The 46,134-nt window shown below is 41.3% G+C and carries 40 protein-coding genes and 1 pseudogene; 25 read left to right on the top strand and 16 right to left on the bottom strand.

Annotated elements, in window-relative coordinates:
• Nucleotides 1-53 precede the first annotated feature (53 nt).
• Nucleotides 54-581: pseudogene (locus tag AAFM34_RS09575) on the bottom strand (LysR family transcriptional regulator); the annotation flags it as partial.
• A 115-nt stretch (nucleotides 582-696) separates the two neighbouring features.
• Here AAFM34_RS09575 and AAFM34_RS09570 point away from each other — a divergent pair.
• Nucleotides 697-1,911 (top strand): MFS transporter, encoded by a 1,215-nt coding sequence (locus tag AAFM34_RS09570; protein WP_341662233.1) that lies wholly within the window; start codon nucleotides 697-699, stop codon nucleotides 1,909-1,911.
• Nucleotides 1,912-1,956: 45 nt separating this feature from the next.
• Nucleotides 1,957-2,514 carry a DUF1415 domain-containing protein gene (locus AAFM34_RS09565; protein WP_341662231.1) on the top strand — a complete coding sequence of 186 codons (558 nt, stop codon included), beginning with the start codon at nucleotides 1,957-1,959 and terminating at the stop codon, nucleotides 2,512-2,514.
• Nucleotides 2,515-2,566: 52 nt separating this feature from the next.
• Here AAFM34_RS09565 and AAFM34_RS09560 read toward each other — a convergent pair whose 3' ends face one another.
• The gene (locus AAFM34_RS09560; RefSeq protein ID WP_371833267.1) at nucleotides 2,567-3,616 is read right to left on the bottom strand and encodes a diguanylate cyclase; all 1,050 of its coding nucleotides are present in this window, start codon (nucleotides 3,614-3,616) and stop codon (nucleotides 2,567-2,569) included.
• A gap of 166 nt (nucleotides 3,617-3,782) precedes the next feature.
• Here AAFM34_RS09560 and AAFM34_RS09555 point away from each other — a divergent pair, with 166 nt between their 5' ends.
• On the top strand, nucleotides 3,783-4,358 hold the full coding sequence (locus tag AAFM34_RS09555) for a nucleoside triphosphate pyrophosphohydrolase family protein (RefSeq protein ID WP_341662227.1): 576 nt from the start codon (nucleotides 3,783-3,785) through the stop codon (nucleotides 4,356-4,358).
• 60 nt (nucleotides 4,359-4,418) lie between these two features.
• Here AAFM34_RS09555 and btuD read toward each other — a convergent pair whose 3' ends face one another.
• From btuD to AAFM34_RS09540, 3 genes are all read right to left on the bottom strand, one after another.
• Nucleotides 4,419-5,174 carry a vitamin B12 ABC transporter ATP-binding protein BtuD gene (gene btuD / locus AAFM34_RS09550; RefSeq protein WP_341662225.1) on the bottom strand — a complete coding sequence of 252 codons (756 nt, stop codon included), beginning with the start codon at nucleotides 5,172-5,174 and terminating at the stop codon, nucleotides 4,419-4,421.
• On the bottom strand, nucleotides 5,161-6,156 hold the full coding sequence (gene btuC, locus AAFM34_RS09545) for a vitamin B12 ABC transporter permease BtuC (protein WP_341662223.1): 996 nt from the start codon (nucleotides 6,154-6,156) through the stop codon (nucleotides 5,161-5,163). Before btuC ends, btuD begins: the two co-directional genes overlap by 14 nt.
• 102 nt (nucleotides 6,157-6,258) lie before the next feature.
• Entirely contained in the window at nucleotides 6,259-7,287 is a 1,029-nt protein-coding gene (locus tag AAFM34_RS09540; protein ID WP_341662221.1) for a succinylglutamate desuccinylase, read from the bottom strand.
• 743 nt (nucleotides 7,288-8,030) lie between these two features.
• Here AAFM34_RS09540 and AAFM34_RS09535 point away from each other — a divergent pair.
• From AAFM34_RS09535 to cdd, 7 genes are all read left to right on the top strand, one after another.
• Nucleotides 8,031-8,690, top strand: coding sequence for an oxidoreductase (locus AAFM34_RS09535; RefSeq protein ID WP_371833266.1), 660 nt, complete (start codon nucleotides 8,031-8,033; stop codon nucleotides 8,688-8,690).
• A gap of 163 nt (nucleotides 8,691-8,853) precedes the next feature.
• A complete protein-coding gene (locus AAFM34_RS09530; protein ID WP_341662217.1) occupies nucleotides 8,854-10,230 on the top strand; it encodes an L-cystine transporter in 1,377 nt (458 codons plus the stop codon).
• A gap of 163 nt (nucleotides 10,231-10,393) precedes the next feature.
• On the top strand, nucleotides 10,394-11,155 hold the full coding sequence (locus AAFM34_RS09525) for a transporter substrate-binding domain-containing protein (protein ID WP_341662215.1): 762 nt from the start codon (nucleotides 10,394-10,396) through the stop codon (nucleotides 11,153-11,155).
• Between the two features lie 109 nt (nucleotides 11,156-11,264).
• Nucleotides 11,265-12,689 (top strand): exodeoxyribonuclease I, encoded by a 1,425-nt coding sequence (gene sbcB, locus AAFM34_RS09520; RefSeq protein ID WP_341662213.1) that lies wholly within the window; start codon nucleotides 11,265-11,267, stop codon nucleotides 12,687-12,689.
• 146 nt (nucleotides 12,690-12,835) lie between these two features.
• Entirely contained in the window at nucleotides 12,836-13,201 is a 366-nt protein-coding gene (locus AAFM34_RS09515) for a CidA/LrgA family protein (protein ID WP_341662211.1), read from the top strand.
• A complete protein-coding gene (locus AAFM34_RS09510; RefSeq protein WP_341662209.1) occupies nucleotides 13,201-13,878 on the top strand; it encodes a CidB/LrgB family autolysis modulator in 678 nt (225 codons plus the stop codon). Before AAFM34_RS09515 ends, AAFM34_RS09510 begins: the two co-directional genes overlap by 1 nt.
• Nucleotides 13,879-14,126: 248 nt before the next feature.
• Nucleotides 14,127-15,014, top strand: a complete 888-nt coding sequence (cdd, locus tag AAFM34_RS09505; RefSeq protein ID WP_341662207.1) for a cytidine deaminase — start codon at nucleotides 14,127-14,129, stop codon at nucleotides 15,012-15,014.
• Between the two features lie 47 nt (nucleotides 15,015-15,061).
• Here cdd and AAFM34_RS09500 read toward each other — a convergent pair whose 3' ends face one another.
• The 3 genes from AAFM34_RS09500 to AAFM34_RS09490 form a co-directional block, all read right to left on the bottom strand.
• Nucleotides 15,062-16,264 (bottom strand): HD-GYP domain-containing protein, encoded by a 1,203-nt coding sequence (locus AAFM34_RS09500; protein WP_341662205.1) that lies wholly within the window; start codon nucleotides 16,262-16,264, stop codon nucleotides 15,062-15,064.
• 218 nt (nucleotides 16,265-16,482) lie between these two features.
• A complete protein-coding gene (locus AAFM34_RS09495) occupies nucleotides 16,483-18,060 on the bottom strand; it encodes a hypothetical protein (protein ID WP_341662203.1) in 1,578 nt (525 codons plus the stop codon).
• Between the two features lie 516 nt (nucleotides 18,061-18,576).
• Nucleotides 18,577-19,224 carry a thiopurine S-methyltransferase gene (locus tag AAFM34_RS09490; protein ID WP_341662201.1) on the bottom strand — a complete coding sequence of 216 codons (648 nt, stop codon included), beginning with the start codon at nucleotides 19,222-19,224 and terminating at the stop codon, nucleotides 18,577-18,579.
• A gap of 314 nt (nucleotides 19,225-19,538) precedes the next feature.
• On the opposite strand from AAFM34_RS09490, the gene AAFM34_RS09485 reads away from it, so the two are divergent.
• From AAFM34_RS09485 to AAFM34_RS09475, 3 genes are all read left to right on the top strand, one after another.
• On the top strand, nucleotides 19,539-20,312 hold the full coding sequence (locus AAFM34_RS09485) for a RelA/SpoT domain-containing protein (RefSeq protein WP_341662199.1): 774 nt from the start codon (nucleotides 19,539-19,541) through the stop codon (nucleotides 20,310-20,312).
• A gap of 45 nt (nucleotides 20,313-20,357) precedes the next feature.
• A complete protein-coding gene (locus tag AAFM34_RS09480) occupies nucleotides 20,358-20,825 on the top strand; it encodes an ASCH domain-containing protein (RefSeq protein WP_341662197.1) in 468 nt (155 codons plus the stop codon).
• Between the two features lie 150 nt (nucleotides 20,826-20,975).
• Complete coding sequence (locus tag AAFM34_RS09475) at nucleotides 20,976-21,974, top strand: DUF3187 family protein (protein WP_341662195.1); 999 nt, start codon at nucleotides 20,976-20,978, stop codon at nucleotides 21,972-21,974.
• On the opposite strand, the gene AAFM34_RS09470 is transcribed toward AAFM34_RS09475, so the two are convergent.
• Nucleotides 21,971-22,714: a sporulation protein gene (locus AAFM34_RS09470; protein ID WP_341662192.1), complete on the bottom strand. Its 744-nt coding sequence runs from the start codon at nucleotides 22,712-22,714 to the stop codon at nucleotides 21,971-21,973. The two genes, AAFM34_RS09475 and AAFM34_RS09470, sit on opposite strands and share 4 nt — an antisense overlap.
• Before the next feature lie 201 nt (nucleotides 22,715-22,915).
• On the opposite strand from AAFM34_RS09470, the gene hutC reads away from it, so the two are divergent.
• The 5 genes from hutC to hutH all read left to right on the top strand — a co-directional run bounded on the left by hutC (nucleotide 22,916) and on the right by hutH (nucleotide 29,307).
• A complete protein-coding gene (gene hutC, locus AAFM34_RS09465) occupies nucleotides 22,916-23,629 on the top strand; it encodes a histidine utilization repressor (RefSeq protein ID WP_341662190.1) in 714 nt (237 codons plus the stop codon).
• A 105-nt stretch (nucleotides 23,630-23,734) separates the two neighbouring features.
• Nucleotides 23,735-24,967, top strand: a complete 1,233-nt coding sequence (hutI, locus tag AAFM34_RS09460) for an imidazolonepropionase (RefSeq protein WP_341662188.1) — start codon at nucleotides 23,735-23,737, stop codon at nucleotides 24,965-24,967.
• Nucleotides 24,960-25,958, top strand: a complete 999-nt coding sequence (gene hutG, locus AAFM34_RS09455) for a formimidoylglutamase (RefSeq protein WP_341662187.1) — start codon at nucleotides 24,960-24,962, stop codon at nucleotides 25,956-25,958. The genes hutI and hutG overlap by 8 nt, the downstream gene beginning before the upstream one ends.
• Nucleotides 25,959-26,050: 92 nt before the next feature.
• Nucleotides 26,051-27,748, top strand: a complete 1,698-nt coding sequence (gene hutU / locus AAFM34_RS09450; RefSeq protein ID WP_341662184.1) for a urocanate hydratase — start codon at nucleotides 26,051-26,053, stop codon at nucleotides 27,746-27,748.
• Nucleotides 27,749-27,774: 26 nt separating this feature from the next.
• A complete protein-coding gene (hutH, locus tag AAFM34_RS09445; RefSeq protein ID WP_341662182.1) occupies nucleotides 27,775-29,307 on the top strand; it encodes a histidine ammonia-lyase in 1,533 nt (510 codons plus the stop codon).
• Between the two features lie 49 nt (nucleotides 29,308-29,356).
• Here hutH and AAFM34_RS09440 read toward each other — a convergent pair whose 3' ends face one another.
• Together AAFM34_RS09440 and AAFM34_RS09435 are read right to left on the bottom strand one after the other, a co-directional pair.
• Nucleotides 29,357-30,130, bottom strand: coding sequence for an ADP-ribosyltransferase (locus tag AAFM34_RS09440; protein WP_341662237.1), 774 nt, complete (start codon nucleotides 30,128-30,130; stop codon nucleotides 29,357-29,359).
• A gap of 2 nt (nucleotides 30,131-30,132) precedes the next feature.
• A complete protein-coding gene (locus tag AAFM34_RS09435) occupies nucleotides 30,133-32,778 on the bottom strand; it encodes a hypothetical protein (protein ID WP_341662180.1) in 2,646 nt (881 codons plus the stop codon).
• Nucleotides 32,779-33,511: 733 nt separating this feature from the next.
• On the opposite strand from AAFM34_RS09435, the gene AAFM34_RS09430 reads away from it, so the two are divergent.
• Nucleotides 33,512-34,237, top strand: coding sequence for a DUF3581 domain-containing protein (locus AAFM34_RS09430; RefSeq protein WP_341662179.1), 726 nt, complete (start codon nucleotides 33,512-33,514; stop codon nucleotides 34,235-34,237).
• A 38-nt stretch (nucleotides 34,238-34,275) separates the two neighbouring features.
• Here the strand turns inward: AAFM34_RS09430 and AAFM34_RS09425 are convergent, their stop codons facing one another.
• Nucleotides 34,276-34,737 (bottom strand): isoprenylcysteine carboxylmethyltransferase family protein, encoded by a 462-nt coding sequence (locus tag AAFM34_RS09425; RefSeq protein WP_341662177.1) that lies wholly within the window; start codon nucleotides 34,735-34,737, stop codon nucleotides 34,276-34,278.
• A gap of 65 nt (nucleotides 34,738-34,802) precedes the next feature.
• On the bottom strand, nucleotides 34,803-37,835 hold the full coding sequence (locus AAFM34_RS09420) for an FAD-binding and (Fe-S)-binding domain-containing protein (RefSeq protein ID WP_341662175.1): 3,033 nt from the start codon (nucleotides 37,833-37,835) through the stop codon (nucleotides 34,803-34,805).
• Nucleotides 37,836-38,037: 202 nt separating this feature from the next.
• Here AAFM34_RS09420 and AAFM34_RS09415 point away from each other — a divergent pair, with 202 nt between their 5' ends.
• From AAFM34_RS09415 to AAFM34_RS09395, 5 genes are all read left to right on the top strand, one after another.
• Nucleotides 38,038-38,718: a DUF3334 family protein gene (locus tag AAFM34_RS09415; protein ID WP_341662173.1), complete on the top strand. Its 681-nt coding sequence runs from the start codon at nucleotides 38,038-38,040 to the stop codon at nucleotides 38,716-38,718.
• Between the two features lie 160 nt (nucleotides 38,719-38,878).
• Complete coding sequence (locus AAFM34_RS09410) at nucleotides 38,879-39,574, top strand: DUF2786 domain-containing protein (protein ID WP_114785457.1); 696 nt, start codon at nucleotides 38,879-38,881, stop codon at nucleotides 39,572-39,574.
• A 165-nt stretch (nucleotides 39,575-39,739) separates the two neighbouring features.
• The gene (locus tag AAFM34_RS09405) at nucleotides 39,740-40,408 is read left to right on the top strand and encodes an OmpA family protein (RefSeq protein ID WP_341662171.1); all 669 of its coding nucleotides are present in this window, start codon (nucleotides 39,740-39,742) and stop codon (nucleotides 40,406-40,408) included.
• 98 nt (nucleotides 40,409-40,506) lie between these two features.
• Complete coding sequence (locus tag AAFM34_RS09400) at nucleotides 40,507-41,325, top strand: tetratricopeptide repeat protein (RefSeq protein WP_341662169.1); 819 nt, start codon at nucleotides 40,507-40,509, stop codon at nucleotides 41,323-41,325.
• 378 nt (nucleotides 41,326-41,703) lie between these two features.
• Nucleotides 41,704-41,889: a hypothetical protein gene (locus tag AAFM34_RS09395; RefSeq protein WP_341662167.1), complete on the top strand. Its 186-nt coding sequence runs from the start codon at nucleotides 41,704-41,706 to the stop codon at nucleotides 41,887-41,889.
• Between the two features lie 218 nt (nucleotides 41,890-42,107).
• Here the strand turns inward: AAFM34_RS09395 and AAFM34_RS09390 are convergent, their stop codons facing one another.
• The 3 genes from AAFM34_RS09390 to AAFM34_RS09380 form a co-directional block, all read right to left on the bottom strand.
• Nucleotides 42,108-44,168, bottom strand: a complete 2,061-nt coding sequence (locus tag AAFM34_RS09390; RefSeq protein ID WP_341662165.1) for a hypothetical protein — start codon at nucleotides 44,166-44,168, stop codon at nucleotides 42,108-42,110.
• Nucleotides 44,169-44,419: 251 nt separating this feature from the next.
• Nucleotides 44,420-44,887 carry an OsmC family protein gene (locus AAFM34_RS09385; protein ID WP_341662163.1) on the bottom strand — a complete coding sequence of 156 codons (468 nt, stop codon included), beginning with the start codon at nucleotides 44,885-44,887 and terminating at the stop codon, nucleotides 44,420-44,422.
• 64 nt (nucleotides 44,888-44,951) lie between these two features.
• Nucleotides 44,952-45,191 carry a hypothetical protein gene (locus AAFM34_RS09380; protein ID WP_371833265.1) on the bottom strand — a complete coding sequence of 80 codons (240 nt, stop codon included), beginning with the start codon at nucleotides 45,189-45,191 and terminating at the stop codon, nucleotides 44,952-44,954.
• Nucleotides 45,192-45,506: 315 nt separating this feature from the next.
• Between AAFM34_RS09380 and AAFM34_RS09375 the strand changes: the two genes are divergently transcribed.
• Entirely contained in the window at nucleotides 45,507-45,896 is a 390-nt protein-coding gene (locus AAFM34_RS09375) for a hypothetical protein (RefSeq protein ID WP_341662161.1), read from the top strand.
• The last annotated feature ends 238 nt before the right edge of the window (nucleotides 45,897-46,134 follow it).

The following is a 46,134-nucleotide window of genomic DNA, read 5'->3' as shown; positions in this document are numbered from 1 at the left end:
CACGTACGGTTCTTAGGAGGGCGGCATCTGGTAACAGGTGTCGCCTATCCGACAGCTATATCATGCTCTGGACATACAACTGCCACCATTTCCTCATCCGATAGATAATCTGTCTCCAAATCCTCAGGGACGTCATGGCCATCAATAACCCCTATATCTAACTCACCATCCAAAAGCATTTGACGAATAGAACGGGTTCCAGCATCGACTAGCGTAATTTTTAAGTTCGGATAATGTGCTTTGAAGGCCATAAGGACTTGTGGAAAAAAATAAGAGCCCATCATACTTGGCGCTCCAAGCCTTACTTCTCCTTTTTCAAGACCTCTTAACTCATCGATAGCCAGCCTTGCATCATCAATGTGTTGCAATATGCGTTTAGCATGTTGATACAACACCTCCCCCTCATCTGTTAGTGAAACCTGTCTATCATGTCTACGAAACAGCTCAACCCCCAACTGCTGCTCAAATTTTTTTATCGACATACTTAGAGCTGGTTGAGCAATGTGAAGTTCGTGAGCCGCTTGGGTGAAATGCTTTAATTCAGCCACCGCAACAAAATGCTTTAGATGTTTCGTATCCATCACCTCTCCATAAGTAATATATATTAACTCTATATAGTTAATATATTTTATTAATCGCATTTTCACTGATATTTTGATCACAGTAATAGGTGTTTTTAGTGAGGTAGTTCATCCTATGATTGCTATTGGAACCAAGGATTATCAGCGGGTCATTATCACTCTTGCTCTCGGCTCTTTCGTGGTTTTTTGTAACCTATACCTATTCCAGCCGATGCTGCCTCATATGGCGCAGCATTTCTCCGTGACGGAAACTCAAATTAATTGGTTATTCGCCGCCACAACACTTGTCTTATCCGTTAGTTTGGTACCTTGGGCGGTGGCATCAGAATCCATTGGCCGCAAGAAAGTCATGATATTGGGTCTGCTTGCCATGCCCCTCGTCTCGATAGGCATGTTGCTACTACCATCTCTAACTGGTCTGGTAGTCATGAGAGCGCTAATGGGTATAGCAATCGCTGCTTTTGCATCCGTCGCGGTGGCCTACATGGCGGAAGAACTCTCTACTACTGCTTTTAATCAGGCGATTGGTGGATATATAGCGGCAAACTCTCTTGGTGGTATTAGTGGCCGAGTTATTGGTGGGGTGCTTACCGACTCCTTGGGTTGGGAACAAGCGGTAATGACTATGGCAGCTATTACACTCATTGGTGCTCTGCTGGTGATGATCTTTCTGCCCAAACAAAAGCATTTTAGTCCTCAACGTGGTTTGTTGAGGTATCACAACCGCGCGGTAATCAAGCACCTAAAAAATAAAACCCTTATGCTCGCTATGCTAATTGGCGGTGTAAATTTTGCTCTATTTGTCAATCTCTACTCGGTTATGGGGTTTCGTTTGGTCGAAGCTCCGCATTTTCTTCCGATCGGATTAGCTTCATTGATCTTCCTCTGTTATCTACCTGGGACGATAAGCTCTAAGCTCACTTCCATCTGGTGCCTTCGTTACTGCCCTATCAGTGGAATGATGATTGGTACAGCAATCAGCTTTATTGGTATGATCGTCGCCTACTTTGAAAGCATACCGCTGATGATTATTGGGCTCTGCTTCATTAGTTTTGGAGCATTCTTCACCCACACCTTAGCCTATTCTTGGGTGAGCCAGAAAGCCACAAATGCCAAAGCAACAGCGACGGCTTTATATCTAGTCCATTATTATGTCGGTGGAAGCTTAGGCGGCTTCTTACTTATCTATTGTTGGCAACATGGCGGTTGGTTGATGGTCATGGGAGGAGGTTTACTTCTCTACCTCACTATATTTGCACTTTGCCACCAACTAAAAAAAGGCTCTATTACTGGTTCCAGAACCGTTCATTTTAACCGCTTACAGCAATGAGCTGAATCTGCTATTCTTAGCTACCAAAATAAGTTCACTACTACAATGATACCTACAGATTCAAATCTTATTACTCAGCAAGTAAATCAGTGGCTCAATGATGTCGTTATTGGCCTCAACTTATGCCCCTTTGCCGCTAAGCCGCAGCGCAATAATCAAATTAAAATATTCGTTAGCCAAGCTAGAGAAGAACAAAACCTTTTGGAGGACATACTGACCCAATTAGTGGAGCTGGAGCAGAAATCAGCAGAGGAGTTAGAAACAACGCTTGTTGTAGTCCCTAATATGCTTAGCGATTTCGATGACTACAATCTATTCATTGATTGGGTTGAAGCTCTTATTCGTCAGCAAAAATGGCAAGGTGTTTTCCAACTCGCCACCTTCCACCCTAACTATTGCTTCGCTGACACAGAACCAGAAGATGCAGAAAATTTAACCAACCGCTCGCCATATCCTATCTTCCATCTTATTCGGGAAGACAGCATGGAAAAAGTGCTCAAACACTACCCAAATCCTGAATCAATTCCTGATACAAATATTCAAAGAGTGGAGAATCTCTCTCAAGCCGAACGGATTAAACTATTTCCATATTTATTTAGATAAGTCTGGGGTATATGTGCTCTAGTGACACTAAACATTAAGATAAAATTTGGCTTTAGTTTGTGACGGTTATAATTCGATCGCGGCCCTGCTTTTTCGCTTCGTAAAGAGCAGTGTCAGCGCGGTCAATGAAGTACTCAAGTAGAGTTCTTTTACACTCAAGATCTTTCTTTTTAGCAAAGTCAAAGTGACAAACACCAATCGATATCGTAATTGGATCTCTGTCTAATACAACTTCAGAAACAGATTGATGGAGATTTTTAAATATTTGCTCTCTCTCATCAACACTGCGCTCAGGCAGCCACACGACAAATTCCTCTCCACCGAAACGAGCAATAAAATCTGAATCTGCCAGCCTTGATTTCAACGCTTGAGCGGTTTTTTTTAAAACATCATCGCCTATTTGATGCCCATATTTGTCATTAACCTGCTTGAAGTGATCAATATCTAAGACTGCTATAGAGCCCTTACCATCTGCCAAAAGCAGTTGTTCAATATCAGCGTGTATCGTCCTAAACATATTATGCCGATTAGCCACACCAGTAAGGGCGTCGTGATAAGCCTGATATTCAAGCTTATTATTAAGCTCTATCAAACGCTCTTCCTGTTTACGCCGAATCAACTCAACCTCTACCCATGAAGCCATAAGCTTAAGCGTATCAATGTCGGTATCAGCAAAACTTCTGGGGTAAGGTGTCGCAGAAGAAAAGTTCAGGGTACCAAATACCTCATCGTCATAAAATATGGGTATACCAATATATGATTCAAGTCCAAACGCAGCATAAGCTGGATGCTTAGCATACCTATCGTCATTTCCCATATTTTCAATCGCAACAGGACCAAAAGAACTACAGGTAATTTGGCAATAGGTAGCATCATAATCAAATGTATCACCGGAGTTGAGCTCTACACCCTCAGGCGTTACACAGTAGAGTACTGTGTACACGTCCTTTTCAACACGCGACAATATACCAATATCTAGGTCAAAACGTTCTAAGCCAAGCATAATGAGTTGGGTGATTTGAATATCAAAACCTTTCTGGTAGTCATTGGTGATCTGGTACAAACGTCGGATTAGTGTTTCGCTAGTTGCTACCATCTCAATCCCTATTTTGGTTAGATGCGACGTATCTTTATTAACCTCATTACCAATAGATTAGCATATGCTATTCTTCTTGGTATGGCCATTACGCTATTTATGTGAGGCTTTAATGGCACCTTTACTGGCGCTTTGATACTATGGAGGAAATTTTTCGTATTTTGGTTTTATCATGCGCTTATCTAAACTTACTCAAGACATTTTCGATCATCTCTATCGTGATATTACGGAGTTTCGTACTACTTTTGACTTACCCGTTGATAGCCCTGATACCTTAGATTCCCAAGCCGATATATTGCATACCTCTCTTGCCATTGAGGAACTGACCGAGCTGGCAGAAGCAGATAACAAAACTGAGCAGGCCGACGCTATTGTCGATAGCGTTTATGTGTTGATGGGGCGTTTAGTACACTTAGGCAATGAAACGATAGAGTCCAACCTTGCTATTACATATCTCATCGACCTGTTGTTCAACGTCGCCGAAAACCGTGGTATTAATTTTATTTCATGTTGGGACGAAGTCCACTCTAGCAATATGAGCAAAGTTTGCCGCAGTGAACAAGAATATTCTGATACCGAGTCTCATTATGCTAAGCAAGGTATTAAATTGATGGCAGTTCAAAAAGGCGATTACATCATTGCTAAATGTGCCGAAGATTTTGTGTCTGATTCAAAGACAATACGCCAAGGTAAAGTGTTAAAGTCTGTCTACTATCGTCCAGCAGACTTAGCGCCACTAACTGCATAACATACGCTTCAAGCTACCCTAATATTCTCCTTCAAAACATACTGGGGTAGCTTAAGTTAATTAAGTGAAAACCAAGACTGATTGGCCATTAACCTCAGTTTTTTCCACACTAGTTTTAAATACCCGAGACAGCTCATTAGGATTACATACATGCTCTACTGGGCCATACGCTTGCATCACTCCATTCTCAAGTAACAAGGCATAGTCTGCGTTTCTTATTGTGCGATTAAGATCGTGATTGGACATAATGACCGATATTCCCATATCCGCCACCTTACGAATTAATCTATACAGGAAAACCTCTTGTCCAATATCAAGCGCAGCAGCGGGTTCATCGAGTATAAGTAGCCTGGCATTAGGATTGAGTGATGGCCAGATCTGAAGGCATATCGCACACAGCCTTACTCGCTGCCACTCGCCGCCAGATAATTCATGTATTGAACGATGCAATTTATCTGAGATTTGAAGCAGTTCTGTTAGCTCTTGAATAACAGACTCAGCAGTCTTTGTAACAATCTGATGAGCCTGCGGAAGCGATAATGATAGATAAAATGACACATCGAGATTAAATGCTGGGCGATCATGCTGGCTTAAAAATGCACGGCTCATGGCCAAGGTGTCTAGCGAACTTGATCCTACATTGAGATCATCAATAAATGCATCACCATCAAAATCCAATAGTCCAGCGACAGAGGCTAATAAAGTGCTTTTACCACTTCCATTTGGCCCAATAACATGCAGAACTTCCCCTCTACTCAGACCAAAAGACAAGGGTAAAAGACGGGTATCTAGAGATAAATGATCAATGCGAATCATGATGCTTTACCAGTATCCAAATAAATATTGGCGCACCGATACTTGTGGTGACCACCCCCAAAGGAAGCTCAGCTGAGTTTAAAGCGGTACGAGCAATAATATCAGCACACACCACTAATACCGCGCCCATAATTGCAGATATCGGTAACAAATATCGATTTTGTGCACCTAATGTCAATCTAACCATATGGGGGACAATCAAGCCCACGAAACCAATAACTCCGCCTAATGCTACAGCACCACCGACTAAAACTGATACCGAAAGAATAAGCTTCCAACGAATGGTATAAACATCTACCCCAAGCTGTTTAGCATGCTGTTCCCCCATCATGAGCTTATCTAGTACTCGACCTTGAATACACAACCAAACTAAGACAGGTAACAAAAATAAAGTAAGCAGATGGTGATACCAACTGGCACCACCAATTCCCCCCATAAGCCAATACATAAGTTGGCGTAAGCTCAAATCATCACTAAAGTAAAACGCCCAAGTGACGATAGCACCAGTGAGAATACCTAGCGTAACACCAACCAACAATAAACGCGTTGTGGTGAGCTTCATGACTGTCGCGACAGAGACCAAAAATATCGTAAACAACAAAGCACCAATAATTGCGGCAATCATAAAACCAATCGGTGTCGCCCATGCTGGCCAAAGAAAAAGAAGAAGAACCATGACAACGCTTGCTCCACCAGATACTCCTAAGACTCCAGGTTCAGCAAGAACGTTACCTAATAGCACTTGTAGAACTCCACCTGAAACCGCGAGAGCACTGCCAATAACCATTGCAGCAAGCAACCTAGGAAACCTCAATTCAGTAATGAGCTGCGTTTGAATAGTCGTTAAATGTGAAAACGGTGAAATAAAGATATCACCAACCATAAGATGGACAGCAGACACAGCAACAAGGATGGCTAAAGACACCAAGGTGAAGCGCTTCCAGCGAATATGTTGATGGTTAAGAAGTTGGCTTAAGTGCATTAGATTCAAGCTTTAAGAGCCAGTATGGCTGAGTATATACAATAATCGCTCAACCATACCCTGACAAAAGCAAAATAGAAAGCACGTGTTGAAACCTAGACATCAATCGTAGACAAGCTGACCAGATTCAAAGCGTGTTTTGACTGGGCAAACCATAAGAGCAGCTCTTTGGCCAATAGCCACATGTCGATTAGGAAAAACTATCGCTTCACCTTCATTTTTAGCCATAAGCGGTTTATCGCCGTCATGACCAAATACCTCTCCATGTTTAAACGCAGTAAAGTTCGCCACATCGTCATCGAAAAGAAATTTAAAGTCATCATTAAGTCGAACGATAGTCCGACTCACTCGGTACATAACTGGCTGACGTGGCAAGTGCTCTGATTCACTTGAGGCTATCAAATCACGTGTCGCCAACTCAAATGCGGCCAGTTTATTAAGGTCATTATCGCCAATGCGAGACACCTTTCCTAATTCTACCGTAAGCGCCTGCGCTGCATAATTCTCTGCACTATACCAACTGAAGGTACTCGATGGTGCATTTGAAAACATCATGGCATCCAAGTGGGCGTTCGCAGAAAAATCCATCAGTGCTTTACTTCGAACTGGATAACGTGTTTTGGGGCTTACACCGAAGGTATAATGCTTGGAAGAACGGATAGCACAGTGTAAATCTAAGTGCCAACGTTTGTCTTGCGGTGTATTTTGGTAAAAAGAGGCCACAACTTGTTTTAAATTCTCAGCAATTACTTGCTCTTTTGTTGCTGGGTGTTCTTTATCGTCAAACAAACGATTGAGATTCATCTCAATAAAGCGGGTATGTTTATTGGTCGACTCAGGATGAGCCACGATAAACAATAAGCGTTCTTTAACTGGCTGAAACCCTGTTTGAATATCTGAAACAATTTTATCAACGAGCTCCATAGGCGCAGTTTCATTGCCGTGGATACCACAAGACATAATAATATGTTTACTGTTTGCATCTAATTCAGATGGAATGACCTCTAAAACCCCGCGCTCATGGAGTTTAAACAAGGTGCCGTTAGCAACCGTCATCTCACCCGCTAACATGGGTTGGTCTAGATCTAGGCTGTCAAAAAGAAAAGATTGGCGAAAGAGGTTTTTCGTCATGCGCTACTCCTTTATTGCACAGCGAGCATGTTAATAAATTGTTGAATAAAATTATGTTGACATGATCTCAGTTATAGAGAGAAAAGTCATATTTATTAATAAAATTGTGCCGTATCACCGTATGTCACTCGGCACAAAGTAAATGAAGAGCTAGCGACTCTCACCGATAAACCTTACAAATCGGGCGAAGAACCAGCTTATTGTTAATAATATCACATTTATAGTGAATGAAACTCCACTGTAAAAAATTGAGACTATCTCTCATTATTTTGAACACAACTGCATAATATACATACTAAAAGATGAAAAAATAGACATTATTATCATTATGATAATCAAATTGACGACAAAATTAAGACCTTATTGAGTTTTTTGCTATCGTTTGAGATGGATACAAGCTCATAATGCTGTAACCTATTGAAATTTATAATACGACTTATTTGATGGCACAAAGCCTGCCTAATCCGCAGAGCAAAGTTTGTTCGTACATGGAGGTTTGTATGTTTGCCAATCAAAAACCGAAGAGACAGAAACACCCAAAACCAACTTCTAAAACACCAAAACGTATTCCATTCTCACTCATATAACGACTGAAGTATTTAAAGGCCTCGATAGCCGAGGCCTAAAAAACTCTCAACCTCAAATATGGATCACAGATTTTTATCTCATGTTGATAGATTCTCTACCCATCAAAAAGGTTGTTGAGGACATAGTCATTGTCTAAAGAAAAAGAGCACGCAATAATGATAGCTGGGGCAACTGGTTTGATTGGCACCGAATTGATCAAGCAGATGCTCGAAGCGGCTCCAATCACACATATCTATGCCTTGAGTCGACGATCCCTGCCATTTTTTCACCCAAAACTTGAAGTGATAAAAGATCCCCAGTTGCAAGTAAAAAATTGGCAACCCGAAAATCCATCACCAAAATACGGTTTCATTTGTCTTGGCACAACTATAAAGCAAGCTGGCTCCAAAAAAGAACTAGAACGTATCGACTATCATTTGGTCTGTGAAGTCGCCCAAACCATGAAACTTTTAGGGGCCACACAGATTGCTGTGACTTCAAGCTACGGCGCCTCTCCACACGCTATTTCTCACTACTTACGTTGTAAGGGGAAAATGGAAATGGCAATTGAACGTATGGGATTTAACCATGTAACCTTTGTTAGGCCTGGGCCTCTGGTTGGGTTAAGAGACACGCCGCGAAAAGACGAAGCTGTTATTCAATTAGTCCTCAAATCAATACGTCCATTGATGTTTGGCAAACTGGCTAAACTGATTCCGATTCAAGCAAGTGAAGTTGCTAAAGCAATGCAATATAGTGTCTTTTCTGATTCCAAGCCTAAGATACGAACACTCGACAGCATTCAAATACGAAGCCTCATCAATCAATATCAATAAATAAAAGCTGGTTAGATTGTACAAAAAAGTACTCTTCTGACTGGTTAATAACTTATTGTTATATGTCATACCCAATATTCATTTCATTGCGACTTGGCAATTCATTATCGTTGATTACAGCATCAAATGTTGTCATCAATTTCTTAAATAAAGGCTACCTTCTATGTCACTCGAATCTATCGCTTCTTTGGCGATATTTGTCGCGATTCTTGTATTTATTATGCGACAGCAAAACAAAGAAAACAGTTTGTCTCGATTAGTTTTACTTGGTTTAGTCACAGGTAGTGTGTTTGGACTTGTACTCCAGATTACCTTTGGCCAAGAGGTTCATGTAATCAACCAAACACTTGAATGGATTAATATTGTCGGCAGCGGCTATGTTAGTTTATTAAAAATGGTTGTCATGCCACTTGTGCTTGTGTCCATGATATCCGCAGTCGTTAAGTTAGAAAATGGCGGCTCACTCGGAAAGATTTCTGGCTTAGCCATCTCAATATTACTCGCTACCACCGCGATTTCGGCATTAGTTGGTATCATGATTACACAAGCTTTTGGACTAACAGCACAAGGTTTAGTCGAGGGAGCCAGAGAAACTGCCCGTATTGCTGTTCTGGAAAACAGGGCTGGCGCCGTTAGTGATCTTACTATCCCACAAATGTTAATTAGCTTTATCCCAACCAACCCATTTGCCGATCTTACAGGAGCACGTTCGACATCCATTATTGCAGTCGTCATATTCGGGGTTCTTACTGGTATTGCTGCACGTAAAGTCATGATCGAAAAACAGGAACTTGAAGGACCGATAAGCTTATTTGTTGATGCCACTCAGTCTATCGTCATGCGACTTGTAAAAATGATTATGGCACTCACGCCATACGGAATTGCGGCATTGATGGCAAAAGTCGTGGCCACCTCAAGTGCCAATGATATTCTTAACTTACTTGGCTTTATCATAGCGTCTTACGTGGCAATAGCACTTATGTTCGTTGTTCATGGAGTTCTGGTTTCTTTCGTGGGCGTAAGCCCCAAAAGTTATTTTCAGAAGATATGGCCTGTCCTTACTTTTGCCTTCACTTCAAGAAGTTCAGCAGCAACGATTCCACTTAACGTAGAAGCGCAAATCAACAAGCTGAACGTTCCACCAGCGATTGCTAATCTATCTGCATCATTCGGAGCTACCATAGGGCAAAACGGTTGTGCCGGTATCTACCCTGCCATGCTTGCAGTTATGGTCGCACCAACTGTAGGCATTGATCCTACAGATATACACTTTATTTTATCTCTTATCGCGATCATCGTAATCAGTTCATTTGGGATAGCTGGTGTTGGTGGCGGTGCTACCTTTGCTGCACTCATAGTGTTACCAGCTATGGGGCTTCCTGTCACCATCGCGGCCCTACTTATTTCCATCGAGCCACTCATCGATATGGCACGTACAGCTCTGAATGTCTCTGGCACCATAACAGCCGGAACCATTACCAGTCGGCTGATTGGAAAAGACACCACCGATGATGAAGGGCTAGAAACCCAACAAGCCTAGTTTAATCTTCCTAAGCCTCAAACTCAGTGTTCGGGGGCTTTTTTGTCACTCGCACCTGTCGATTAAGGTGACTTGTTTGGCATCCATATGATGCCTAATTCTTCAATTTGGCCTATCCTCGATACAAGAGCCCTTAACTTAGCGCCTAACGATACTGTGTATTATGCTCCGAACGCTTTATGTAACAGCATTAGTATTACTGTCCTTTGTCTCGCGAGCAGGTCTACCTTTATACGACCCTTGGGGAGAGCTTAAGTTTATGACTGAGGAATACCCGCCTCTAAACTTCACTGATGATAATGGTCGTTTAACTGGACTGTCTGTCGAGGTCTTATTAGGGGCAGCTAGGCACGCTAAATCAGGGCTTAGCAGAGAAGACATTCTAGTATTACCTTGGGCAAGAGCTTACAAAGATACACTAAGACGAAAAGGCAGCATACTATTTGCAACATCACGCAAACCTGAAAGAGAATCTTTGTTTTTGTGGGTAGGCCCTATATCCAAAGGGACACCTTCTTTTCTTATTGCGAGAAAAACCAGCAGCATAAATATCATCTCAGATGCCGACCTATCCAAATACCGTATTGGAGTGATCAGGGGAGACAGCTTAGAAAAACGCGTCGAAAAACTGAAAGTTCCAGAAGCAAACATCATACGTTCGCACGATGCCGCGCTACTAGCTCAGCAACTTGTAAAAGGGCGCATCGATCTCTGGGCTACAAATTGGAAAGGCGCTGAAGCACAATTAAAAGAACTCAATGTTTCCCTCAGCCTGATTGAGTCCGTATATCAGTTCAAATTTAATGATAACTATTTCGCGGTAAACAAAACCACACCGATCGAGGTCGTCAACCAAATGCAAGCCGCGCTAGATGAATTTAAAAAAACACCTGAATATCAAGCATTGGTTGATAAATTTAAGTAATTATCTAAATTCAATTAATCCCCTCCTGACTGAGAAAACTGCTTCCTTCACTTACCAACTGATATACAATGTCCATGGTGAAAAATCACAAATACAGAGCAATAAGCCAATGAGTAACAAAGAACAACCAACATTTTTCTTTTTTGACTATGAGACATGGGGAACCAGCCCAGCGCTCGATAGGCCATGCCAGTTTGCAGGCGTGCGAACTGATATGGACTTCAATATTGTTGGTGAGCCTCTGGTTATTTACTGTCAGCCTCCTTCAGATTATTTGCCTTCACCGGAAGCAGCCTTAATCACTGGTATTACGCCACAAACTGCCGTTCAACATGGTTTGCCTGAACCAGAGTTTATTGCTCAAATTCACCGTCAGCTATCGGCTCCCAATACGACTAGCTTGGGTTATAACAATATTCGATTTGATGATGAAGTTACTCGCTATACCTGTTACCGTAACTTCATCGATCCTTATGCTTGGAGCTGGCAAAACGGCAATTCACGTTGGGACTTACTTGATGTTATGCGTGCCTGCCATGCCCTTAGACCAGAAGGTATCAACTGGCCAGAAAATGACGAGGGTTTTACTAGCTTTAAACTCGAACACCTTTCTGTTGCTAACGGCATAGAACACGAAAACGCCCACGATGCAATGGCTGACGTTATCGCGACCATTGAAATGGCCAAAAAGCTACAAGCCGCCCAACCCAAGCTGTTTGATTACTTTTTAAACATGCGTCATAAACGTAAGCTCAATGAGCTGGTTGACATTGTTAATATGACGCCATTGATGCATGTGTCTGGAATGTTAGGGCGCGAGTGTCAATATACAAGTTGGGTTGTGCCATTAGCATGGCACCCAACTAATCAAAATGCAGTGATTGTGATCGACTTAGCTAAAGATCCTCAGCCACTTTTTGAGCTTGATACCGAGCAGCTAAATCAGCGACTATATACTAAGCACTCAGAGCTCGGCCCAGATGAGCTCCCTGTACCCATTAAACTGATACACCTAAACAAATGCCCTATTCTTGCACCAGCAAAAACACTAACGGCTGAGAACGCAGAAATCATAGGGATCAACCGTGAACAGTGCCTGAAAAATCTTGAACTTATCAAGCAAAATCCTGAGATTAGAGAGAAACTTGTTGCGCTTTATTCAGAAGAACGAAAGTACGAAGCAAGTCACAACGTAGATTCGCAGCTATATGATGGTTTTTTCTCTCCTGCAGACCGCAGCTCAATGAATATTATTAAAGAGGCAGACGCAGAGAAATTGGCTTCGTTAGACATCTCTTTTAACGATCAACGTATTGCCCCACTCTTGTTTCGCTACCGAGCAAGAAACTTCCCTTCCACTCTGAGTGAAAGTGAACAACGTCGATGGGCAAGCCATTGCCAAGACTATTTTGGCAGTCACATTGAAGACTACATGCTCAATTTGGAAAACTTAGTTCACGAATATGAAGATGACGAAAGCAAACTTGTTATTTTAAAATCTATCTATAAATATGTTGAGAAGTTAGTCTCGTAAAGCACTTACTATCTGAACCCTAACGAAATGCAGGCCATTACACTATTACAATCACTCAGGCATGCAAAATCAGCACATACACTAGACAACAGCCTCTAGTGCATTTGTGTTTATAGTTAAGTTGTAATTGTTAGGCGGAACTCATCATGACAGCAACAATTCTCAAATATGTCGTCTCTATGGGGTTGATCTTTCTGTGCTTGCTCATAGGTAATGGGGTTCAATCCCTGCTTGGTACTTCCATACCCAGTAGCATTATAGGCATGCTAATTCTTTTTGTACTTCTCAGTAGTGGAATAGTTCCCTCTGAATGGGTGCGCCCTAGCGCCACTTTGTTCATTCGCTATATGGTGCTGCTATTTGTCCCAGTAAGTGTTGGTTTGATGGAGCATTTCGATGTGCTTTATGCCAATGCATTTCCTGTACTCGCCAGTGTTATTGGCGGCAGTTTTATTGTACTCATCACATTAGGCTTGATGCTTGATCGCATGCTCAAAGAGGGCAACAAATAATGTGGTTAATCTTAACCTTGGCCGTATTTTTCTCAGCCCGATGGATTAGCCAAAAGGTAAGAAATCCATTGATGAACCCACTATTGATCAGTCTTGTTGTCATCATACCTTGCCTCATTTATTTCAATGTGCCTTTTGATACTTACTATGAAGGTAATCAATGGATTAACTATCTACTTCAACCTGCTGTGGTGGCACTCGCTTACCCTTTATATGAGCAGCTACCTCAGATACGTTCTAATTGGCGTATTATTATGCTGTCATGTGTTGTAGGCAGCCTTATGTCTATGTTTACGACCACGCTTATTGCTTCCTACCTGAAAGCTGATCTGAGTCTAGTTGCCAGCCTACTTGGCAAATCAGTCACCACCCCGATCGCAATGGAAATTTCAAGCCATCTCGGCGGAGAGCCATCTATTGCTGCTATCTTGGTTATGTTGGCGGGTTTATTTGGGGCAATTTGTGCTTATCCCATCTATGGTCTGCTTAATATTACTCACCCTATTGCAAAAGGGTTGACAATGGGTACTGTATCTCATGCACTTGGAACAGCCACCTGTGCCGAAAAAAATGGTCAAGACGCCGCTTTTAGTTCCCTAGCCTTGGTTCTATCGGGTGTTATCACGTCAATTATTTCACCGTTATTTTTTGCGCTTGCGATCTGGCTAGCGGCATAGATTTAGCCATAAGGATTTAAATTTCGTTAATTTTGATATGAATTACCATTTACATCTACGCAATCGTTACCCTGTGTGAGATCACTCAAATAGTGCAATTTTCATTTAAATTACATCAACAAAAGTGACTATTGTCACAGTAAAATTTCCCTTGTAACATAAAATGATCTACCGCATCAAAATTGGCCACTCTTTAAAAAGATCTTGTGGCACTTAGATGTTCAACAATGTCACAACAAGGATTTACAATGAGAAGCCGCCTTGAACATGCACTCGCAGAAACATCAGCGAACATTGCAGACTTCCTATCTCCTATTTTATTAGCGGATGACTTTGATGCCACTTTATCAAAAGAGCAATATTTAAAGCTTTTGGATTTATCGGGACTCCCTGATCAAGACTTGAGAGTTGCCTTGCTCCCTTTCGCCGCAGCCTATGCGTATGCTTCTATCTCAAATTTTTATGTCGGTGCTATTGCGCGAGGATTATCTGGACGTTTGTACTTCGGCGCAAACCTTGAGATAGCTGGAACTCAACTTGGTCAGACAGTGCATGCAGAGCAATCTGCAATCAGCCATGCTTGGATGAAGGGAGAACAGGGTATTTTAGATATTACGATCAACTTTAGTCCTTGTGGACATTGTCGCCAGTTTATGAACGAGCTAATCACCGCTGATAGGCTCATGATTCAGCTACCGGCCTTGAGTGAGAAACCACTCCAAAACTATTTGCCAGATTCTTTTGGTCCCGCAGATCTTGGCGTGACTTCTGGTTTAATGGCTGACACTGATCACCAACTTGTATCTGAACACAATGATGAAATGATTGCATCGGCGGTTGCTGCGCTAAATAAAAGCTACGCACCTTACACAAACAACCATAGCGGAGTAAGTATTAAAGTTAAGGATGGCAAAATTTATCAAGGTGCTTACGCTGAAAATGCCGCATTCAATCCTAGCCTACCTCCGCTGCAAGTCGCGCTTTGTCAAATCCTTCTGGATGGGAAATCATTCAATCAGATAGAATCTGTAGCATTAGCAGAAAAGTTAACAGGTGCATGTAGCCACCTAGATACAACACAATCTACTTTAGAAACCATCAATCCCGATATCCCTCTTAGCTATTTAGCTATTTGATAACCAATTGGGTAAAGGTGGTTACAAAAACGCCTTTACCTAATTAATCAAACATCAAAAAACGACCTAGCATCAATCTCCAAATCACATGGTGCTATTGCCTTTTCAATCTTGTAACGTTTGTCTTTTAAATCAACAAACTTAACATCGATAAACCTTTTATACTTGCGCGAGTAAAAGCACTTTACTTCTGGCTTTAAGGGTTCACTTATATTTGATGTCCAAACAATTCCTACTTTTCCATCGTTTAACTCAACAATGGCTCCAACTGGGTATACTCCGACACAATTTATGAACTTATAAACTAAATCTTTGTCGAGATGAAAAGGTGTCAAAGAGAGTAAAACCTTGAACGCATCAGCCGAGCTCATCCCTTCTTTATAACAGCGATCTGCTGTCAGCGCGTCATAAATATCAACAATACAACTCATACGCCCATGCAATGGGATTTCATCCCCCTTAAGTCCATTAGGATAGCCTTTTCCATCAAGCTTTTCGTGGTGCATCAAACATACATCACGACTTATAGGGCTAATACCTGACACTTCAGAAATAATTTGCTCCGCATACACTTGGTGCAATTTCATATGTTCAAACTCTTCTGGTGTCAGTTTTCCTTTCTTGTGTAAGACCTTATCATCGACTTTTATTTTACCGACATCATGGATAATACCACCTATTGCCATGTCCTTAAGCATATCACTTGGCAAACCTAAGAATTTGCCAAATGTAACGAGCAAAGTCGCAACATTGACCGAGTGTTCAAGTAGATATTCATCCTTGTTTCTTAAAGCCGACACACAATGAAGGGCATCCGTATCATCAAGGGCTTCACTTATCAAATCTTCTGCCCAGCGTTCAAGATCAGGGACAATAAGCGCTGTATCATCGAAGGTTTCATGTAGAAGCTTGTTAGCTAATTCTCTTGCATCACGTATTATCTTTACGGCTGTTGACTGTCTCACCTTACGACTCGAGAGCTTACGTTTAACTGTCGTCACCATACGCGGAGTGTTATCAGACAAGCCATCTGCAACAGGGTTAAAAACACTACCCTCTATAGAAAGACTCTGATCTACCCAGGCGAATTTAATTCCGCTACTTTCTAGCTGCTTAATCGCTTTCTTGGACGACACCCTCCCCGCATTGGCTAGATGTACACGCTCACTATCCTCAATCGCTGTAACAAACATCCCAACAGTAAGCGTATTGATAGGTATTTTTATCGAGTTGTCTGGATCAAACTTCATCTAATCACTTCACCAGTTGATAATAATGATATAAATGTAATTTAAATTATAAACTCAATTTATTTCACTCACTGGAAAGTTATGGTGATCCAAGTAAAGATGTTCGGTTAACTTCCGTACATTAAGGGAATTAGGCAGTCGAATGAGTCAGAATCTCATCCTCGCGGCAACTCAACAAACACCTGTCTGTTGAGTTTCAATTGGATTATAGATACCTGTTATTCAATGGTGCTACATAAACATGTAGCTGTCCCAAAATCAGCAAATCGGCTGGTGAACTGTGTTCCATTAGGCTTGGTATCATCATAGTTAACTTTGAGCACTCTGGGCTCACCCGTGGATGCATCAATTAAGCTGATCGACTGATCTGAGTTAATTGTAAGCAATACATCATTGGTAAACTTATTAGGCTCTTCCCAGTACCACACTTGAGTATTAGGTGCATAATCATCACTACACTGGTCACTAAGCCTAAGTTGTTCCTCTTCTGTATCCAAACAAAGATCCAGATTTGCAACACTGCGATAACGTTTCTCTTGATCATAAACAAAGGCTTGTAACTTACTGCCTTCTACACACGGCTTGAACGATAACTGATAATTTGGTTCTGCTGTTAAGCACATTGCCTCATCTTGACTCAAATACACCGACTTAATTGTTACAGCGTCACTCCCTAAGAACCATGGACTATCCCAGTCGACCAATATAGTAAACTCATCACCGTAATCTCGCTGTTCAAAATTTCGATCTTCTCGCCAACTAGGGAGTCTTCCTGATGAGTACAATTCATTAGAAATGATGTACCTTCTACCCAGAAACATTCGATTTTGACCAAACAAAGCGAGCGTACTTATCTTTGAGCGAATACTGATTGTTGAGAAACCAGTTACCTGAGGTTTAGCCGCTATTTTGGCAACAAAGTCTGGACGTAGTCCTTGTAAAGAAAGAGGGTTTCTATCCTTAAGCTTATTGAAGTTCCATGGCTTATCCATTGACGTTGCCCAATCCCAACACCAACCATCTGCAGTACCTAAACTACAAAAGCCTTCTTCAGGCTCCAAATGAGAGCCATAAGTATTATTGAGATATTTAAGTTGATAGCCATCTCGGTGAGCTTCGGTTTTTAACCCAAATTGCTTACTACTATTAATTTGATATTTATTCGTAAGGCGATATTCAATATTTTGAATTGGTAGTTTTGGAGCAAGGCCCAAACCAAGCTTAATAGAAGAAGTGGTTTCTTTCTCAATCCGAGTATCTGTTTGGTCTTGCATCTTAGGCTCAAGATCATTAAGGTAAATATCACCATTATCTAAACGTTGACTTTCGTTAAGTCTAATATCAATGCTCGCTGAATCTATATACTCACGATAAACATAACTAGTGTGACTATTTTTTTTCCAAGAAGCATAAACATCTTCTTCATTACCCATATTAATTCCAGCACCCTCATCTAAGATGATTTCAACAAACTTGTCTTTATCACCAAACTTATAAAAATACGGAGATTTTCTATAGTATCTGACTTTAAATTTTAAGTTTGTATTACCTCTGCCATCTCTACCAATAGAGAATCTACGATGAAAAGCGAATTCAATAACCTGTGAATTATTAATGTTTGTACTGGCTCGCTCAGCTTTTAATAGCTTGTGTTCCCTTTGATTAACAATACTACTAATATAATCTAAATCTCTTTCTTCCATTATATATATTTGACGAAGACTTATGTTTTTGGGGCTAGTGATTAAGGTATAGGGAGAGCTAAAACCAATACCTAGGATCTTGTTGGTAAACACTTGCCTTTCATTAGAAGAAATGTTGACTAAATCGAGGAAATAATAGCTACATTGATCTGGATACTCACTTTCATATCCAAATAGAGTGCACCTCTCTATATCAAGACTACTCTTATCGTCTTGAGAATGAACCTGGTGAGTAGAAAACACTAACATAATTAGTATAATAAGTCGGCTAAGATATTTAATCATTATTGTTTTCTCTAATATATATTTCTGTGTTACTCAAAAATATACTTGGAGAAAACATCCATCAACAATTATTTAACATCTCAGATCACATATGAACAAATCTATATTATTATAAAAATATAGATTGTTATTTACAATAAACAATATAAGGAATTGTATATACTTTATTCTACTTAACAAAAACACTCTATTTAATTAATAGTTAGACGAAATTTATCGCTACGCATAGTTGAATATTTTGGTTTAACGATATTTAACTTTTTAAGAATGGAATCTTCAAATGAGTCATGGAGTTATATGACTCATTTGATAAAAATCTCATATTTAACTTTCTATTAAATACACTTCTTCAGCAAACCTAGAAAGTCCATGTTTCACAACTCGTGGGTGTGTTAACTCAGCTTCATCTCGGTGAAGCTTTGAGATTTTAAATTCTGAAAACAGTCTTTTTACCTCATGTTCTGTGACTGAAAATGGTGGGCCCGCCATTTCTTCCTGTTGGTATTCGGTAGTAATCAGTAGTAGACGCCCTCCGACTTTAAGTAGGCCTTTTATCCGCTCAGCGTACTCAAGCCTCATTGATTCAGGTAGGGCTACCAAAGCTGCACGATCATAAACTATATCAGCTGGCTCTATCGGGGCAGTAAAAATGTCACCGGTATAAATGGATAGCTCATCAAACTGATATAAATCGTGCTGACCATTGACTGACGTCACCATAGGTGTATAGAAATGCTCTGCAAAAAAAGAACGAACTGCAATTTCACTTAATTCAACACCCTGAATATGTGTATGTTTAGTTGCAAGCCAGACTAAATCTTCAGATTTACCACACAAAGGCACAAACACTCGATCAGATCGAATTGGCTTAGTCATAGGCCAAAATTCGACAAGCAACGGATTGACATCTTCCAGATGAAAACCAATTTTATTTGCTGCCCATCGACTATGCCAAAACTCTGGATCTTTCATCCTCTTCCCTCTTGTGATTTTCAACTTCCCTAGCCTATCTGAAACTCTTAAACAGTGGTATCTCTTTTACTGCATCATCTGTTCAGATTAGGTTCAGGTTAGATGATTATACTTGCAGTACTTTAAGTGAAACATGTGGATGTAACTAAATCATATTTAATGAGATTTACTTCAAACAATTGAACTAATGAGTTTTTCATAGGTTGTTTTTTCTAACTCTCACCGCATGTAAATATATGAGATAAGTACTTCTTGGCAACATTAACCTTTTGCATTCCCTTATGTCCAAGTAGCTACCAATCTAAGGAGAGTCAATGAGCTTATTTCTGCGAACAACTGCACTGATGCTTTTAATGCTCAGCCGTGCACCCGCCTTCGCTGCCGTTCAAGCCGAATCCAACGTAGAGGGAAATTGCTCAACTGATCAAAACCAGGTTTGCTCTAAAGCGTTCAAGCATAACCTAAGTGGTTTGTATGGTATTCAAACTACGTCAGCCACTCCAATCCAACCATACTGTGATTTCGATGTGCTTTATAGCAAGGCACACCAAGCTCAAGCTGAACTTGAAATGATTTGTAAAAGCGCTGCCATGCTGACATCTACACAAGCCTATTTCTCAGGGGTTAAGTCTTCTGAGCGGGCAAGTGAAAAGATAACCTATGAACTCAACGGACAAGTAGAGCGAATCACAGATCTTGCCCGAGCAACCTTAGTGGCCGATGATATTGAAGGTTTGATGTCTCTTTATGAGGTACTTCACCGCGAAACAACCATAGTCAAAACTAAAAACCGATTCAAAAAGCCAACTGCATCAGGCTATCGCGACCTAAACATACTCGTTCAATTACCTAAAACCAACCTGATTGCTGAAGTACAATTGCACCTAAAAGCGATTGCTGATGTAAAGAATGGTCCAGAGCATGACCTTTATGAAAGTATCCAAAGGATTGAACGTCAAGCGACGCTTCAAAATCGTACCCCAAGTGAATTCGAACTAGCTCAAATTCGCTCAATGAGAAAAGAGTCTAAAGCACTTTATCAAAACGCTTGGCAGCCATATATCACTACTCATCTAAGCGCTGCTTAATTTAGTCAATACACTGTATTTTAGTTGTTAAAAAAGGAACAATACATGACACCGCAACAGGAAGCATTTCTTAGGCAATACTTATCATCTCTTCCAAACAACCAACGTGAAACAATCACAGACACCATTGCTGAACATTTTTGTGCTGATGAGTACAACGCAGATCTGTGTGCAAAACTCATCAACCAAGGCATAAAAAGAGCATCATGTAGCCTTAAAGAAGCATACGATATCGAAAATGAACCCCTACCAAAAGTAGGGAGGTTGGGTATTGTGTTAAATTGGCACCAAGAGCCAGTTTGCATTATCAAACTAACCGACGTTTCTATTTGTCCTTTCAATCAAGTGACGGAAGAGTTTGCGCGCCTTGAGGGTGAAGGAGATTTAAGTTACCAATGGTGGCATGATGCACATGTTAAGTTTTTCACAGACTATGCTAAAGAAGTAGGAGCTAGCTTTACGCCAGAATCAGACCTTATATTAGAGCGCTTTGAAAAAGTGTATCCACTGTGAAGCAGACTATAGACCTACCGTTAAAGCGCAAAGTTAATTAGCTTTACTTATAAATCACTATCTAAGAATAATAACAGATCGATCAACTAAGCAAACGTCAGCAAGCTGCACTAACCTTATATAAGTCGAATAAGAATTAGAATAGGTTATATGAATGGCATAAAGACGTTTTGCTTTTTTCTTCTTGCAATACCGCTGTATTCTGGATATGCGTCAACAAACGATGATTATGGCCCAATACAAAGTTACACTCAGTCTCCGTTTCATACTAACAGCCTCTCTCCGCAAATTCGGTCGGGCTTTTCAATGGACAAAAGCCAAGTGGAGTTGTTCGGAACTGGAACCATCTCAAGTATCTGGGCAGTAACACCAAAGTACAAACTCGATTATTACCAAAATCAAATAGCGATTGGTGGCAAGTGGCAACCTCATCAAAATTGGCAGTTTGAAATGAATTACCGATGGAACTATGCCGGAAATAACCACCTTGATCGCCTTACTATTTCGTTTCATGACTGGTTCAATATTGACCAGAATGGACGTGACGATGCAGACAATGATCAATTTATTATTGATATACCAGAGTATGGGATAGAGCTGGAGAACTTTCGTGGCGAGAGCCTAAGTCATGCTCTAACTAGCTATTTACAATATCAAATTACCGCGAAAGAGCATCATGGGCTTTCTGTGGGGGTATCGCTGTATTACAACAATACACATCACGGCATTTTCTCATCTTCAGAATTTGAGCAAGCCATCCAACTGAACTATGGATATCGCCGAGAAAAACACTCTCTGGATGCCATATTCGCATTTACATACCGAAATACACCAACTGTGTTCAAAGAAATGCCCTATAGGCCAAGCACCTGGACTATTGGAGCCAGCTATCGATATAAGATATTCGAAAAGCACCACTTGATTGGACAACTTGCGATACATGAAAGTGTATCAAGTGGTGACGATGAGTTTTCAAAACCCTCAACTGAGTTTACCTTTGGCTATCGTTACCAAATGGACAACTCCTCACTAGAATTTACAGCGATTGAAAATATGTTCAATGCAGATAACAGTACCGATATCGCATTCGGTATTGGATATCGACACCGCTTTGGGTCCCAAGACAACAATAAATCGGAACACCCTTAAACTGATAGTATTTGATTTACAGCTGAGAGTATCTCTGAGTCGTTTGCATTTTGATTTAGTGAAAAAGAAATATACTGATCACCACGAAAACTTAACGAACGATCAACCTCAGCCAAGCAGTGGATAGTATTCACATCCAGAATAAAGGACAGTTCAATTTCCTTTTGGTTAATCATGCCGCTATTTCTAAATTCAATTTCTTGGTAGCAACCTGATTTCGAGGAAAAATTACCACCATCCAAATACCCTTTTTCAACATCTGCTTTTACCATGGTAAACCCCGAATTCTCGATAGTAGAGATGAGCTTATCTACAACTGGTAAAGGCTTGATCTCAACAAAGTCTCGATCTTTAGGGTCAATAGCAAAGTCAATATCAAGACTGGTTTCAAGCCAAACATGGCATTGATTGTTTACTGTATTCAGAGATGTGATGGGTGTTTCAGGATCAAGCTTGAACTGAAATGGTACTTGCCTATTTTCACTAGCATGAATTGTAAATGGCTGCACAGCCTGCAATGAGCCTAAGGTGAAGTGCTGGTAACTCGTGCCTTCTTCACCTTCTACTTTAACTTCTGTGCAAAGTTTTAAATTAATTGCATCAACCTGTTGATCAACGTCCCCACCTTGGATGTGCACTGTCCCAGTTAGAGTATCGCCTTGTATATATGACATACTATCAAGAACTGTATCGACCTTTGCAGCACCAATACCTAATGATGCTTTTAACTGACCAAACATGGTTTTTCCTTTTTATGATAATGTTTATATTGGATTATCATGTTTAAAATCTTTACCGCAAGTGATTTATTTAACCAATATATCAAAACAGAAAACAATTCATTTAACCAATCCATTGGCGAATAAATAATAACCAGTGTTGCAATTAACTCAAAAATAAATCAATATTTGTATAGTCAAATAAAGTTAAACTTAAAGATAATGAATCAGTCACCTTTATACCTTCAAATAAAGCAATACATTAGTGATAAAATTGAGTCTGCGCAGTGGCCTGTTGGACATCGTATTCCAACAGAGCTAGAGCTGACTGAGCAATTCAGTGTTAGTCGTATGACAGTAAATAAAGCTATACGCGATCTGGTAGCAGAAGGTAAGTTGCAGAGAAAACCTAGACTTGGTACCTTCGTTTGCACCTCTGACGATAAAGCCGAATCACCTTTACTCGATATCCAAAATATCGCAGAGGAAGTCAAGCTCCGAGGTAAAACATACTCTAGTAAGGTGCTTCAACAAATCGCCTTACGCGCGGATGACTCCGTTGCAACAAAGCTTGGCGTCATGTTAAACAGTCCCGTTTTTTATAGTGAGATTATTCATTTAGAAGACGATTCACCAATTCAATACGAGCTTCGTTGGGTCAACAGCATATATGTCCCTGAATATCTTGATCAAGATTTTACCCAAATCACACCCAACCAGTATCTTTCCGATAACTGTCCATTAAATGCAATAGAGCACACTGTTGAAGCAATAGCGGCATGTGATCATGTCCGAAGTGCTTTAAAGATGGGGCTCAATGAGCCCTGCTTACTGCTTAATAGAAGAACTTGGAGTGATAACAGACTCGTCAGCTCCGCACTTTTATATCATCCTGGAACTCGCTATAAATTAAGTTCAAAGGTTCTTCTGACTTAACAAATTAAAAATCTTTTGATCACATTTTTCCAATAATCTTCTTGATCAAATTATCGTCCCGAACATATATTTGTATATACATTTAAATATATGGACGATAATATAATGCATGGTAACTCAACATCTCACGACCAACATCAAGAGTTGTTACTCACTAACGCTAGACTAGTTACCATGATACCGGGCGAACAAGGCTACTCTGTTTCTCAACCCACAACGTTATGCATTAGGTCGGGTAAACTGAATGCGTTAACTAACGGGCTTCCCTCCAACATCAAAACTTACGACTGTGGTAGCAAACTCGTTACTCCTGGCTTTATCGATTGCCATACTCACCTTGTTTATGCAGGAAATCGAGCAAACGAATTTGAAATGCGCTTAAACGGTGTTCCCTACTCAGACATAGCAAAACAAGGCGGTGGAATTCTTTCAACGGTCAAAGCAACTCGAAGTGCCACCCTAGAAGAATTAGTTGAGTATGCTTTGCCTCGTCTCGATGGACTAATACGTTCTGGCGTAACCACTGTTGAAGTAAAATCTGGCTATGGACTGACGTTAACAGATGAAATAAAGATGCTGCGTGCAGCAAAAGCATTACAAAATCATCGTAAGGTTAACATTGTCACCACCTTACTCGCTGCTCATGCGATTCCGCCAGAATATCTGGGTAAAGCCGACGATTATATCCAACTCATATGCCAAGAAATCATCCCATTAGTTGCACAAGAAAAGCTTGCATCTAGTGTCGATGTTTTCTGTGAGTCTATTGGCTTTAATTTGGAACAAACCGAAAAAGTGTTTATCGCAGCTAAACAGCATGGTTTAGATGTCAAAGGTCATACTGAGCAACTATCAAATCTAGGTGGAACAGCCTTAACAGCTAAATATAAAGGGCTATCAGTTGATCATATTGAATATTTAGATGAAGAAGGGGTTAACATACTTGCAAACTCTGACACTGTGGCAACCCTATTACCCGGCGCTTTTTACTTTTTGAGAGAAACTCAACTGCCTCCAATTGCGCTTTTGCGTCAACATAAAATCCCAATGGCAATTGCTACGGATGTGAATCCAGGCACCTCACCTTTCTCAGATTTGACTATGATGATGAATATGGGGTGTACATTTTTCGGGCTAACACCTGAAGAAACGCTGCGCGGAGTAACCTGTAATGCAGCAAAAGCACTTGGGCTTGGAGACGTTAAAGGCCAGATCCGTGATGGATTTGATGCAGACCTCGCCATTTGGGATGTGGAACATCCCGCAGATTTTAGCTATCAACAAGGAATAGCAAGACTGTCAGCTCGAGTCATTAATGGAGAAGTTGATCATGTCTAATCTACCAATAACAAATCAAGAGTTTCATTGGCAAGGTCGCCATGACCAAGAGGATGGTGCTTTAGGCAAACGTGTTCACCACATTATCAAACAGCTGCAAGTCAAAGATTTAGAGCCCTACCGTAATGCTGTGAGTATATTAGGATTTGCATGTGATGCCGGTGTTGCTCGCAATAAAGGGCGTATCGGCGCCCGCAAAGCTCCAGATTTAATTCGACGTGCATTAGCCAATATGGCATGGCACAAAGAGAGTGCGGTGATCGATCTTGGTAACATAGTGTGTGAAGATGATTTACTAGAACAATATCAATCAGAATGTGCTGATGTCATTGCTGCGGCCCTGCGTTCCACCCCAGTAATTACTTTAGGTGGCGGTCATGAAGTTGCGTGGGCATCATTTTTGGGACTTGCTCGCTACTTTGAGTACCTTAATCCAGCCAAAGCCCCCAAGATTGGAATTATCAACTTCGACGCGCACTTCGATTTGAGGGCTTTCGAAAGTAATAACGCTGAAGTCAAGCCAAGCTCTGGTTCTCCATTTAATCAGATTCATGATTATTGCCTAAAAAATAATTGGCCATTCCATTATGCGTGTTTGGGTGTTAGCCGTGCGAGTAATACTCAAGCCCTATTTGAAAGAGCCAAAGATCTCAACGTATGGTTTGTCGAAGATAAAGACTTAGCACACCTCAACCACATATATCACCTTACCCAGTTGCAGCATTTTATCGACAAATGTGACTATATCTATCTTACGATCGATCTTGATGTATTCCCTGCAGCAACAGCTCCAGGGGTTAGTGCACCTGCAGCCAGAGGCGTTAGTATGGATACCATGGCTCTGTTCCTCGACAGAATCTTACACTATAAACAAAAATTAGTTATTGCCGATATTGCTGAATACAACCCTACTTATGATGTCGACAGCCAAACTGCTCGCCTTGCAGCACGACTTTGCTGGGACATAGCTAACGCTTTTTCTGAAAAATAATCAATAGATACATAGCGGGTGATGTACACAGAAGCACTGCTTTTGTGTCAGCCGCGTACAAATAAATAAAGTGAAACACAAGGAATTACCTCATGACGGAACGTCAATCAGAAGATATACGCCTCGATACTAACCGTACCATCCGAGCCCCACATGGGACCAAACTCAGAGCAAAGTCATGGTTAACTGAAGCACCACTTCGTATGTTAATGAACAATCTCGATCCTGAGGTTGCAGAGCACCCTCACGCGCTGGTTGTGTATGGTGGAATCGGACGGGCAGCTCGCAATTGGGAGTGTTTCGATAAAATCGTAGAAGTACTTGAAAGGCTAGAAGAAGATCAAACTTTATTAGTTCAATCAGGTAAACCTGTAGGAGTATTTCCAACCCACAAAAATGCACCCAGAGTATTGATAGCTAACTCTAATCTCGTTCCTCATTGGGCTAATTGGGAACATTTTAATGAGTTGGATAAACAAGGTCTCATGATGTACGGCCAAATGACAGCAGGAAGCTGGATTTATATCGGTTCACAAGGCATTGTCCAAGGCACATACGAAACCTTTGTTTCAGTGGCGAAAAAGCATTTCGGCGGCGAAGCAAAAAATCGTTGGGTCCTAACAGGTGGTCTTGGTGGAATGGGAGGAGCACAACCTCTTGCTGCTACCATGGCTGGCTTCTCGATGATTGCCGTAGAATGTGATGAATCACGCATAGACTACCGCCTGCGTACTGGTTACGTCGATAAGAAAGCGACAAGTTTAGATGAGGCTCTTGCAATTATTTATGAATCAGAACATCCAATTTCTGTGGGCTTGCATGCCAATGCAGCCGATGTATTTCCAGAACTTGTTGAGCGTAACATCACACCAGATGTTGTCACTGATCAGACATCTGCTCATGACCCATTGAACGGATACTTACCCATAGGCTGGTCGATGAGCCACGCAGCAGAAATGCGCCTAAAAGACCAAGCAACTGTGGTCAAAGCGGCCAAAGAGTCCATGGCTATCCAAGTTAGGGCTATGCTAGAGCTTCAGGAACGTGGAGCAGCAACGCTTGATTATGGCAATAACATTCGTCAAATGGCTCTTGAGGAAGGCGTCGAGAATGCCTTTGACTTTCCTGGCTTCGTTCCCGCTTACATTCGACCGCTATTTTGTGAAGGCATTGGGCCATTCCGCTGGGCTGCCCTTTCAGGAGATCCTGAAGATATCTACAAAACTGATCAGAAGGTAAAAGAGCTGATTCCCGACAACCCTCACCTACATAATTGGTTAGATATGGCCAGAGAGCGTATTCAGTTCCAAGGCTTGCCTGCTCGGATTTGTTGGGTAGGTTTAAAGGACCGAGAACGTTTAGGCCAAGCCTTTAATGAAATGGTGAAAAACGGCGAGCTTAAAGCACCGATCGTAATTGGCAGGGACCACCTTGACTCTGGTTCAGTTGCAAGCCCTAACAGAGAAACTGAAGGCATGATGGATGGCTCAGATGCTGTATCAGATTGGCCTCTACTTAATGCTCTTCTTAATACTGCTGGTGGCGCTACATGGGTTTCTCTTCACCATGGTGGAGGCGTGGGCATGGGCTTTTCACAACATTCCGGAATGGTGATCTGCTGTGACGGAACTGACGATGCGTCTCAACGCATTGCGCGTGTTCTACACAATGACCCAGCAACGGGAGTCATGCGCCATGCCGATGCAGGCTACGACATTGCCAAACAATGCGCAGCACAGCAAGGGTTAGACCTTCCGATGCTTAATGAAGAGTTGAGCAAACTCAAATAATAAAGGTGAACCAAGGAAATATCAGAATGTTTAATTTAACGCTAAAACCAGGCAGCATTAGCTTAAAACAACTGCGCCATGTAAGTCGGTCATCACTAAAACTTTCTCTCGATCCAGAAGCAATTCCCGCAATTGAAGAAAGCACCAAGATCGTTGAGCAAGTCATTGCAGAAAACCGCACTGTTTATGGCATAAATACTGGTTTTGGGCTTCTTGCCAATACTCGTATTGCTACCGAAGACCTTGAAACCCTTCAAAAAAGTATTGTTCTTTCGCACGCAGCTGGCATAGGTGAATTGATGTCGGATGAAACAGTGCGTCTAATGATGGTATTAAAAGTCAATAGTCTCGCACGCGGTTTCTCTGGGATACGTTTATCTGTCATACAAGCCTTGATAGACCTAATCAATGCCGAAGTCTACCCTTGTGTACCACAAAAAGGATCTGTCGGAGCTTCTGGCGACCTCGCACCTCTGGCTCATATGAGCACAGTATTACTAGGAGAAGGTCAAGCCCGTCATAAAGGCACAATTATTTCGGGGCTGGAGGCAATGAAAATTGCAGGACTCGAACCTATAACCTTAGCACCGAAGGAAGGGCTAGCATTACTTAATGGGACTCAAGCTTCAACCGCTTTCGCATTAGAAGGACTGTTTGCTGCCGAAGATTTATTTGCATCTGCAACCACATGTGGTGCTATGTCTGTTGAGGCAGCATTGGGTAGCCGTCGACCTTTTGATCCACGTATTCATAGAGTTCGCGGGCATCGCGGCCAAATGGATGCTGCACTTTCATACCGTGAATTATTAGATGTGAGTAGCGAAATTGGTGACTCACATACAGGTTGTGAGAAGGTACAAGACCCCTATTCACTTCGTTGTCAACCACAAGTCATGGGAGCATGCCTACAGCAGATCCGTAATGCTGCCGACGTTCTAGAAGTTGAAGCCAATGCAGTATCAGACAACCCTCTGGTTTTTGCTGATGACGGTGATATTATCTCTGGAGGCAACTTTCATGCAGAACCTGTAGCTATGGCTGCCGATAATCTCGCTCTTGCAATCGCAGAGATGGGCAGTTTATCTGAGAGACGTATGGCGCTGCTCATCGATAGTGCTTTGAGCAAACTACCTCCTTTTCTCGTCGATAATGGTGGCGTTAACTCTGGCTTTATGATTGCTCAAGTCACATCAGCTGCTTTAGCCAGTGAAAATAAAGCACTTGCTCACCCTGCATCTGTGGATAGCCTACCCACTTCCGCCAATCAAGAAGATCATGTTTCTATGGCTACCTTTGCTGGTAGACGATTGGGTGATATGGCTGAAAACACACGTGGTATATTGGCCGTTGAATATCTTGCAGCAGCTCAAGGGCTCGACTTTAGAGCACCGAATAAATCATCGGCAAAAGTAGAGGAAGCCAAGCAAATATTGCGAGAAAAAGTGTCTTTCTATGATAAGGATCGCTATTTTGCACCAGATATAGAGCAAGCGAACAATCTACTTTTACTCGCTGTTCACAATGATCTTCTACCCGAAAAAATCTTACCTAGCGTTTGATTAATAATAAGTGAGTATTCGGCTGAGCTATTTGCTCAGCCGATTTTGGTTATAAGCAGCGTAATCCTGAACGAGAACGAAGCACGACCTCCTCGCCATTATAGCTGTCATAAACGTGAATATCTGGCTCTGCACTAACGTACTTAGCTGGATTTTTCACTTCCCTCAGTTTTATGTAGTTTTTCGTCGGAGACACTTTTTCTATTGCCTCAACACGAAAATACGTATTGGGCTTAGCTAAAATTTCCGCTTCATAATCTTTAAAGGTGTACGCATTAACTGCCCGACCTGATGATTTAAGCTCTATTTTAAACTGCGCAATAGAACGCTCTTGAGATGCCCCTGTTGAGGCGAAAGTACGGGCGACACTCGGTATCGTTGACGTCGACAAAAACGCCTTTTCATAGAGGATATCCCCCACATTCAACTTCTCTAACAGGCTATTTTTTATTGATGAACCTCGATAGACAGTCCCTTTATAGTTAGGAAGCTTGTTTAAAGCGCTACGTATATTTGACACACTCGATTTAATCGCATCATCAAACATTGGACCTAAATAACGTTCTGGCTCACCCGCTCTCATATATTCATTAATAACATCGTAATCAACGCGGCCATAACGCTCAATTGCTTTATATTCACCTGGCAGCATCTTTCTTTCCGCTCTTGCATTATGAGCTGTAGACCACTGCATTAAATCTTCAGCTTGCTGCGCTTCCTCTTGAGACGTTAGCCTACGTCCTTTAAACTCAGCAAAATCTTCGGCATTAACGTAGCTTTGCGTCGATAGTAATAATAGCAAAGTGAGAAAGAGTGTTTTTATATTTAACGCCAATATTCAGGGTTGTTTGGACTAAGATCACAGCCAATGTTAAGTTCATTTTGCTTCATCACTGCAAATCGAATCGTGCCGAATAGTTTAAACTGACGACGAGTCAAGCTATCAAACCATTCAGATAACGGTGTAACCCAATACAGGCTCTCATTTGCTGACACTTGCATTAATGCATCCTTAAGCTGCGGGTAAACAATCAAACAAGTACGACCAGGCTGGTCGGTAAACCTAGCGTTAACCTGCTTTAACTGGTCAAGTTTATTAGCCAGAGCTGAGTTGGATCCAAATAGAGCATCAATAGAAAAGTGTAAACGTGTGTCGTAGCTCATCTCATCATAATTATTAGTAGAGTAATAATAGCCTGGCTGCCCGCCATCAATAGTCTGATACCTGTCCAATGTTAAATAACGCAATTGGTTAGCAGGCAAAGGTTCTGAGAAGAGGCCTGTCGCTCCCTGCTCACCAGAAGCGTAGTGTCCTGTTGAAGTATTCTGCGCATGAACAATTGAAACATAGCGATGGAAATCACCAATCTGTTCATTTAACCACCCTTCATCATGCTGCTCAGCAAGATTCAAAGCCTCTGTGATATGTGTTTTAACAATCCCTTTTGCTAAACCAAGTGTTGAGGCTAAGTTGGTGATATCAAGACTCGAGTTCCTGAGCGCGGAAGCAATCAATGGTGCGTGTTTATCTAGGTCAAAACTATTTGGGTATGCATAACTATAAAAACCTTTAATATGGTTGGCTTGCCATTCACTTTCTAATGCTACTGGAATCAAGCTATTTAGCTTTTCAACACGCTTTGAATGGACGTAATAGCCTGAGTTTTTATTTCGTGTATGCCAATTAGCAATATGATGTAAAGACGAATCACGAGATAAGTTTTCTTTACTCAGATATCCTGCTGACCACCCAGCACAAGCATTACCGCCCCCACATTCAGACTCTAATGCTGATGAGGAATCAAACAGCCAGCGCATGACATTCGACTTATCCTGCTGGGCTTTTTGTATAATCCTTTGCTTCTCTGAGAAATTTATAATTTGCTTTTCAAGCCAATCCTCTTCCTGTTGCGCACTCCACCCATTATCTATTAAGTTTTCTAAAGAACGATCAAACACGCGCTTTATATTGTCTTTATTTGGCATCACCATTTGAGATATCACCGCATCCTTTGATGAATCATATCGCTCAATCTCAGCAGGGATCCATGTGTATTGTGTACATCCTCTAAAATTAGGATCTCCACCTAAGATGCCTATTTTGGTGCATTTTCTGTAACCCTCTTGAATGACAAAATATTTCTGACGAAGCTCGGTAGATGTTGCTGGTCGACCGAAAATACTCCGAGACATTTCGTCAATCGCTAAGTAGTCAGCTTGCTCAATAAAGTATCTGTGGGCAGATTCTACCGCTCCTGATTGGAACAAGTTATCGATGGTTTCCCGACCGTCTGCACGCATTTCTGTGATCAACCGACTCTTCATCCCCTCTAACTGCTGTGCAGCGGTTTCAACAATGCGTATTTTTGCATTGAGGACTTGTTGATACAGCCTGTGCATAGATTGACGATCAAGTCCTTCAACACCACCATTTCTTACTCTATCAAGTAAAGAGAGTGCCGCGTCTAATTGGTCTTGCTGACAATGTTGCAAATCCGCAAGCGCACGATTTGCTTGACGCTTTGAAGGTATAGCTGGTGGACGTTCATTGTTGAGTTCTTGCTCAGGGTAAAGTGCAAGTAAAGTATCAACCTCAGTTTGACAAGATGATGAAAAGTCTGCTGAAAAAACTCTTCTTCCAGATTCTTCAAGGGAAAGTTTGCTTGAGATTGACTTGTATTGCTCTTCGTCAACGGCGTTAAGCAAGGTTTCAACCAATTGAGTCTGCCCTAGTACTGCTTCTTGGTAGTACTGCTGATATTTAAGAGCGACATCTTTCGCAAAACCTTTTGCAATCCCTTCAAGCATCAGTTGTTGATTTTTAGATAGATCTGCCCAGTGTTGTTTGTCTCTTTTATCTTGCTGTGTCACAATATCATTGTGAACCTTGAAGCTGTAGTGTTCTCCCGCCGCAACTTTGTTCCAGCGTGAGACGAGTATTTGACGATCAATCTCACGCTCAGGTAGCTTTAGCACGCCAAACCAATCAATCAGACTCATCACAGTTGCAAAACGGTCGTAACTGGTATTGGTTTCGTCTTCAAATGACTTGGCAACGTCATTGGCCCACAAACCAACCATGACAGCATCACCCACTGGCCCTAGCACTTCAAGTGCTCCCTTTGCCGCTCCTATTGTCGAACGACCGATTGTCTTTAACAAACTTGCCGCTTCTTCTGCTTCAAGAGCCACTGTACTGGCAGGACCAGCATCAAGCAATGACGATGTCTGGGGAAATACATCTTCCGCTTCTGTTAATGAGGGTTTAACATCCGACTTATGCAGTGGATTTGATGTGAACAAATGGTCTGGTGTTATATCTTCACTGAATGCTTGATAATTTGATTTACGTAATTGGTGCAAACCTTCGCCTTCAAGCACCCCATACTCCTCTCCTATATTGCAAACCTGAAACGCATTCGCGTAAGGAGACGCCATGGCACAAATGAGTGCCAGTTGTCGAAACTTCATATTTTTTCCTAATTAGATTAAAGCTGCTTTCTTCGCTAGTACGAATAAATTCCTCATTCCTAATGAGCAGTCTTCTACATCTATTGAATTAAAATATTCGCAAGACTTATGGAAAGACAGGAAACTTATTGAAATTATAAAAATCAGGTTCTATAAAACTGGCCTAGATATAAATACAATCGATACCAAAAAATAAACAATGTGATTTTTATTCAAAAAATTATTCTTACGACTAAACAAAGATACGATCAAATATCTGTAACACCTTATTTATTACTTTGATTTGAATATAAAAGGTAGAGACTTTTTCCACCTTTACCTATTACTTAAATTTTTGGTTCTTAAGTTTTTTGATGTAAAAAATTTAAAATTAAATAAATTCACAATGAAATTTATAAAAGACATCTAACGTAAAAATAAAAACACACGCGCGGCATCTACTTATTTGTTTTAAAAAGTGAACTATATTTAAAAATTATTTAAATCAATCGACTTATAACATATGAAACAATTGAATATAAAGTCATAATCACTAATTATGGTTGATATCTCACAGGTTTTTAAGAGATTGCACACATGACATTTTGAACCAGCTCAAAGTAGCGAACTAAACCCTATTGTTCTTTCTCAGCGTCAAATTAGATTGTAACCAATGCAACCTGTCACTGGATGGACCATTGAATTGAAAACCTCATATATAATTCAACTCAGTTTTGGCAAATTAGCGTAAGTTATGTTTTTAAAACCCTATTTTTCTAGTAATGACAAGCAGTTCGAATTCACCCGTCAGCAGGCAAGCCACTTTGCGAAAGTCGTCGCTGGTGACTTCAATCCAATTCATGATGAAGACAACAAGCGCTTCTGTGTACCCGGAGATCTTCTGTTCGCTGTCTTGCTAAAAAAAGAAGGTGTCAGTCAGAAGATGCGGTTTGATTTCTCAGGCATGGTCGGTGAAGGCATTGCTCTTCACATCAATAATAAATGCGATAAACAAGCGAGCGTTGTCGATTGTAATGGTAAAGAGTACCTTCAAATGACACGCGAGGGCGATATCAATCGTGATCCAGCATTCATTGAACATGTGGTGACAAACTACGTTCAGTTTTCGGGTATGAATTTTCCTCACATCATGGTTCCGTTAATGCAAGAACAGAAGATGATGATTAATTGCCAACGTCCACTAGTGATATACGAAAGTATGGAAGTAGAATTCTCCCGCTTAGATATCTCTAATCCAGAGGTAGAGTTTAACGGTGCAACATTTGATGTTGAAGGTAAACGAGGAGTGGTCACGCTTAATTTTGATTTTAAGCAAGAAACTGATGTCGTCGGAAAAGGCATAAAAAGAATGGTCGCTAGCGGTCTAAAGGAGTACAACCAAGATGATATCGATGGGTTAGTATCTCGTTTCAACGAACGTAAAAAGGCCTTCCTAGCACAGCTCAACCAAGCAGCTTAAAATAGCAATATTCAAGTCCCACACACGCTGTGGGACTTTTATATCCAGCGCCTAACACGCTGTTTATAATCCACATAGGTTGCTCCAAATAACTCCTCCATAGCCGCTTCCTCCGGCAAAATTTGAAATCGATTAATGTAGAATACAAAAGTAAATGTAATCAGCATACTCAAGATATTTTGCTGCCAATAGGCAAAACCAAACAGCAAAATAAACATACTTAAGTACATTGGATTTCGAGTAAACGAAAATACACCAGTATCAACGACCTTTATCGCTTGTTTTACCTCAATAGGATTAATTGTCGTCTTCACTTTTCTAAACTCATAGACACCAGCAAAACCAATGAAAGCTGATAAAACAAGGCATGTAAGCAATACTATTGGTGCCAAAGGTAAAGTAACCGACAAAGTATCGAATACATTGCTGGTATATTTGATCGCTATACACAAAATAGTAAATATAAGAAGTGGAGGAAGCTTTCTTTCAAGACTTTTCATATCCCATACCAACCAAACCGACTTAAATAAAAAATAGCCCAGCACAGTGTGCTGAGCCAGATCATTCACACAATCTTTAATAATGCTTGCAATGGGTGCTGCATTTTTGTGCTATCAAACCGCTTAACCTGGGTTCGACAAGAATAGCCCGTAACAAGACATCGCTCTTTTGGTAGCTGCTCTATCTGCGGCTTCCAGCTTAAGCCATAGATATCCCGCGACATGTCAAGTTTGTCAACCTCATGCCCAAAGGTTCCAGCCATACCACAACAACCCACTGGGACAGTATTTAGACTTGCCCCAAAATGAGTGAATATCCTGCTCCATTCTTTTTCAGCATTGGGCATTTTTGTCTTCTCAGTACAATGAGAAAACAAATACCAAGGCTCACTTGAAATCGAAGTTGCAGTTTCAAATTCATTGAGTCGCGGCTCAAGCCACTCATGAACATTGAGTACTTCAAAATCCCCTCGTTTTTCTCCCAAGACTTCGTTGTATTCATCTCGGTAACAAAGGACAAGTGCGGGGTCAACACCAACCATGGATAGGTTACTGTTAGCAACTTGACGTAAAAAGTCCGCTGTAGTTTCAGCTGTATGAGCAAATCGCTTCAAAAAGCCCTTAACATGTTGAGCTTTGCCATTAGGTTTAAATGGCAGTAAAACGGGCGTTTTTCCAAGTTTAATAAGTAGTTGCGCAAAGTCTTCTACGACATCTGCATCGTAGTAGCTGGTGAACGGATCTTGAACAATAACCACATGATTAGCCTTATCATCAGCAGATAGGCGTGTCATTTCGTCCAAATTAAATCTTTTATAGATGCTCATTCTCACGTCAAGTGTCGGTACTGACATCAGAGGAAGATCAGTATAACCGACCACAGAAGTAGTCAATTTCTGTACCCAATTCTGGCCCAAAACACCATTTATAAGCGTCGGCGCTTTTGCCATTAACGGCAGTAGAGACTCAATATTAGCAACCAGATAGTCTTTTGCGGGGCGTTGATATCTTGAGTAGTAAATATTCAGAAATCGAGAACGAAAGCTTGGTACATCAACCTTAATCGGACATTGACTAGCGCAAGCTTTACAAGCTAAGCAACCATTCATAGCTTCCAGCACTTCATGCGAGAAATCATAGTCTCTCTGCTTGGTGAAAGAATTTTTTACTCGCTCAATCATAGACTTTATCGACACTGTATCTGTAAGCGTTTTCTTCTCAAGATCAAGAATATCGATACCCTGCTCGGTGAGCTGTCTTAACCATTCCCTCACAAGACCCGCTCGCCCTTTTGGTGAATGGCGTCTATCAGCGGTAACTTTCATTGAAGGACACATGGGTGAGGACGTATCATAGTTAAAACACAGACCGTTGCCATTACATTCCATCGCTTGTTTAAAACTGTCACGAACCTTTACATCGATCTGACGATCGTAATAACCCCGCTTCGTCCCTGCCACTTTAACCAATTCAGCTTGACTATCAAGAGGTGTGCAAATCTTACCGGGATTCATCTTATTATGCGGGTCGAAAGCAGCTTTCACTCGTCTTAATTCAGTAAATAACTCATCGCCAAAAAACTCGGGACCATATTCAGAGCGAAAGCCTTTGCCGTGCTCTCCCCACATCAAACCGCCGTATTTGGCGACAAGCTTAACCACCTGATCAGAGATTTCATGCATGAGAGATTCTTGGCTAGGATCACACAAGTCTAAGGCTGGGCGTACATGTAATACCCCTGCATCAACGTGCCCAAACATTCCATAAGAAAGAGACTTGGAATCAAGCAATTGACGAAACTCAGCGATAAAGTCAGCCAAATTTTCGGGAGGTACACAAGTATCTTCAGCAAACGCTACAGGTTTAGCACGACCTTTAGCGGCGCCTAGTAAACCAACGGCTTTCTTTCGCATGTTGTATATCCGCCCAATACTCGATAAGTCTCTACAGACTTGATACCCAATGATTCCAGCGTCTTCGCTGACAATCATGGTATCGAGCTTTTCTGTTAAAGCACTAAGTTGGCGGTCAACTTCCTCAACATCGTGCCCGGCATACTCCACCATGTTAATCCCTTGCATATCTTTGCCAGGGACATCGGTCAATAAATCACTTACCGTGTGCCATACAATGTCTTGTTTGGCCAAATTGAGCACTTTGGAGTCAATAGTTTCCACCGATAATGCACTTGCTTTAACCATAAAAGGTGCATTACGTAGCGCCGAATCGAAACTGTTGTATTTAACATTCACCAAAACCCTTACTTTGGGGATCGGGGTGAGATTAAGTTTGGCTTCAGTGAGAAACGCTAAAGACCCCTCAGCACCACAGAGAACTCGGGTGATATCAAACTCGCCTGTTTGTTCGTTAATGGCATTGTTTAAATCGTATCCGGTTAAAAAACGGTTAAGTGGTGGGAATTTTGCTTTAATTTGATCGCGTTTTTCACGGCAAACTTTTTCCGTGACTCGTAAGGCACGATGAGCATAATCATCTTCATCTGGTCCGCCACAAGACATATCGGATTCAAGCAGCGAACCATCGGCAAAAACCGCCTGAACTGACAAAACATGGTCTGACGTTTTTCCATATTTTAATGAGCCTTGCCCAGACGCATCGGTATTGATCATCCCACCAATCGTTGCTCGATTACTGGTTGACAGGTCCGGTGAGAAAAAATATCCATAGGACCTTATGGCATCATTTAGTTGATCTTTAACAAGTCCAGTTTGAACTCTCACCCAACCCTCTTCTTGATTAATTTCAAGTACCTTGTTCATATAGCGAGAAAGGTCAACAACAATTCCTTGAGTCAAAGACTGGCCATTGGTTCCCGTTCCCCCTCCACGAGGCGAGAAAGTAATCCGTTCATAATTTTCTTGTGTACTGAGTCTGCTCAATAAAACAACATCTTGAGTTGATTTAGGGTGCACAACAGCCTGGGGTAGCTGTTGATAAACGCTGTTGTCGGTGGCAACCGCTAAGCGGCTAGAATATTGGCTTTCGATGTCGCCTTCAAAACCTTCATTTTTGAGGTCTTTGAGAAAACCTAGTACAAGCGGATCAACATCAGACTGTAAGTGTAATCTTGGTAACATTTGCTTCCTGCCCCTACTTCACTATTCCTAACAGTAAAGGGTCCTAATAAACGGATAATATTTTTTGATTTTCGTCACTTTACAACATTTGAAACGGCGAATAAAACATAAATACGATTTGAAAATGGCACTTATCTAATTTCTTATCCACACTTAATCATTATGGATTAGTTAGCACATGTCTTTTATAAGAGAGCCATCAATGAAAAAAAATCAAATCATCACTACAGAAGATATTCTTTTAAAACTCTGTCAATCCGTATCAACCATATTAAGCGAGGCGAGTAACTCAGATATCCATTACTCTGCCATGGTGCAAAAAATCACTAAAACAGGCCTCAAACCTGATTTTGGCTGCTTCGTCCTGTTTGATGGCGGTTTCTCCGGATTGGTTGTCATCAATTTCACCTCAAAGGCTGCACTAGAGCTTTATACGAATTATATGCGTCATATGGGCATGCCAGAAGAAGAATTAGCCACACTGCACACCTCAGATGAAGTGGCGGATGTACTCGGTGAGCTGATGAATCAGATAGTTGGTGGCTTCACCAACCAAATACGTAAAGACCTCCAGACGCACATCACTCAAAACCAACCCAAAATGCTTACACTAAATAAGCAAGTCATCTTGTCAGTCGATACAAACCTTGATCGCCCACAGGCCAGACGCGTGACGTTTTCTACCGAAACAGGCAATATTTTCTATCTTGAACTCGCTATGGACAAGACAGAGTTTATTCAGCTTGAAGAATTCGAATCACATGAAGAGGAAAGCCCTGACGCTATTTTGGAACAGGCACTCATGGATGTGAGGGAAGAAAAAGAAGGTAAAGAAAAATCAAATACACAAGCTTCTGATTTAATGGATGACCTTGGTATTTAGGGTCTTTCACACACAGTATCTACAGCCGCTCAAACTGGGCGGCTTTTACTTGTCTTAATTATGCACCGTCACTAAGATTCTTGCTTCAGCAGTTCCGTTTTAATGTCAGAAGAGTTAAAATACTTGACCTCTTTAGAAACGGTGAGATTTTCTGTTGTCGATGGATAAACAAAAAGCCCTCAAAAAGATTGCTAAATGTCTTGAACTTGGTAACTCTGCCAATGTTAACGAAGCTGCCAATGCAATAAAAATGGCACATCGTCTGATGCTTAAGTATGGCTTAGACAAAGATGATATTGAATTCATCAAAATGGGAAAAACTCAATCGACACACTTACTCCCCTCCAACATCAGCTCTACCTTGTTGCGTATTATTCGCGGAATTAACACCAAGTTTGGCGTTGAGGCAGTACTTACTAATCATAAAGGATTAAAAAGAGCCGAATTTATTGGCGAAGCAGACCGCGCTATCTTTGCAGCCTTTGCATTTGATATCGTCTATCGAGAGCTTAATGAACAAACAGGGAAGTTTCGTAACAGCTTTGCGGGTACAGGAACTTCAAACACCGAAGTTACCCGCCGCGTGAATTCATTTATTTCAGGCTGGGTCGAGGGAGCGCTTGAAAAGCTGCCAATGATCAATCCTGATGAAGACTCTTGTAAAAAAATTGACGACTACATAGATAAAGAGTTTAAAAACATAGATCGCGAAACTTTCAAAAAGCAGTTGAAGGAAGCCATGAAAAACCTAACCGAAGATTATGAAGTCGGCCTGAAAAAAGGTCGTTCTGTATCGGTAAGCAGACCTATCGACGGCGCGCAAGCACCCAAAATGTTACGAAAACACTCCCAGTAATCAGTACTAGATGGCGAAATTTCATCCGCTTATGTCTGAAGTCAGCAAATATTCAGTAAATTGATACATATATAATTGACACAAATATCAACTATGGCGTTAATTGCTTTGCCCCCATATTCGAGTGTGGGCGCATTCAAAAATGATTCTACATGGAGATGTTTTGTGAATAAATTAGCTTTAACAGTGGTGGTAGCAGCTGTACTTTCTGGTTGTCAGGCAACCCAACGAGAAAATGCAACAACGGGTCAGAGTGAGACCAACTCTACAACCAAAGGCGCACTGCTAGGTGCACTAGCAGGAGTGGCTGTCGGTCTGGCTACAGGTGATGACGCGACTGAACGCCGCCAGCATGCTTTAATAGGTGCAGCAGGTGGTGCTGCTATCGGTGGCGGTGTCGGCTATTACTTTGACCAGCAGGAAGCCGCTTTAAGAAAATCATTACTAAATTCCGGTGTACAAGTTGAGCGTATTGGTGAGAATCAGCTATTGTTGCGCATGGAAAATGGTATTGGCTTTCAAAGTAGTGCATACAACCTCGACTCTAGCATTCACAAAACCCTGCAAGGTGTCGCCAAAATCTTGGTTGAGTACCCTGACACAAGCCTCGTTATTGAGGGGCATACAGATAGCACAGGTAACGATACTAACAACCAAGTACTATCTGAGAAGAGAGCAGAATCTGTCCGTTCCTACCTAATTTCACAAGGCGTAGCCTCCGGCCGTGCCATCGCACGTGGCAACGGAGAACGCTTTCCTATATGCACTAACTCCACTACTGAAGGTCGAGCTTGTAACCGCCGCGTAGAGATTAAAATTCTTCCGCTTAAATGAGGCGTATTGACCTGACTTGTTGCTGTATCTTTCTCATTACCCAATAAATACATTACACTATAGGTCAGGTCAATCTGCTTATTTCGTAAAGGAATACATTGAAATTTGTTAGCCTTTCACTGCTGTTGTTCTGCTCTTTTTGTATGGCGGAATCCATAGACGCTTTAACAGCTAAAGCGCAAAATAACGACGTTGAGGCTCAAATCCTTCTTGCTGAGCAGTATCTCACTACATCTTCACCAACATCACGTGTCGATGCGTTATATTGGTTTGAACAAGCCGCCAACAATGGTAGCTCTCATGCAGCAGCTCGTTTGGCCTCCCTTTACCTTGAAGACGGAGCGTCAAAACGTGATATCCAAGAAGCCATCTACTGGTTGACTCGTTTAGCTCTTGAAGGCAGTACAGATGCCCAAATTAACTTAGGCAAAGTCTATGAGAGCTTGCCTCAATTACCGAAGACACTAGACTTGGCTGAGGTGTGGTATAGAACTGCATCCGCAGGCAATGAAAAGGCGGATGAAGCCTACGCGGGAGTGTTGGAAAAGAAATTCAACGCCCAGAGAGCTAAGCAAATTTCATCAATAGAACAATTAGAGATTCAGTTTGACGACCTCAGTCTTAAAATTGATCCTATAGCTAAAAAGGTGTTGGGTTCATCAGTCAATAATGACAGCTTAATCTATACTCTGCTGGGCTTTTCTATGATACTTATCATGGTGATCATCTGGTACCACCTAAAGTTACGCAACTTCTCAATTCAATCAAGCGTCCTAGAAACTGACTCAGATTATGAAAAGCGTGAGTTGCAAACAAAACTAGCAGAAAAAAACCATCAGCTTAAGCAGCAAAAAAAAACAGCTAGAAACTCTATACCGCCAATTCAAAAAAATTCAGTCATCTCCGCAACAAACTAAGGCTAGAACAAGCCCTGTCGCTCCAGCAAAAGATCAAAAACTCTCACTCGCCTGCGCTCTATTTGGCTTTCAAATCAATGCCATTCCCAGCGAGAAAAATATCAAGATTCGCTACAAACAGCTGTGTAAGATCTATCACCCAGATCTAAAAGGCAGTGATGAAGAAATGAAGAGGCTTAATGGTGCACTTAAAATCATCCTTCACCACGTTAATGCCCCACTTCAACGGTGATAGGCTCCAGCCTCTCCTTATCAAATCATGACGTTACGTAATCGATTCCTTTCGCAATTTACATAACAAATAGTTAACTTTTATTTATTTCCCGTGTAATAATTCGCGCCGAAAATAACACCGTAGAATAGGTTTAGGGGTGAAGGATGTTTACTATTGAAGGTGTTTGCGATTGGTGCAAAAAACTCAGTATGGTCACCAAACATGAATATATTGATGGATTGTGCCATCACTCATGTGAAGAGTGTAATGACCTTGCAAAATTAGATGTTCGCCAGTTTAACGCAGCTGAGATACAGCAGAAAGAAAAAGACGCTCGTTCATCAAGCTAGATGAAGCATAATGATTGTAGATATTTATAACGCGTACATACCGCATAACAGTATGTACGCTTACAGGTTAGGCTCTAATAAATTGGCACTTCTTTGGTGAATGTCGGGCTCAATAGAAACTCTGTACTCTGTTCAGTCGTGCTAACTTTAACTGCCTCTATATAAGGCTCGCTGTTATTCGCTTCTGACCTCTCCCACATCTATATATAAGCTTCTGCTCAGTTCATAACAGCCTTATACACTCGCTCTGAGCCTTGCTCTCGCATATCTTGAGTGTGATCAGCAAGCATACCGTAGTGGGCCATTCCCTCCTGATTAAAATCAAATACTCGATTTCCGGAGACTTGCTTGTCGAACACTAATCCAAATTCAGACACGAAAGGATAATTAAGAGGATTAGTGGATACATCAAACCTTGGTCCCAGCTGCGTGCCTAGGCCATTCATATCTGTACCCACACCAACACCAGCCAGATATGGCGTGTTTTCTAACTCATCGAGATACCTAGACACCTTGACCTGCATTTGGTAAGCATCGCCATTGTATGGTCCGACAAAACCACCAGCATGAATCAAGCGCTTAGTGTTATGATGCAGTCCGCCACTTCTTGATGTATTCATCCAACTGTGAGATGAAATCACGCCGCTGTATTGCCTCTGCTCGACAATATCCATCACAGTCGTTGCCGTATCTGGGCTCATATGGTCCATCTCAATCAGCATTTTTTTATCAATCATACGATTAACTAAATATTCACCAAGTGGGCTTAAACCGCGCTGATTGCAATGTAGAATATTTTCATCATATTGAGGGTTTAATTTAGCAGCATCGAGGATTTCCTTTATAAAAGGAAGTTGCCCAATCAAAGGGAAGCCTGGGTAAAAATGTTTATCTGTCCCTGTTTGGTAGTCGCACTCTTTAGTCTCAAAGAAATACCCTGTCGAAAGCAGTTGACCGATATTAATAAACTCATGTTCAACCCGAGAACCTGCGATTTGGTTATCAAACTTATGGGTTGGAAAGACCACCCTAACACCAAAATCGTAAAGCTCATTGAGCCCAGCTTCAATGGTTGCGCGGTTGCACACATCCTTCTTGCCACAGTTTAAAGTTTCAGACGCTTCAACACCCATCAGTACCGCCATCTTTCCATATGCAATCACCTGCCTAGCTTCACTGGGTGAAGTGACTAAACGGAAAAACCCTTTGCCAGCACCACCCGATTGAGCATCTATGTAGTCCTGCATTTCATTGAGCCTATGGATCTGAAGCCGTATACTATCCATGGTGTTACAACTGTTAGGATTTACCCAAGAGCCTGGATTCACCGTCGACTGAATATGGCAAAGCACTTCATTTTCGACTAAATGACTAACCATTAACCTCAGCCCAGATAGATACGCCCGTTCGATCCACTTGTAGTAGTATCCCATATGGCTCATTTCTTTATGATTCGGCCAAAAAGGGAAATCAGGCCAACCTCGGGTATCGTATCTATGAGTAATATCATTGAAAGCCAGCAAGTTACCAATAATATCGAGCGAACCATTTGGGCCATGAGCTTCAGCGCTGTCTTTTAACGCTTCTTCCACTCCCCACGGATGAAACGGCTTGCCATGCATCATTTTTCCACCCATAAACTCATATGATGTAATATGAGTATGGGGATCCACATACCCTCTAATCGGCTTATTGACATCTCCGGCTAGCACAGTGCGGTCACCTGTGACATTGATTGCCACTTCAGGAAAAGCTTTACAACCCGTTTGCTCAACTAGCAGGAACTCTCTTTCGCTGGTTCTATGTCTAGGATTCAGTAAGTCAAAAAAGTACAGCCCCCCGTCTTGCCAATTGTGCCTTAAGCCCATATCTAAGGCTTTATTATAAAATCCAAAACGCCATTCACTTGCGATTTCGGTTGAAGACACAGTCCACTCAGCAAAACTGCCAACATATTGCCCGGCACTTATTTGCGCAGGTAAATGGCTGGCAAGAAACCGCCCTTTTCTATCAGTCAAAAAGTAATTCGTAAATGATGTCGGTTTCATGTAAAACCGCTCTGCCTCAGCTATTGGGACAGCCTCAAACCGGTAACTCAGACCATCATTAACAGGCCCACCTTTATCATACTTGGTTAGAAAGGTTCCATTGTGAGGTGATTGGATGGAATAGCACCCAAGTGCTAATTGGTTTACGACTTCGTTCTTTGGTTCGGCATAAGTATTTGCAGAAACAGCAACAGCGCAGATCACCAAGCCAGAGCAGAGAGTAGTTTTCATTGTGCTCTTTTCCTTGTTGTTTTCATTAAGCCTTACTACTGACGTATGGGTTGATACTAACAATCAAATATGTAACAAACCGCATATCAAAATTAACAAAATAGTCAGGGATAAGTGCAATAGCCAGATTAAAACCACAAATAAGCAAGTTTAAAATGACAAAAGAGATGTTATCGCTTGATGGAGGGCTAGTTTTGAGGTTTATGAAGGACAGAGACGCGCCAACAATGAGTTATTGACGCCTGTGTTTATTAGCTCACAATTTCGGTAATAACCTCAGTTTTTACCGAGTTGGCAATAAAGCAATTTTCATGAGATATATGGTGCATTTTTGTCAGTTGGTCATTGGTAGGAATTTTATCACCAGAAAACACTACATGTGGGCGCAAAACGACCTTAGTTATTGATTCCCTACCCTCACTATTTTTGCCAAGCATGCCAACTGCTTCATCCGTGTAGCTATCGATCACATACTTACGCTTCGCTGCAATCGACAAGAAGACTAGCATATGACAACTAGACAGTGCTGCAACAAATGCTTCTTCGGGGTCGACGTTAGCGTCATTAGACAATGGTAATGGCACAACATGTGGGGACGGAGATGCTGGTATCGATAGTCCACCATCAAATTCCCAAATGTGCGCCCGACTGTATTTATTGTCTTTAAATATCTCGTCTTCATCCCGTACCCAGCGAATAACGGCTGAATGCTGTGACATATTATGATTCCTTACGGTAATAAATAGAGTTTATTGCTGACTTTTAAATATATCGTAAAGGCCTTCAATCTAGATTATCGGGGGTGTGCAAGTTCGTTCCGCATAACTTACATTTATAATCACCTGTTGGCTCACCCGACATTAAGATATTCGCTATACTGGCGATTAACCCAGAAAAGAATCCTTTAATTTCTGTTTCCATACTTTCTTCGGGCTCAGAAAAACTATAGTACTTATGAGACGTTACTTTTTTACAATTGCAACAGAACGCTTTGGTTTCTTCAGCGCCATATATTTGAACCAACTTCATTACCTCAAAAATGGTGATTTTCACCTAGCGATTGAGACAAAGCTAGATGGCAAATGATTTATAAGTACCAAATTTACTGCAAGTCTATATCTCTTACCCATTTAATTAGGTCAAAAATTAGATACTCATCAGAGTTTTCGTAGTATTTAACTAACTATATGAAATTAAAAATGAATTGCCTTGTTCCTTCTTAGTTTAGTTCTCGTATTTGAGTTCAAAATATTAGTAATCATCACCATGGCGACTTGGGTGAGTAGAGTACTGTGGTCGCTGATGACATTTTATCCAATTAGAGGGAGAACAAGATCTATGATTAAAAACATCACTATCGCGCTAGGGGCTGGTTTTATCGGAAGCCTAGCCAATGCACTGGCAATCTACCTTATTAATCCTTTGCAAGGGTTAGAGTCACCGGACCACCTTTTTGTCTATAAACAAGTCTTTTGGGGCGGCTTGTGGGCATTGCTTTACTGTTTACCATGGTTTAACACGCAAAGATGGCACATTAGAGGTATATTAGTTGGTGTTGCAGCAAGTCTATGTACGTTTTTTGTTTTTCAAGCCATCCCCGTCAATCCAATGAATCTTATCAAAGCTTTTATGGTCAATGTAATGGCTTGGGGCATGTTGTCTTCGTATTGCTATGAAAAAGCAATAGATAAAGCACAAAGTGAGACCAAAACCTTGAATCTAGCATAAGTAAATCAGCGCTATATTGTGGTGTCGAACAATATAGCGTTTCCTCATAAACATCATGTTGCTACTCACTATAATGTTCCCAATATTGAATATTCAACTTATCGTTTCACAAGGTAACCTCATTTAATATTAATAATATTATTTTTTAAAAGGTGGTAATTTTCCCTCATAGCGTTAAAACTTTAGTAAGCTGGCGGTAAACCCCATCTAATCATTTCCTTTTAAATTCGGTATTGTC

This window comes from Vibrio sp., assembly GCF_038138445.1.
GTDB lineage: Bacteria > Pseudomonadota > Gammaproteobacteria > Enterobacterales > Vibrionaceae > Vibrio.
Note: the sequence above shows the minus strand (reverse complement) of the source record. Positions and strands in the feature narration are given on the sequence as shown.

Excerpts from the sequence above, each read along its gene's own strand:
- hutH (WP_341662182.1), top strand. The coding sequence starts at position 27,775 with ATGTTTAATTTAACGCTAAAACCAGGCAGCATTAGCTTAAAACAACTG.
- sbcB (WP_341662213.1), top strand. The coding sequence starts at position 11,265 with ATGAGTAACAAAGAACAACCAACATTTTTCTTTTTTGACTATGAGACA.
- AAFM34_RS09510 (WP_341662209.1), top strand. The coding sequence starts at position 13,201 with ATGTGGTTAATCTTAACCTTGGCCGTATTTTTCTCAGCCCGATGGATT.
- AAFM34_RS09485 (WP_341662199.1), top strand. The coding sequence starts at position 19,539 with ATGAGCTTATTTCTGCGAACAACTGCACTGATGCTTTTAATGCTCAGC.
- AAFM34_RS09490 (WP_341662201.1), bottom strand. The coding sequence starts at position 19,224 with ATGAAAGATCCAGAGTTTTGGCATAGTCGATGGGCAGCAAATAAAATT.
- AAFM34_RS09565 (WP_341662231.1), top strand. The coding sequence starts at position 1,957 with ATGATACCTACAGATTCAAATCTTATTACTCAGCAAGTAAATCAGTGG.
- AAFM34_RS09410 (WP_114785457.1), top strand. The coding sequence starts at position 38,879 with ATGGATAAACAAAAAGCCCTCAAAAAGATTGCTAAATGTCTTGAACTT.
- AAFM34_RS09425 (WP_341662177.1), bottom strand. The coding sequence starts at position 34,737 with ATGAAAAGTCTTGAAAGAAAGCTTCCTCCACTTCTTATATTTACTATT.
- AAFM34_RS09535 (WP_371833266.1), top strand. The coding sequence starts at position 8,031 with ATGATAGCTGGGGCAACTGGTTTGATTGGCACCGAATTGATCAAGCAG.
- AAFM34_RS09475 (WP_341662195.1), top strand. The coding sequence starts at position 20,976 with ATGAATGGCATAAAGACGTTTTGCTTTTTTCTTCTTGCAATACCGCTG.
- hutU (WP_341662184.1), top strand. The coding sequence starts at position 26,051 with ATGACGGAACGTCAATCAGAAGATATACGCCTCGATACTAACCGTACC.
- AAFM34_RS09500 (WP_341662205.1), bottom strand. The coding sequence starts at position 16,264 with ATGAAGTTTGATCCAGACAACTCGATAAAAATACCTATCAATACGCTT.
- hutG (WP_341662187.1), top strand. The coding sequence starts at position 24,960 with ATGTCTAATCTACCAATAACAAATCAAGAGTTTCATTGGCAAGGTCGC.
- AAFM34_RS09375 (WP_341662161.1), top strand. The coding sequence starts at position 45,507 with ATGATTAAAAACATCACTATCGCGCTAGGGGCTGGTTTTATCGGAAGC.
- btuD (WP_341662225.1), bottom strand. The coding sequence starts at position 5,174 with ATGATTCGCATTGATCATTTATCTCTAGATACCCGTCTTTTACCCTTG.
- AAFM34_RS09390 (WP_341662165.1), bottom strand. The coding sequence starts at position 44,168 with ATGAAAACTACTCTCTGCTCTGGCTTGGTGATCTGCGCTGTTGCTGTT.
- hutC (WP_341662190.1), top strand. The coding sequence starts at position 22,916 with ATGAATCAGTCACCTTTATACCTTCAAATAAAGCAATACATTAGTGAT.
- AAFM34_RS09480 (WP_341662197.1), top strand. The coding sequence starts at position 20,358 with ATGACACCGCAACAGGAAGCATTTCTTAGGCAATACTTATCATCTCTT.
- AAFM34_RS09395 (WP_341662167.1), top strand. The coding sequence starts at position 41,704 with ATGTTTACTATTGAAGGTGTTTGCGATTGGTGCAAAAAACTCAGTATG.
- cdd (WP_341662207.1), top strand. The coding sequence starts at position 14,127 with ATGAGAAGCCGCCTTGAACATGCACTCGCAGAAACATCAGCGAACATT.
- AAFM34_RS09570 (WP_341662233.1), top strand. The coding sequence starts at position 697 with ATGATTGCTATTGGAACCAAGGATTATCAGCGGGTCATTATCACTCTT.
- AAFM34_RS09515 (WP_341662211.1), top strand. The coding sequence starts at position 12,836 with ATGACAGCAACAATTCTCAAATATGTCGTCTCTATGGGGTTGATCTTT.
- AAFM34_RS09420 (WP_341662175.1), bottom strand. The coding sequence starts at position 37,835 with ATGTTACCAAGATTACACTTACAGTCTGATGTTGATCCGCTTGTACTA.
- AAFM34_RS09525 (WP_341662215.1), top strand. The coding sequence starts at position 10,394 with ATGCTCCGAACGCTTTATGTAACAGCATTAGTATTACTGTCCTTTGTC.
- AAFM34_RS09430 (WP_341662179.1), top strand. The coding sequence starts at position 33,512 with ATGTTTTTAAAACCCTATTTTTCTAGTAATGACAAGCAGTTCGAATTC.
- AAFM34_RS09415 (WP_341662173.1), top strand. The coding sequence starts at position 38,038 with ATGAAAAAAAATCAAATCATCACTACAGAAGATATTCTTTTAAAACTC.
- btuC (WP_341662223.1), bottom strand. The coding sequence starts at position 6,156 with ATGCACTTAAGCCAACTTCTTAACCATCAACATATTCGCTGGAAGCGC.
- AAFM34_RS09435 (WP_341662180.1), bottom strand. The coding sequence starts at position 32,778 with ATGAAGTTTCGACAACTGGCACTCATTTGTGCCATGGCGTCTCCTTAC.
- AAFM34_RS09555 (WP_341662227.1), top strand. The coding sequence starts at position 3,783 with ATGCGCTTATCTAAACTTACTCAAGACATTTTCGATCATCTCTATCGT.
- AAFM34_RS09470 (WP_341662192.1), bottom strand. The coding sequence starts at position 22,714 with ATGTTTGGTCAGTTAAAAGCATCATTAGGTATTGGTGCTGCAAAGGTC.
- hutI (WP_341662188.1), top strand. The coding sequence starts at position 23,735 with ATGCATGGTAACTCAACATCTCACGACCAACATCAAGAGTTGTTACTC.
- AAFM34_RS09385 (WP_341662163.1), bottom strand. The coding sequence starts at position 44,887 with ATGTCACAGCATTCAGCCGTTATTCGCTGGGTACGGGATGAAGACGAG.
- AAFM34_RS09530 (WP_341662217.1), top strand. The coding sequence starts at position 8,854 with ATGTCACTCGAATCTATCGCTTCTTTGGCGATATTTGTCGCGATTCTT.
- AAFM34_RS09540 (WP_341662221.1), bottom strand. The coding sequence starts at position 7,287 with ATGACGAAAAACCTCTTTCGCCAATCTTTTCTTTTTGACAGCCTAGAT.